Annotated in this window: 39 protein-coding genes (1 of these 39 running past the window's edge); 16 read left to right on the top strand and 23 right to left on the bottom strand. The window is 73.5% G+C overall.

Features of this window, described 5'->3' with window-relative positions; all coding sequences use genetic code 11:
- Positions 1 to 193: 193 nt before the first annotated feature.
- A complete protein-coding gene (locus SM418_RS28520) occupies positions 194 to 325 on the top strand; it encodes a hypothetical protein (protein ID WP_371944230.1) in 132 nt (43 codons plus the stop codon).
- A gap of 85 nt (positions 326 to 410) precedes the next feature.
- On the opposite strand, the gene SM418_RS28525 is transcribed toward SM418_RS28520, so the two are convergent.
- On the bottom strand, positions 411 to 869 hold the full coding sequence (locus SM418_RS28525; protein ID WP_371944229.1) for a hypothetical protein: 459 nt from the start codon (positions 867 to 869) through the stop codon (positions 411 to 413).
- A 201-nt stretch (positions 870 to 1,070) separates the two neighbouring features.
- On the bottom strand, positions 1,071 to 2,099 hold the full coding sequence (locus tag SM418_RS28530; RefSeq protein ID WP_371944228.1) for a hypothetical protein: 1,029 nt from the start codon (positions 2,097 to 2,099) through the stop codon (positions 1,071 to 1,073).
- Positions 2,100 to 2,132: 33 nt separating this feature from the next.
- On the opposite strand from SM418_RS28530, the gene SM418_RS28535 reads away from it, so the two are divergent.
- Positions 2,133 to 2,849, top strand: coding sequence for a hypothetical protein (locus SM418_RS28535; protein ID WP_371944227.1), 717 nt, complete (start codon positions 2,133 to 2,135; stop codon positions 2,847 to 2,849).
- 10 nt (positions 2,850 to 2,859) lie between these two features.
- Here SM418_RS28535 and SM418_RS28540 read toward each other — a convergent pair whose 3' ends face one another.
- A complete protein-coding gene (locus tag SM418_RS28540) occupies positions 2,860 to 3,642 on the bottom strand; it encodes a hypothetical protein (RefSeq protein WP_371944226.1) in 783 nt (260 codons plus the stop codon).
- Positions 3,643 to 3,771: 129 nt separating this feature from the next.
- Here SM418_RS28540 and SM418_RS28545 point away from each other — a divergent pair, with 129 nt between their 5' ends.
- From SM418_RS28545 to SM418_RS28555, 3 genes are read left to right on the top strand one after another with little or no spacing between them, the layout of a single operon-like run.
- A complete protein-coding gene (locus SM418_RS28545) occupies positions 3,772 to 4,416 on the top strand; it encodes a 2OG-Fe(II) oxygenase (protein ID WP_371944225.1) in 645 nt (214 codons plus the stop codon).
- Positions 4,413 to 5,339, top strand: a complete 927-nt coding sequence (locus SM418_RS28550) for a sulfotransferase (RefSeq protein WP_371944224.1) — start codon at positions 4,413 to 4,415, stop codon at positions 5,337 to 5,339. Before SM418_RS28545 ends, SM418_RS28550 begins: the two co-directional genes overlap by 4 nt.
- Entirely contained in the window at positions 5,329 to 6,141 is an 813-nt protein-coding gene (locus SM418_RS28555) for a PIG-L family deacetylase (protein WP_371944223.1), read from the top strand. Before SM418_RS28550 ends, SM418_RS28555 begins: the two co-directional genes overlap by 11 nt.
- Before the next feature lie 15 nt (positions 6,142 to 6,156).
- Here SM418_RS28555 and SM418_RS28560 read toward each other — a convergent pair whose 3' ends face one another.
- Positions 6,157 to 6,957 (bottom strand): radical SAM protein, encoded by an 801-nt coding sequence (locus SM418_RS28560; protein ID WP_371944222.1) that lies wholly within the window; start codon positions 6,955 to 6,957, stop codon positions 6,157 to 6,159.
- Between the two features lie 173 nt (positions 6,958 to 7,130).
- Here SM418_RS28560 and SM418_RS28565 point away from each other — a divergent pair, with 173 nt between their 5' ends.
- Entirely contained in the window at positions 7,131 to 8,036 is a 906-nt protein-coding gene (locus tag SM418_RS28565; protein WP_371944221.1) for a GlcNAc-transferase family protein, read from the top strand.
- An 11-nt stretch (positions 8,037 to 8,047) separates the two neighbouring features.
- Here SM418_RS28565 and SM418_RS28570 read toward each other — a convergent pair whose 3' ends face one another.
- The 4 genes from SM418_RS28570 to SM418_RS28585 all read right to left on the bottom strand — a co-directional run bounded on the left by SM418_RS28570 (position 8,048) and on the right by SM418_RS28585 (position 11,997).
- Positions 8,048 to 8,602 (bottom strand): HEAT repeat domain-containing protein, encoded by a 555-nt coding sequence (locus SM418_RS28570; RefSeq protein WP_371944220.1) that lies wholly within the window; start codon positions 8,600 to 8,602, stop codon positions 8,048 to 8,050.
- A gap of 10 nt (positions 8,603 to 8,612) precedes the next feature.
- Positions 8,613 to 9,992 (bottom strand): hypothetical protein, encoded by a 1,380-nt coding sequence (locus tag SM418_RS28575; protein WP_371944219.1) that lies wholly within the window; start codon positions 9,990 to 9,992, stop codon positions 8,613 to 8,615.
- A 176-nt stretch (positions 9,993 to 10,168) separates the two neighbouring features.
- Complete coding sequence (locus SM418_RS28580) at positions 10,169 to 10,771, bottom strand: response regulator transcription factor (protein ID WP_371944218.1); 603 nt, start codon at positions 10,769 to 10,771, stop codon at positions 10,169 to 10,171.
- A complete protein-coding gene (locus tag SM418_RS28585; RefSeq protein WP_371944217.1) occupies positions 10,768 to 11,997 on the bottom strand; it encodes a sensor histidine kinase in 1,230 nt (409 codons plus the stop codon). Before SM418_RS28585 ends, SM418_RS28580 begins: the two co-directional genes overlap by 4 nt.
- Positions 11,998 to 12,165: 168 nt before the next feature.
- On the opposite strand from SM418_RS28585, the gene SM418_RS28590 reads away from it, so the two are divergent.
- Positions 12,166 to 12,603 carry a hypothetical protein gene (locus SM418_RS28590; RefSeq protein ID WP_371944216.1) on the top strand — a complete coding sequence of 146 codons (438 nt, stop codon included), beginning with the start codon at positions 12,166 to 12,168 and terminating at the stop codon, positions 12,601 to 12,603.
- A 79-nt stretch (positions 12,604 to 12,682) separates the two neighbouring features.
- Here the strand turns inward: SM418_RS28590 and SM418_RS28595 are convergent, their stop codons facing one another.
- The 7 genes from SM418_RS28595 to SM418_RS28635 form a co-directional block, all read right to left on the bottom strand.
- A complete protein-coding gene (locus SM418_RS28595) occupies positions 12,683 to 14,104 on the bottom strand; it encodes a DHA2 family efflux MFS transporter permease subunit (protein WP_371944215.1) in 1,422 nt (473 codons plus the stop codon).
- Entirely contained in the window at positions 14,101 to 15,408 is a 1,308-nt protein-coding gene (locus tag SM418_RS28600) for an FAD-dependent oxidoreductase (protein WP_371944214.1), read from the bottom strand. The genes SM418_RS28595 and SM418_RS28600 overlap by 4 nt, the downstream gene beginning before the upstream one ends.
- A gap of 41 nt (positions 15,409 to 15,449) precedes the next feature.
- On the bottom strand, positions 15,450 to 16,391 hold the full coding sequence (locus SM418_RS28605) for an AfsA-related hotdog domain-containing protein (RefSeq protein WP_371944213.1): 942 nt from the start codon (positions 16,389 to 16,391) through the stop codon (positions 15,450 to 15,452).
- The gene (locus tag SM418_RS28610; protein WP_371944212.1) at positions 16,388 to 19,690 is read right to left on the bottom strand and encodes a type I polyketide synthase; all 3,303 of its coding nucleotides are present in this window, start codon (positions 19,688 to 19,690) and stop codon (positions 16,388 to 16,390) included. Before SM418_RS28610 ends, SM418_RS28605 begins: the two co-directional genes overlap by 4 nt.
- Positions 19,691 to 19,754: 64 nt before the next feature.
- Entirely contained in the window at positions 19,755 to 26,327 is a 6,573-nt protein-coding gene (locus SM418_RS38040) for an SDR family NAD(P)-dependent oxidoreductase (protein WP_504230350.1), read from the bottom strand.
- A gap of 40 nt (positions 26,328 to 26,367) precedes the next feature.
- Entirely contained in the window at positions 26,368 to 34,686 is an 8,319-nt protein-coding gene (locus tag SM418_RS28630) for an SDR family NAD(P)-dependent oxidoreductase (protein ID WP_371944211.1), read from the bottom strand.
- Positions 34,687 to 34,804: 118 nt separating this feature from the next.
- On the bottom strand, positions 34,805 to 36,781 hold the full coding sequence (locus SM418_RS28635) for a LuxR C-terminal-related transcriptional regulator (protein WP_371944210.1): 1,977 nt from the start codon (positions 36,779 to 36,781) through the stop codon (positions 34,805 to 34,807).
- Between the two features lie 287 nt (positions 36,782 to 37,068).
- Here SM418_RS28635 and hutH point away from each other — a divergent pair, with 287 nt between their 5' ends.
- Genes hutH through lexA form a run of 3 tightly spaced genes read left to right on the top strand, consistent with a single transcriptional unit; the run spans position 37,069 to position 40,323 of the window.
- Entirely contained in the window at positions 37,069 to 38,601 is a 1,533-nt protein-coding gene (gene hutH / locus SM418_RS28640) for a histidine ammonia-lyase (protein WP_371944209.1), read from the top strand.
- 13 nt (positions 38,602 to 38,614) lie between these two features.
- Positions 38,615 to 39,640 (top strand): BtrH N-terminal domain-containing protein, encoded by a 1,026-nt coding sequence (locus SM418_RS28645; RefSeq protein ID WP_371944208.1) that lies wholly within the window; start codon positions 38,615 to 38,617, stop codon positions 39,638 to 39,640.
- Between the two features lie 20 nt (positions 39,641 to 39,660).
- On the top strand, positions 39,661 to 40,323 hold the full coding sequence (gene lexA / locus SM418_RS28650; RefSeq protein WP_371944207.1) for a transcriptional repressor LexA: 663 nt from the start codon (positions 39,661 to 39,663) through the stop codon (positions 40,321 to 40,323).
- Positions 40,324 to 40,372: 49 nt separating this feature from the next.
- On the opposite strand, the gene SM418_RS28655 is transcribed toward lexA, so the two are convergent.
- Positions 40,373 to 41,140 carry a hypothetical protein gene (locus SM418_RS28655; RefSeq protein ID WP_371944206.1) on the bottom strand — a complete coding sequence of 256 codons (768 nt, stop codon included), beginning with the start codon at positions 41,138 to 41,140 and terminating at the stop codon, positions 40,373 to 40,375.
- A gap of 561 nt (positions 41,141 to 41,701) precedes the next feature.
- Here SM418_RS28655 and SM418_RS28660 point away from each other — a divergent pair.
- Entirely contained in the window at positions 41,702 to 42,076 is a 375-nt protein-coding gene (locus SM418_RS28660) for an SH3 domain-containing protein (protein WP_371944205.1), read from the top strand.
- 97 nt (positions 42,077 to 42,173) lie between these two features.
- Here the strand turns inward: SM418_RS28660 and SM418_RS28665 are convergent, their stop codons facing one another.
- Positions 42,174 to 43,109 (bottom strand): FAD binding domain-containing protein, encoded by a 936-nt coding sequence (locus tag SM418_RS28665; RefSeq protein WP_371944204.1) that lies wholly within the window; start codon positions 43,107 to 43,109, stop codon positions 42,174 to 42,176.
- Positions 43,106 to 45,703 carry a molybdopterin-dependent oxidoreductase gene (locus SM418_RS28670; RefSeq protein WP_371944203.1) on the bottom strand — a complete coding sequence of 866 codons (2,598 nt, stop codon included), beginning with the start codon at positions 45,701 to 45,703 and terminating at the stop codon, positions 43,106 to 43,108. The genes SM418_RS28665 and SM418_RS28670 overlap by 4 nt, the downstream gene beginning before the upstream one ends.
- 150 nt (positions 45,704 to 45,853) lie before the next feature.
- Here SM418_RS28670 and SM418_RS28675 point away from each other — a divergent pair, with 150 nt between their 5' ends.
- From SM418_RS28675 to SM418_RS28690, 4 genes are all read left to right on the top strand, one after another.
- On the top strand, positions 45,854 to 46,636 hold the full coding sequence (locus tag SM418_RS28675) for an SAM-dependent methyltransferase (protein WP_371944202.1): 783 nt from the start codon (positions 45,854 to 45,856) through the stop codon (positions 46,634 to 46,636).
- Positions 46,637 to 46,713: 77 nt separating this feature from the next.
- Positions 46,714 to 47,409, top strand: coding sequence for a response regulator transcription factor (locus tag SM418_RS28680; protein WP_371944201.1), 696 nt, complete (start codon positions 46,714 to 46,716; stop codon positions 47,407 to 47,409).
- Positions 47,402 to 48,538 (top strand): sensor histidine kinase, encoded by a 1,137-nt coding sequence (locus SM418_RS28685; RefSeq protein WP_371944200.1) that lies wholly within the window; start codon positions 47,402 to 47,404, stop codon positions 48,536 to 48,538. The genes SM418_RS28680 and SM418_RS28685 overlap by 8 nt, the downstream gene beginning before the upstream one ends.
- A gap of 193 nt (positions 48,539 to 48,731) precedes the next feature.
- Positions 48,732 to 50,027, top strand: coding sequence for an aspartyl protease family protein (locus tag SM418_RS28690; RefSeq protein WP_371944199.1), 1,296 nt, complete (start codon positions 48,732 to 48,734; stop codon positions 50,025 to 50,027).
- Between the two features lie 74 nt (positions 50,028 to 50,101).
- Here SM418_RS28690 and SM418_RS28695 read toward each other — a convergent pair whose 3' ends face one another.
- From SM418_RS28695 to SM418_RS28710, 4 genes are all read right to left on the bottom strand, one after another.
- Positions 50,102 to 51,706, bottom strand: coding sequence for an acyl-CoA synthetase (locus tag SM418_RS28695; RefSeq protein ID WP_371944198.1), 1,605 nt, complete (start codon positions 51,704 to 51,706; stop codon positions 50,102 to 50,104).
- A gap of 133 nt (positions 51,707 to 51,839) precedes the next feature.
- The gene (locus SM418_RS28700; RefSeq protein WP_371944197.1) at positions 51,840 to 52,940 is read right to left on the bottom strand and encodes an Rv3169 family protein; all 1,101 of its coding nucleotides are present in this window, start codon (positions 52,938 to 52,940) and stop codon (positions 51,840 to 51,842) included.
- Positions 52,941 to 53,063: 123 nt separating this feature from the next.
- On the bottom strand, positions 53,064 to 55,562 hold the full coding sequence (locus SM418_RS28705; protein WP_371944196.1) for an aldehyde dehydrogenase family protein: 2,499 nt from the start codon (positions 55,560 to 55,562) through the stop codon (positions 53,064 to 53,066).
- Positions 55,559 to 56,395, bottom strand: coding sequence for an SDR family oxidoreductase (locus tag SM418_RS28710; protein ID WP_371944195.1), 837 nt, complete (start codon positions 56,393 to 56,395; stop codon positions 55,559 to 55,561). Before SM418_RS28710 ends, SM418_RS28705 begins: the two co-directional genes overlap by 4 nt.
- A 308-nt stretch (positions 56,396 to 56,703) precedes the next feature.
- Here SM418_RS28710 and SM418_RS28715 point away from each other — a divergent pair, with 308 nt between their 5' ends.
- Positions 56,704 to 57,294, top strand: a complete 591-nt coding sequence (locus tag SM418_RS28715) for a TetR/AcrR family transcriptional regulator (protein WP_371944194.1) — start codon at positions 56,704 to 56,706, stop codon at positions 57,292 to 57,294.
- Positions 57,295 to 57,304: 10 nt separating this feature from the next.
- On the opposite strand, the gene SM418_RS28720 is transcribed toward SM418_RS28715, so the two are convergent.
- Positions 57,305 to 57,671, bottom strand: partial view of a sensor histidine kinase gene (locus tag SM418_RS28720; RefSeq protein ID WP_371944193.1) — the end only. Its footprint extends 1,064 nt past the window's final position; only the last 367 of its 1,431 coding nucleotides appear in the window; the start codon falls outside the window, past its right edge — the gene reads right to left on this strand; its stop codon occupies positions 57,305 to 57,307.

Consider the following 57,671-nt stretch of genomic DNA (forward strand, 5'->3'; position numbering starts at 1 on the left):
TTCCGTATCGGTCACATCACCGCGTGTCACACACTGGTGATACCGCCCGCTCCCGCCCCGGCGGGGGGGAATCACACGATCGTGACCAGCGGCAACTGATCTGAACTACGAACAGGGCCTAGGCCCCTGCAACACCACCCAGCTCGCGCAGTGCACCGCGATCCCGCTGCCCACCGCCAGCCAGCAGGCGAGGGTGCTCCGCGAGGCCGGTCTCATCGCCACCCACCGCGAGGGCAGCCAGGTCCGCCACGCCCTCACGCCGCTGGGAGCCGCCCTGCTGAACGGCACCACCGTCGCACCGGCGACGAGCGAGGGCGGCTCTTGATCCGGTGGACGTCCGAGGGAGGACCGCCGCCGGCCAGGCCCGCGACCGGGTGATCACGGCGGCGGCCGTCGCTCGGACGCTGCGGCTAGTGCCAGCGGCTGTCGCAGGTGCGGTGACTACCGCGCCGCTTGCAGACCTGCATCCAGAAGTCCTTCACTTTGTACTTGGGGTCGTAGACCCATTTCGACCGGGTCACCGTCACCGGGGCGCGGCGGCCCTTGGTACTGACGATGTCCGTGGTGAAGGTATGCCACCCATAGTGCTTGAGCCGGAAATGAATCCGGAACACGGCGTAGTGCCCGTCGCTCGCGCTGTCGCGCAGCTTGATCTTGGATACGGAGATCTCGTGCGTGCTCCAGCACAGCCTTCCCGAAGCCTTCGCTCCGGAGATGGAACTGGACTCATTGCGGCATCCCGACAATGCCTCGATCTCTCCCCCGATGGCACCGGTGCGGGCGGCCGTGCGAGTCGGCGCGGCACTGGCGGGCGGGGCGCCCGCGACCACCGCCGTCAAGCTCGCGCCGGCCAGGGCCGTGACGGCCACCGCAGTGATGTTCCCCCGTGAATGCATGTTTCGTCCCCGTTCGTTCGCTCCCGGGTCGGTCGACCCGATGGCTGGACGACCAGCGTGAACGATCGTCAACACCGCCGAAAGACCCTTTCAGCAGGATGGAAACACGCGTCGCCGGCTCCCGACCCGTTGCCGTCGACGGTCGCCTTGGACTGCGGGGCGCCGGTGGCGGTCTCATCTGCCAGAGTGCGGCGTGGCGGGGGCGTCGATGAGGCGGCGTATTTCCGCGCGAATCGATGCGTCGAGGTTCTGGCGGCTCCAGAAGACGTGGCACGGCGGCGGCGGTGCGGCGTCGTGTGCGACGTCGATCCAGTGAAACGCGTCGCGGTGGTGCCGGTAGGCGTAGGCTCCGAGCGCGTTGAACTCGGAGAAGCCGCGGGGCGGCCGGCTCATCACGTATTCTTCGAGTGACATCCCGTGGAGTTCGCGACTTCTTTTCCGCAGCGCCGGGTAGAGCCAACGCGGGAACGTGTACGGCGGCCGGCGCATGAACTCGTGGCCGACGTCCTCGCCGAGAAATCGTTCGGTCAGGGCTCGCCAGGGAATGTGCCGGTCGAGCCGCGCATATGGCTCCATCAGGACGTACGGTCTGCCCTCGCAGGTCAGGTCGCCCGGCGTGGTGGAGCGCTCGAAAACGCAGTCGGAATCCACATGGCAGATGAAGTCCGCGTCGGAGTACCGGTCGGCGTGCAACTTCGTGACCTGCTGCCCGAGGTAGTCGTCGCGGTAGGCGGGACAGCACAGCACCCGGTCCGCACTGAGCCCGAGCCAGCGCCATTTCGCAAGGCTCGCCGGCGGGATGATGACGACCACGCTTCGGAAACCAGTGCAGTAGCGCCCGATGGATTCCAGGCAGTAGCGCAGCCACTGGAAGTCGCGCTGGTAACTGCGGATGACGATGTCGTAGGACGGATCGGGCCGGAAACCATGCGGCGAGTGCTGTTGCGCGGATGACGAGGCTGCCGGAAACTGCTTTCCGGCGGCTTCGTCACGATGAGGGGGCAGGCGATCAACACTCCCGGTCAGTTCTGTGTTCCGTCGTTCTTCGGCGAAGCCGATGCGATGCGCGGGACGTTCGACCAGCGCGTCGGACCCGCCCGCGACGCCGATCCCGCGCGTTTCGTGTGGGATTACTGGCATGTGCCCGGCCAATACTCGTATTTTCGTACCCATATCCGGCGTTTCTTCAGGCCCGATCTCCACCGCCGGTTCACCTCGGCGGTCCGGCAGTGGGGCATGACGCATCTCGGCTGCGACCGGATCAGCGAGCCGTGGCTGAGCTACTACATCGACGGCTGCCGGCAGGAACTGCACACCGATGTGCCGCGCGGCCCGTGGGCGTTCGTGTACTCGCTGACGAGGTGGGACGAGCGGCGCTTCATCGGCGGGGAGACGCTCCTGCTCGGCCCCGAGGTGCTCGACTACTGGAACGGCTTCGACGCCGACCGGCCGCTGGAGGCCGACAAGCTGCTGGTCCGCGTGCCGGCGCTGTTCAACCAGTTGACCGTCTTCGACGCCCGGATACCTCACGGCGTGGCCCGGGTCGAGGGGACGCACGATCCCGCGCAGAGCCGTGTCGTCGTGCACGGCTGGTTCCTCACGCCGGCGCCGTCGATCCGCGGCGCGCTTCGTCCGGCCGAGACCGCGCCGGAGATCGCGCGGATCCGTGCGGACTGGCGCGGGCTGCTCGCGAGTCCGGTGACCGGCGCGGGCGGCCGGGCCGCGGGCACCGGCGCGGTCACCGGACTTGCGGTGTGGCGGCTGCGGGTGGCCGCGGAGGGCGCCGTGACGGCGGTGCGCCTGGTCGCCGACACTCTCGTCTCGACCGTCGCGGACTCACGCCGCCCCGAAAGCCTGCTCGATGACATGCGGCACCGCCTGCAGCGGGCCGAGTTTCCGGGCTCGTCCGGTGAAACCGTCATCACCCTTCCGCTGAGCACGAAGGAGACCTAGCGCCGGGCGGTCACTCCAGGAGGCCTTCGTCTTCGATCTCCGGCGGAAGGGCAGGGCCGACGGGTGCGACGCCACCGGGCAGGGACGCGTCGAACAGGCCGCCGTCGACCCAGATGATCTCGCGGACCACGCGGTCGCTCACCCGGATCGGCTGGGACGCGAGGTGCAGCGTCGAGAAGAACAGCGCGTGCCGCTCCAGCGTCTCTTCGTCGATCTCGTGCGCCAGCAGTTCCGGGACGCTCAGCCGGTCCAGGCCCAGCCGCTCGCGCAGCGCCCCGGCGTCCGTGCGGTGGAAGACGTAGCGGCGGTCGTCGGTGACCAGCAGATCTTCGCTCGGTTCGAACCCGTAGGAGCGCAGGATGCGACTCGCGTACACGGAGCCGTCGATGACCAGGTAGTTCACCTCGGTGCGCTCGCCCCGGCCGAGCTCTTCGAGCATCTCGGCGTAGACGGCGGCCATCAGGCCGAGGTTCGTCGCGTCCTCGTCGGCGACGTAGACCGGGCTCACCCCGACGCCCATCGGCGATACCGCGTGCACCTGGCAGAGCGCGGCCACGGTCCGGGCTTCGAGGCCCCACGGCGGCCATGCCCGATCCCGGACGGCCAGGAACAGGGAGGAGTCGCCGGCTTCGAGCGTCGGGGACACGCGTTCCTCGAACAGGTGCGGCACGTCCAGGCGGCGGAAGAACGCCCTGACCGCGACCGCGGTGTGCGTGTCGAGGTCCTGCATCTGGTCGATGTGGACGGCGTCGTTCCTGGTGTCGTAGGACCAGCTGAGCACCTGTTCGTCCATGGTTCATCCTTCCTTTCGCTACGGACTTTTCGTGACATCGGAGTCATGGCGTGGCCAGTCGGGCGCAATCAATGGGGATCATCCGGATGCGTCCTGGCGCGACGCGTCCCGTCACGCATAATAATCATCATGGTGGACGCCGAACTGTTACGGTGCGCCGGACTCTTCGTCATGCGCGACTTTCTCCCCGTCGATCTTTGTGCGCGCCTGCGCGACGAGGCGGCGAGATCAAGGCTGCACAAGGCGGGAATTTTCCGCGGCGAAAAGATCTTGATGGACGAGCGGATCCGACGCACGGAGGGGGCCTGCCTACCCGAAACCCTGCAGTCCGCGATCGACGAGCGCTTCCAGACGATCATGCCGGATTTGGGGCGGCATTTCGATCATGTCCTCACCGGGCGGCAGCCCGCGCAACTGCTGGCTTATCAGCGAGGCTCATTTTTTCGTCCACATCAGGACAATTCAGGTAGTTCTGGATTACCGCCCGACGTCACGGACCGGCTGGTCTCGGCCGTCGTCTTCCTCGGCCGCCAGACGCGCCTGCCCGAGCCCGGCTCCTACTGCGGTGGAGCCCTCACCTTCTTCCGGCTTCGCGGCCCGGGCGGGACGAACCGGGTCCGCACGGAGGTGTGGGGCGAAGAGGGGCTTCTCGTCGCCTTTCCCGCCACCGGCACGATCCACGAGGTGCGGCCCGTCACGCACGGACCGCGCTACTCCCTCGTCACCTGGTTCACCGGTGGCGACCGCTCCGAGCAGGACGCCGGCGGGACGTGACCGGACGGGCGCGAGGGCCGATCATCGTCCTGGGCCGGCCGCACTCGGGCACCCGGCTGCTCGCCGGTCTCCTGCGCTCGGGCGGTGTGTTCCTCGGCGCCGACCTGACACGCCCGCAACTGGACTCGTGGAGCATGCACGGGCAGTTCACAGTGCCGCTCCTCCATGCGCGGCTGGCCGTCCACAGCGGCGCACCGCAGGACGCCGACCTCGACCACCTGGCCCGCGGATGCTGGGATGCCGCTTGGCCGCGCTACGCCGGCACCGCATCGAGAACCGCGACGAGACAGGACGCCTGGGGCTGGAAGTGCTGCGAGACGGCCTTCGTCATGCCGACGGTGCGGCGATTGCTGCCGGGGGCGGTCTTCGTCCATCTCATCCGCGACGGGCGGGACGTGGCCCTGTCCGGCCGCGGCTACTTCCAGATCACCTCACCGACCGCGGACCCGCCCGGATGGCCGCAGGCCGCCCGGCCCCGCGACGGCGCGGGTGGACCGGCACCGCTCGGGTACCGGGAGTTCTCCCGGCTCGTCACGTTCGGAGAGCCCGAGGTCCGTCGCTGGCGGGGCATCGACCTCGATGACGTGCGCGATGTCGTCCGCCACCGCTACCTGCTGCAGATGAAGGCGTGGACGACCGCGGTGACCTGGGCCAGGCGCGATGCCTCGGCGCTCGGCGGCGGCTACCACGAGGTGCGCTACGAGGAACTGTGCACGTCCCCGATCGATGTCGCCCGCGCCCTCTTCCGGCGGCTCGGCCTGCCATGGACGGCCACCGCCGGCGCCTTCCTCGACCGGCACGCGGTCTCGACCCGCGCCGGCCGGTGGCGGCACGCGCGGCTGTCCGGGCGGGAGACACGCGACTTCGCCGACGCGGTCGCGTTCGGCCGCCCCCTGCTGCGGGAGTGCGGGTATGCCGACTGAACCGCGGCCCCGCGCCGCGATGGTGGTGGCCCACCCGGACGATGAGGTGATCTTCTTCGGCGGCCTGGCCGCGCGGCTGGTCGGCGAAGGGTGGGACGTCGACGTCGTCTGTGTCACCGGACGGTTCTGCTCGCCGTACACCACCTGCGCGCGGCGCGCGGAGTTCTTCCGCGCGTGCGGGGCCCTGGGCGTGAAGGCCCGGCTGCTCGACCTGACGGACGACAGCGGGCCGCTCGACGAGGTCATGCTGGGCCGGGCCCTGACCGAGCGGGTGCGATGGGACCGGTACGCCCGCGTCTACACGCACGGGCCATGGGGCGAGTACGGCCACCTTCACCATGTCCAGGTGTGCCGGGCCGTCCACCGCCGCGGCCGCGCGGTCCGCTGCCTCGCGGGCCCGTTCGCGCCTGACTTCGCCGTGCCCCTGTCGCAGGCCGAACTGGACAGCAAGCGGCGGCTCGCCGCCCTGGCGTATCCGAGCCAGCCGTTCGCGGCACGCTGGTGTACGGAGCGGGAGGATCTCGTCGGCCTGCACCTCGACGCGGTGGAGGTCCTCACGGCGATCGCATCGGCGGAGAGGACGGGTGACGACACTGCGCTCCGGGACGCATCCGGTTTGCGAGCGGTCGCCTTGCCCGTGCTCGTCCCGGCGGCCCTGGACGCCGTGACGCCGACCTTTCCCAGCGTGACGCACATCCCCGCTCACCTGTGGCGGGACGGGCATCGGGCCAGGGTCCGCGCGCTCCAGCGCCGGACGGCCGATGAGGGCGGCGATCTCGCAGACCTCGGCGGGCGGACCTAGAACCGGGCGGGCGGGCTAGAACGGGGCGGGCGCGCCGGTCACCGACTTCGTGAAGTGCGTGTGGCGCGCGGGGCACATGCCGCAGAACGACTCGGGGCCGCGCGCGAAGAACGCCCTGATCTCGTCCGCCGTCGCGGTGAGCGGGAGCGGACGGTAGCGCAGGTACGGCTGCCAGGACGGCCGGTCGCCGAGTCCGTGCCGGGAGGCGACGAGCGGGAGATGCGCCAGTGGCGGGCACTTCCAGAGCGCGTTGTCCTGCAACGTCACGCAGTGCCTGGTCGTGCACGCCGTCCAGCTGGCGCGCGGATCCCCATCGGTGAACGGCTCCATCGCCGCCCCGGAACCGCGGTAGAGCTTGTACCAGCCTTCGACGGAGTCACGTTCCTCCAGCCTGAAGCCGATCTCGGCGGCACGCGCCCGGGCGAGTTCGAGGTTGGGCCGCAGCCGCGCGAGATACGCGTCGTCCCGGGAGTGGACGGAGACGGTGAGCGTCGTGCCGGTCTCGCCCAGCACGTCCCACAGCTCCGGCTTCCGGTGCAGTAACAGGCCGTTGCTGACCAGGCGCAGCCGCGCTCGGGGCCACAGCCCCCTCGCCAGCCGGAGGAAGTCGGGGACCCGCCGGTTGAGCAGCGGCTCCCCGCCGAGAAAGCTGAAGGTCACCGGGCGGATCCGGGCGCCCCAGCCGGTCAGCCAGGCCGCGCCGTCCTGCAACGGCAGGACGCCGGGCAGGCCGTGATCGGCGTAGTGCGCGCATCCGGTGCACCGCAGCGTGCACGCGTGCGCGAGGTGCATTTCGATCTTCGGAACGGTGATCACGGCGATGCCCCTTCTTCTGAAGCGCAACGATCAGCGCGAAGTAGCGATCGGCGCAATGCGACGTTCAGCGCGAAGTGGCGATCAGCGCTGAATCTCCTGCCCGGCGGCCCGGCTCGGCCGTATGCCACTCTGGAGGTTCTGGAATCGCGCTTCGGGACGAGAGGACATGGGCCGTGGAGGACGATGCGATATTTGTCCAAATTCCGTCCTATCGTGATCCCGAATTGCCGAAGACTCTGGTCGAACTGTATGCGAGGGCGTCCCGTCCGTCCCGGCTGCGGACGGTCGTCGCATGGCAGCACGACGACGATGAGAGGCTCGACCGGACGGTGCGGAGGCTTCCCGGCATCGAACTCATCGACGTGCCGGCGAGCGAGAGCCAGGGCTGCAACTGGGCCCGGCGGCAGTGCCAGGAACGCTGGGCCGGGGAGCCCTTCACCCTCCTGCTCGACTCGCATCACCGGTTCGCCCTCGGCTGGGACGACCTGCTGCTCGGCATGCACGCCCAGTTGCGGCAGGCCGACGTCGACAAACCCTTGCTGACCGCTTATCTGCCCGCGTATCACCCGAAAAGCGATCCGCAGGGTCGACAGCAGGAGCCGTACGAGATCCACGCACTCGGACGTGAAGAGCAGATCCTCACCCGGCTGGTCGGCCGCCCCATCCGGGACTGGCGCACCTTGACCGCTCCGATCCCGGCGAGCTTCCTCTCCCTGCACTTCGTCTTCGCCGCAGGAGCATTCAACCGCGAGATCACCGCCGACCCCGCCGTCTACTTCTCCGGAGACGAGGTGATGACGGGGTTGCGCGCGTTTCTCGCCGGCTACGACCTCTATCATCCGCACCGCCTCGTGGGCTGGCATTGCTACGACAGAGGGACGCGTGCGGCGCACTGGGACGACCATCCGGGCTGGCACCGCCTGCACCGCCGGTCGCTGGCGATGATGCGCGACCTGTACCGGACGTCGGCCCCGGGTTTTGGGCAGGCGCGGACCGTCGCCGACTACGAGGCGCATATCGGCATGAGCCTGGTGGCGGACGGAAACGGCGTGGCGGACGGAAACGGCGACGGCTGCTGACGCGCCCCCGCTCAGCCCGGATCGCGGGTGGCCTCGCCGCTCGACGGCTCCCCCGGGGCCAGGATGCGCTGGCCGGGGCGCAGGGCGCCCTCGACGGCGTCGCGGCCGAGGCGTTCGACGAGGGAGGACAGGGCCTTGCGGGCCGCGGTCGCCTCCAGCGGGTGGGAGGACGTCTGCGCCTCGGCGACCAGCGGGACGGCGAGGTGCAGCCCGGTGTCCGCCAGGGCGATGAGCGCGTTGCCGCGGATCAGCTCGTCCTCGTCGCGGGTGGCCAGTTCGGTCAGGACGTTCAGGTCTTCCACCGACGCCAGCCGGCCGAGGGCGGTGACGGCGTTCCGGCGGATCTGCGGATCGCGGCCGAGGGTGTCCGGCTCGCGGGCGATCCGGCGCAGGAGGGGTCCGTGCCGGTCGAGGAGCCGCGCGAGGTTCGCCTCCGCGGTCTCGGGGTCGTGGGCTCGTAGCAACTCGTTGATCTCCTCGCGTGCGCGCACGCCCGGGAGGTCGCCCCGGTCGACGAGGGTGGACGGGCGTTCGGCGGGCTGGTCCTGTCCGGCGTTCTGGCTCATGCCATGGTCCTCACGCGATGTTCACCCAGCCGTACCGGATGATCGTCCGGTACTGCGGGTCGTAGTTCAGGTTGGTGTCGTCGGCGGTGCTGGCGGAGAGCATCAGGTTGCCCGGCTCGGTCACGTGCACGAGCCCGAGGTAGTGGCCGACCTCGTGGCCCATGAGCATCCCGAGGTAGCGGACGTTCAGCCGCCGCACCCCGCCGACGACGACGCCGCTCCGGTCCACCACGACGCCGCTGTTGCGGCCGGCGTGCGACGTCGGCCCGGGAATCGCGCCCGCCAGCCCGTCGAACCCGGTACCGGAGATGCTCGGCACGACGAAGACATCGATGAAGGTCGTGCTGGAGTCACCGTTCCACTGCTCGAACAGGTCACGGGCCTCGCTTTCGGACGTGATCACGGTGAAGCCGCCGGCCTGCGCGTTGGTGATGTGGAGGCGGTTCACGGCGAACGTGACGTCCCGGCGTTCGTAGATGGCCCGGGTCACGTCCACGGCCTGGTAGAGGTCCGCGGTCTCCTCAGCCGTGAACGACTCCTCGCCCACACGGACGACGTTGAGCCCGAAGGCGAACATCGTCCGGACCGTGATCTGGTCGGCGACGGAACCGCCGGCCTGCCGGTTCATGGTGATCTGTACGCCAAGGTCCTCCCGGCCGTCGAGCTTGCCGAAGATGCCGCTGCCACGAGGCGAGTTGAACGTGATCGAGCCGCTCCAGGTGCTGTGGGCGCCCACCGTGATCGGGTCGGCGAACCTGGCGGTGCCCTGTTCCACCAGCGTCCCGGTGCCCACCGGGCCGTCCCAGAACTGCCACGGGCAGTCCTGGAGCATGGCGACCGGCGCGGCGTCGCCGTTGCTCAGCGTCAGCCCGACTTCGGTGCGGTAGGCGTCCCCGGCGCGTACCGCACGGGCGCTGAAGGTGCCGGTGACGAAGCTGCCCTGCGGAGACACCTGGAGGCTGAGGGGGTTGGACGGCAGCACCGCGACGCTGACGAGGAACCCCGCCTGCGCGCCCGACTCCAGGATCAGCCCGACCGCGAAGGTCGCCGGGCCGGGCGGCAGCGTCTGCTCCTGGGTGAACTCGACGTCCGCGTACCCGCGCTCGTGGTCGCCGGGGTCGATCCTCCGCTCGACGACGAACGGGGTTCCCGCCCAGTGGGTGAGGACGCTGATCACGCCCTCGTGCGGCTCGTCCCCCACGAACGCGACCCGCAGCTGGAACGGCCGGTCGCTCATGACCCGCTCTACGGGCTGAACGTCGACGATGGCGACCTGGCCTGGCGCGAGCGACCGCCGCGCCTCCTCGGGATCGGCGGGCGGCGAGTCCAGCGGGCCGTACCGGCTGACCGGTCTGGTCGGCGCCCGGCTCGTGGACGAAGTGGTCTCCATACCGGGAGAGATTCCCGGCGCACCGCACCGGAAGCTCCCGCTGCCGCCAATCATCGGTCATCAAGGCCAAGGTTCTCCCCTCGCGGGTCGCCTTGTAGACGCTGCCGTGGCGTCGGCTGCCGGCCGTGCGTGATTCGCCTTTCCAGCCCAGAACCTGGTTCGGCTGATCCCGGCGGTCAGATCCAGCCTTGCTGCCAGGCGTGGTGGGCGGCGGCATGGCGGGTGGAGAGCTGGAGCTTGGTCATGGCGGCGGAGAGGTAGTTGCGGACCGTGCCCGGAGCCAGGTGGACCTGGGCGGCGATCTCGTTGACGGACGCGCCGGTGCGGGCCGCGCGGAGGACCTCCAGCTCGCGATCGGTGAGGGGGCACTCGTCCTCGGTGAGGGCGGAGGCGGCGATGTCGGGGTCGACGTAGCGGCGGCCGGCGGCGACGTCGCGGATGATCTCGGCGAGCCGGGCGGCGGGGGTCGTCTTGGGAACGAAGCCGCGCACGCCGGCGGCGAGGGCCCGGCGCAGCACCGCGGGACGGGCGTGCCGGGTGACCAGCACGACCTGCGTCGGCGACGCGGCCCTGATCTCCTCGGCGGCGCGCAGCCCGTCGGCGGGCGGCATCTCCAGGTCCAGGACCGCGATGTCGGGGCGGTGCTCGCGGGCCAGGCGGACCGCGTCGGTGGACGTGGCGGCCTCGGCGACGACGACGAAGTCCTCTTCGAGCGCGAGCAGGGACGCCAGGGCGCTCCTGAGCATCTCCTCGTCATCGGCGATCAGCAGGCGGATCATCGTCGCCCCTCCCCGGACGAGGCCGTCCCCACCCCGGCCTGGGGTTCCTCTGGCGGGACGGCGGGCAGGGACGCCGTGACCTCGAACCGGCCGCCGTCGCGGGTCCAGGCGAGGTCGCCGCCCGCAGGCCCCAGCCGCTCGGCGAGGGAGCGCAGACCGGTGCCGGACGCGGCGCCGCCGGTGACGTCGAAGACGCCGTCGTTGCTCACCCGGAGCCGTGCGACGCCGCCCGTGACGCGGTAGTCGATCGACGCGTGACGTGCCCGGCTGTGGCGCAGGAGGTTGGTGGTGGCCTCCCTCATCACCAGTCCCAGCAGGTGGCGGGCGGCCTCGGTGACGGCGGCGGGCTCCGCGGTCGTGCGGGTGTCGATGCCCGCCGAGGCCAGGATCCGGGTGGCGTTGGCGATCTCGTCGTCCAGGCTGGTGCGGCGATACCCCCGCACCACCTCGCGCGTGTCGCGGAGCGCGTCCGTGGCCAGCCGCTGCACGTCCCTCATCTCGGCGGTGGCGCGCTCCGGGTCGGCCTCGGCGAGCCGGGCGGCCAGTTCGCTCTTCAAGGCGATGACCTGCAGGTGATGGCCCTGGATGTCGTGCAGGTCGGCGGCGAACCGGAGCCGCTCGTCCTTGACCGCCAGCTCCGCCGACAGCCGGCGCGCCTCGTCCAGCCGCCCGGTGATGTCCCAGGCCCACAGGGGGCCGAGCATCGCCCAGACGACGAAGGCGGTGATCCCGGGCGGGAACAGCGCGGCGTACACCAGCCGGCCGTCCCCGCTCGCCAGGCTCACGGCGCCGCCCGGCAGCGCCGCGAGGGCCAGCACGCCGGTGATCAGCCACCGGCGGGGCCGCCGGTCCAGGTAGGTCGCCGCGACCGCCGTCATGATGGCGGGCGCCATCGGCCACAGCCCGTAGTTGCGCAGCGCGAGAGGGCAGGCGGCGAGCACGATCGCGGCCAGCACCCCGGCGGCCGGCCACCCCGACGGCGGGCGGGGACGGGACGCGTGCCCGCCCGCCGACAGCCGCCTGTTGAGGAGCGCCACGACCGCGGCCACCTCGACGGCCAGCGCGGCGGCGCTGAAGACGCGCGGCTGGATCGGGACGTCGCCGTCCAGGATCCACTCGCCGGTGAACAGGATCAGGATGCCCACGTTGGTGCCCGGCACCGCCCACCAGGTGTAGCGGCGAAAGCCCGCGAGGGCCGTCCCGCCCTCGTTAGCCTGATCATGCATGGTCGCCATTGTCCCAGCAGCACGCCATTCGCACGGGATGTCATTTGTGATGAATCCGCATGACAGATGTCATGCGGACCCGTGCAGGTCCGTCACTACTGGAGAACTTCGCGTTCCCGCAGGCTGAGAACGTCGGAAGGACCGGCCGCGGAACGAGGGAGAACCGTCATGCAGCCTCAGGACGACAGCACGCTCACCCACGAGGCGGGCACGCGCCGTCACGGCGGCTGGGGGCATTTCGCGCGGCACTACGTGGAGATGGTCATCGCGATGGCCGTCGGGATGCTGATCTTCGGCGCGGCCGTCCGGGGCGTCCTGGCGCTCACCGGAGGCGAGCTGTCCATGGAGCGCCACCCCGAGCTGACGTCCCTGGAGATGGCGATCGACATGTCGGCCGGAATGCTCATCTGGATGCGCGTCCGCGGCCACGCCTGGGCGGGCTCCCTGGAGATGTGCGCGGCGATGTTCGCGCCCCTCGCCGTCCTGTTCCCCCTCCTCTGGCTGGACGCCGTCACCGCCGACTCGCTGATGATGCTCGAACACGTGCTGATGCTCCCGCTGATGCTCCTGGTCATGCTCCGCCGCCGCCACGAGTACTCCCACTGACCCCGGGGGCCGCTGCCTGGTCGGCACGTACATCGAGCGGACCCGTTCAGGTCGGGGACGGCGCGCGTCGTCCCGGCGGCTACGGGATCTTGCTCGCCTCCTCCTCGTGCGGGTCCGGGTGCGGGGTTCCGGGGGCCGGCATGAACAGGGCGGCGACTCCGGCGGCGAGGCCGATCCCGCCGCAGAGCAGGTAGATCGTGTGGAAGGTCTCCACGTCGGTGACCGACCGGCTCGCGAGGAGGGCGGCGAGCCCGGCGATGCCGAGGGCGCCGCCGAGCTGGCGGACGGTGAGGCTGAGGCCGAGGCCCGCGGCGAAGCGGGGCGGCGGCAGCGCGGTGGCGGCGGCGGCCGAGACCGCCGTCATCACCAGGCCCACGCCGGCTCCGCAGAGCACGCCGACGGGCACCCAGGCGTCCCAGAAGCGGACCTCGTAGAGGAAGAGGTCGGAGCCGTTCAGGCCCGTGCCGGCGGCGAACAGCACCGTCCCCGCCGCGATCAGCCAGCGGTGCCCGGCCGGATCGACGATCCGGCCGGCGAGCTTGGCGGTGACGCCGGCGGCCACGCCGCCGATGGTGAGCGCCGCGGCGCTCTCCAGGATGCTCCAGTGCCAGATCTGGGTGGCGAAGAGCGGGTTCGCGAGCAGCCACGGGAACATGGCGGTGCCGAACAGGAACGCGGTGACGTTGCAGACCGCGTAGCGGCCGCTGCGCCAGAGGCCGATCTCCACGGCGGGCGCGGGGTGCCGCCGCGAGCGGAGCAGGCTGAGGACGCCGAGGGCGGCGCCGCCGCCGAGCACGCCGATCGTGGCGGGGCTTCCCCACCCCCAGCCGTCGCCTTCGGTGAAGCCCGCGACGATCCCGCCGACGCCGAGGAGCAGGGCGAGGGTGCCGAGCGCGTCGGGACGCTTCGAACCGGCCGGAGGGGCGTGCCTCGGCAGCGTCCTGCGCGCCCACACGGCGAGGACCGCGCCGACCGGGACGTTGATGAGGAACACCGAGGGCCAGCCGAACCGCTCGACGAGGACGCCGCCGACGATCGGCCCGACCACGGCGGACACGCTCGTCACCGCCGACCAGGTCCCGATCGCCTTGAGCAGCTTCCCGCCCGGGGCGTCCGCGATGATGAGGGCAAGTGCGGCCGGGATCATCCCGGCCGCCGCGGCGCCCTGCAGGAGCCGTCCGGCGATCAGCAGTTCCACCGCCGGAGCGAGGCCGCACAGCAGCGAGGCGAGCGTGAAGCCGATGACGGACCAGGTGAAGACGCGGTCGCGGCCGGCGGTGTCGGCGAGCCGTCCGGCCGGGGCCAGGAAGGCCGCGAACGTGACCGCGTAGGCGCTCGCCACCCAGGTGAGGACGGAGACGCTCGTGCCGGGGAAGTCCTCCATGATCTCCGGGAAGGCGATGTTGACGACCGACAGGTCGAGGAACGCCATGAAGCTGGCGCCGGAGCACAGCGCGAGGACCAGGCCGGGCCGCGCCTCCCGGCCGCCGGAGCCCGTCACGCCGCCGTTCCCGTCCGGTCGCCGAGCTGGGCGTGCGCGGCGTCCAGGCCCGACCGGAAGCACGCCTCCAGGGACGCGCCGCGGCGGTAGTCGCCCGCCAGCGTCAGCCCGGGCACCGCGGCCAGCTCGGCGTCCAGCCTCGCCAGGAACTCGCCGTGGAACGGCACGTAGCCGCAGTACGCCGCCTCCCAGCTCCGGACGAGCCGGCGGACCCGGGTGGCGCCGGCCAGCTCCAGGTGCGGGCGGAGCATCTCCTCGGTCTCGTCGAGCCACCCGTCCAGCCGTTCCGGGGTCGGCACCGGGCGGGCGAGGCGGCCGCTGAAGGTGTAGCGGGCAATGTGGCGGTCCTCGACGCCGTACGCGCCGATGTTGCTGCAGGGGCCGCCGTCCAGCGCGATGGCGCGGACCTCGCGGCCGAAGACGGGCCGGTCGTATTCGACGAGAACCACGGTCGAGGGGAAGTAGCGCACTTCGGAGAGCAGCTTGCCCAGCGTGGGCGCGTCGTCGTCGACGAGCGCGGCGGCCGCGTGGGCCGGGAGGGCGAGGACGACGCCGTCGTAGCGGTGCTCCCGGGCCGGCCCCTCCCCGTCGGAGATCCGCAGGCCGGTGACCCGGCCGTCGCGGACGACGAGACCGCGGACGGTGGCGCGCAGCCGGACGTCCACCTTCTCGGCGAACGCGTCGAGGACCGGTTGCAGTCCGCGGGTCAGCTGGTCGTAGGTGTCGAGCATGCCGATGTTGGTGCCGAACGTCCCGAGGTACATCTCGTCGGGCTCCGCGCCGTTCATGCGGATCGTCATGGGGCGGATGAGGTTCTCCAGCATCTTCGCGCCGAAGTGGGCGCTGAGCGGTTTCCGGTCGGCGGTCCCGGCGAGGCCGGCGAAGTACTCGTCGCCGAGGAACCGGCCCGTGTCGGACCGGCGGGCCCGGACGGCGTACCGCACGAGCTTCGCGGTGTCCCGGGGCGTCCCCATTTCCAGCAGGACGCGCCGCAGTCCGTTGAGGCGGTTGTCGCTGCTGAGCCCTCGCACCCGCCCGTCGACGATCCTGGAGGTGTTGATTCCGAACGGCTCGAACGGGTGGTCCCCCATCGCCGCGACGAAGCCCCGGAACTCGGTGTACCGGCGTCCGATGTTCTTGCCGCCCAGCATGACCGGGCGGTCCCCGAACATGGTGGGGCCGCACCGGCCGCCGAGCGCGTCACCGCTTTCGATCAGTTCGACGCGCGCCCCGGCGCAGTGCAGGGCGAACGCCGCGCCGATGCCGGAGATGCCGCCGCCGACGACGGCGATGTGCTTGCTCATGGGTCCGCTCTTTCCAGCCGATCCGACAGTGCCTTGCGCCATCACGCGTCCCGCCCCGGGTAGGCCGACAGCTCGACCCGGCCCTTCGCGATCCGCGTCCCGTACTGCTCCAGCCCGACCTCGACCTCCGCGCCGCCGCCGAAGCCGGCCCGCGCGGCCGCCTCGATGGTCAGCGGGGCGTCGAGTTCGGCGAATCCGGTGAACTCGGCCTCCGCACCCGTCGGCGCGGACTCGGGGGCGTCGAGGAGGCCCCCGGCGACGGCCGTCAGGATCGCCGCCTGCCGGAAGCCCTCGAGCATGAGCGGGCCCGGCACGTGGTCGTAGGGGTGGTCGAAGAGCGACGGGTGCCCCTGGTCGACCAGCAGCGGGACGCGCCCGGACTCCGGTTCCCCGACGACGACGTTGCGTCCGTCGCGGCGCCCGACCCTGGCCGGTTCGACGGGGCGGTCCGGCCGCGCGGGTCCCGGGCCGGGCTCCGGCCGCCCGGCCCGCTGCGCCCGCCGGAACTCCTCGTAGGCGTCGCGCGGGAACAGGACGCCGCTCGCCCGCAGGGTGAGCGCCGGGACGTCCCCGACGGTCAGCCGGGCCTCGAACCCCGTCTCCGTGAAGAAGCCGCCGCCGTCGTTGCTGTCCCTGCGGACCCGCACCACGCCTTCGAGGGGCGTCCCGGCGTCGCGGAACGCGCCGAGGTCCTCCACCCAGAACTCCAGCCGCTGCAGGCTTCCGGGATCGGAGTCGCCGACGCCGCCGTGCCGGTGCCCGATCACGGTGAGCGCCTGGCGGATCGCCTCGACCGCCCCCAGCGGATCGTGGTACTCCGGCGGCCGGTCGAACCACAGCAGGTGGGAGCGCGGGACCTGGACGGCCGCGAGGTACTCGCCGGGGCCGGCCTCCGCCGTGTCGCAGACGAACACCTCCGCCGCGGCGCGCCGGTGCGCCAGCCTCCGCGGCACCGGCTGCTCGAAGCTCAGCGCGGCGCTCACCGGGCGCCTCCCGCCGGCCCGGCGGGCACCGGCCCGCCGAGCAGCTCCGCGCGGATCGCCTCGGCCACGCCCCGCAGGGTCGGGTCCCGGAAGATCGTCTCCAGCTCGATCCTCGTCCCGGTCGTCCGGATCATGCGCGATCTCAGCTCCATCGCCGACAGGGAGGTCAGCCCGAGGTCGGCCATGCTGGTGCCCGCGCCGACCGCGTCGGCGGCCAGGTCGACCAGGATCGCGGCGAGCTCGCCGCGCAGCAGGTCGACCAGGAGACCGAGCTGGTCGTCCGGCGGGAGCCCCGCGAGCCGGAGCCTCCAGCCGTCCGCCCGCGCCGCCTCCGCCGCGGCCCCGTCCACGCTTTCGTCCACGCTTTCGTCCACGCTTGCGTCCATGGTGTGGTCCATGGCTTCGTCCCCCGGGTCCCCCGGGTCCCCCGGTTCGGCCCGGGTCCCTGGTGCGCCGGAGGCGGCCGCCGTCAAGGCCGTTGCGGGGGCCGTCCCCTTCCCGGACGGGCCGCGCCGCCTCTCCAGCCAGTAGCGGCGGCGCTGGAACGCGTAGGTGGGCAGGTCGGTGGTCCCGCCCCCGCCGAGCACGGCGCCCCAGTCCACGCCGGTGCCCGCGACCCATGCCTCGCCGAGCGCCCGCGTCAGCGCGGCCGCTTCCCCGCCGCCGCGCTGGAGCGGGATCACGCGCACCGCGCCGTCCGGGACGCAGTCGCGGACGAGTCCCGACAGGACGTCGCCGGGGCCGCATTCCAGCAGCGTCGCCGCCCCGGACGCGCTGAGGGCGCCGACCGCGTCGGCGAACAGCACCGGCCGCCGCGCCTGCTCGACCCAGTACTCCGGCGAGCGCAGGTCCGCGGTGTCCGCGACGGCACCGGTCACGTTCGAGACCAGCGGGACCTCCGGGGCGCCGAACTCCACCTTGCCGAGGACGGACCGGAACTCGTCGAGCACCGGGTCCAGGTGGGCGGAATGGAACGCCCGTTGCGTCCGCAGCCGCGTGACGCGGCGGCCGCTCCGGCGCCAGAGCGCGGCGAACTCGGCCGCGGCGTCCTCGTCGCCGGAGACGACCAGCGCGCGCGGCCCGTTGACCGCCGCGACCGACAGCCGCGCCCCGAAGCCCTCCAGCGACTCTTCGACCTCGGCGCGGGTCGCCCGGACGGCGACCATGGCGCCGGCCCGCGCACGCTGCATCAGCCGTCCCCGGGCCGCGACCACCATGGCGGCGTCGGGCAGCGTGAACACGCCGCTGAGATGGGCGGCCGACAACTCGCCCAGCGAGTGGCCGGCCATGACGTCGGCGCGCACGCCCCAGGCTTCGAGCAGGCGTCCGAGCGCCACCTCCACGGCGAACAGCGCGGGCTGGGTGCGGTCGGTCCGGTCGAGCGGTGTCCCGCCGCCCGCCGCGCCGTCCGGCAGGTCCGGCCCGAGAGGGTCCGGCCCGAGCAGGTCCGGCAGCAGCGGACGGTCGAGGTGCGGATCGAGGGACGCGCACACCTCGTCCAGCGCCGCCGCGAACGCGGGGAGGTGGCGGTACAGCTCGGCGCCCATCCCGGCGCGCTGGCTGCCCTGGCCGGGGAACATCAGCGCCGTCCGGCCGCCGCGCCCGGCGCGCCCGGTCGTCGCGGACGCCCCGGGCGACCCGTCGGCCAGGCCGCGCAGCCCCTCCAGGAAGGCGTCTCGGTGCTCGCCGTGCAGGACTGCCCGGTGGTCGAGGACGGCGCGGGTGGTGGCCAGCGAGTAGGCGATGTCGGCGTCGCACCCGTCCGCGCCGGCGGCCAGGGCGGCGTGCAGGCGCGCCGCCTGGCCTCGCAGCGCCGCGCCCGTGTGGGCGGACAGCACCCACGGGCCGCGCCGGGACGGCGGCGCCGCCGGCGCGGGGTGCTCGGCGGGGGCCTCCTCGGGGTTCTCAGCGGCGTCCTCGGCGGGGGCCTGTTCGAGGATCACGTGGGCGTTGGTGCCGCTGATCCCGAGCGACGACACGGCGGCGCGGCGGGGCCGCCCGGTCTCCGGCCACGCCCGGGGCTCGGTGAGGAGCCCGACCTCGCCCGGACGCCAGTCGACGTGCGGCGTCGGCTCGTCCAGGTGCAGGGTCTTCGGCAGCGTGCCGCGCCGCAGCGCCTCGACCATCTTGATGACTCCGCCGACACCCGCGGCGGCCACGGTGTGCCCGATGTTGGACTTCAGCGACCCCAGCCACAGCGGTTCCGTCCGGGTCCCGCCGTAGGCGGCGAGAAGCGCCTCCGCCTCGATCGGGTCTCCGAGCACCGTCCCCGTGCCGTGGGCCTCGACCGCGTCGACCTCGGCGGGGGACAGCCCCGCGTCGGCGAGCGCGTCCCGGATGACCCGCCGCTGCGCCGGACCGCTCGGGGCGGTGAGGCCGTTGCTGGCGCCGTCGCAGTTGACGGCCGAGCCGCGCAGCACCGCCAGCACCCGGTGGCCGAGCCGCCGGGCGTCCGACAGCCGCTCCACCAGCAGGACCCCGCCGCCCTCCCCCCACGCGGTGCCGTCCGCGCCTGCCGCGAACGACTTGCACCGTCCGTCCGGCGCGAGCGCCCGCTGGCTGGAGAACCCGATGAACGGGGCCGGCGAGGTCAGCAGGTGCACCCCGCCGACCAGCGCCGCCGAGCAGTCCCCCGAGCGGACGGCGCGGCACGCCAGGTGCAGCGCCACCAGCGACGAGGAGCACGCGGTGTCGACCGTCAGCGCCGGGCCCTCCAGGCCGAGGACGTAGGCGACCCGCCCGGACACGACGCTGCCCGCCGTCCCGGTGACCAGGTACCCCTCGGCGATGTCCCAGCCGTCGGTGTCGCCGGTGAGGTACGTCTGGGCGGCCAGGCCCATGAACACCCCCGTGCGGGTCCCGCGCAGCGACGCCGGATCGATCCGCGCGTGCTCGATCGCCTCCCAGGACAGCTCCAGGACGAGTCGCTGCTGCGGGTCCATCACCTCCGCCTCCAGCGGGCTGATCCCGAAGAAGCCCGCGTCGAACCCCGCCACGTCCTCCAGGAAGCCGCCCTCCCGGACGTAGGACGTGCCGGGCACGTCCGGATCGGGGTCGTGGATGGCGTCGAGGTCCCAGCCGCGGTCGGTGGGGAACGCGGAGATCGCGTCGCGTCCCTCGGACACGAGCCGCCACAGCCCGTCCGGGGAGCCGGCCCCGCCCGGATAGCGGCACGCCATCCCGACGATCGCGACCGGCTCGCCCGCCCGCGCCTCCAGCCGCCGGATCCGGCCGCGGGCCTCGGCGAGCTCCTGGGCCGCGCGCCTCAGGTACTGCCGCAGCTCTTCTTCCGTCGCCATGCGCTCCCGTCCCTCGCTCGCCCTGCCTGCTCCCCGCGGCCCGGCGCACCCGGGCCCGCCCTGCTCAGCCGGCCGCTCCGGCCGGCCCCGCCGCGGCGTCGATGAAGTCGAACAGCTCCTCGTCGGTCGCGGTCTCGTCGAGGGCCGCGACGTCCGCGCCGCCCGTCAGCGCCCGCAGGAGCTCGTCCAGCTTCGCGGCGACCACCGCGCGCTCCTCGGCGGCGAGGGCCCCCGGGTCGATCCCGGCCGCCACCGCGTCGAGATCGGCGACGATCCGGGCGGCCGGGTCGTCGTCGTCCGGCGCCAGCTCGTCGAGGACGAACCGGGCCAGCGCCGCCGGCGTCGGATGGTCGAAGACGACCGTGGTCGGCAGGCGCAGCCCGGTGGCGGCCTTCAGCCGGTTCCGGAACTCGACGGCGCCGAGGGAGTCGAAGCCGAGGTCCTTGAACGACTGGTCGGCGCCGACCGCGGACGCCGAGTCGTGGCCGAGCACCAGGGCGGCCACCGAGCGCACGAACTCCAGCGCCGCGGCCTGCCGCTCGCGGTCCGGCAGGCTGGCCAGGCGCTCGCGCAGCCCGTCCCCGGCGCCGGCGGCGCCCGCCTCCGCGGTCCTGCGGCCCGTTCGGATCAGTGAGCGCAGCAGCGCGGGCGGCCCGCCGTCTCCCGACCTGCGGCGGATCGCGGCGAAGTCGAGCCGGCAGGGCACCACGGACGACGCGCCGAGGCGCAGGGCCGCGTCGAGGAGCGCCAGCCCGTCCGCCGCGGACATGGGGACGATGCCGCCCCGGCTCATCCGCGCCCGGTCGGTGTCGGTGAGGTGCCCGGTGAGGCCGCTCTCCTGCGCCCAGAAGCCCCACGCCAGCGACACGGCGGGCAATCCGAGGCGCTGCCGGTGACGGGCCAGCGCGTCCAGGAAGACGTTGGCGGCCGCGTAGTTGGCCTGGCCCGCGCCGCCGAACACTCCCGCGGCGGACGAGAAGAGCACGAACGCCGACAGCGGGAGGTCCTTCGTGGCCTCGTGCAGGTTCCAGGCTGCGTCGACCTTGGGCCGGAACACCGCGTCGAGCTGCTCGGGCGCCAGGTCGGTGAACAGGGCGTCGTCGAGGACGCCCGCGGCGTGCAGCACGGCGGTCAGCGGGTGCTCCGCCGGGACGGCGGCCAGCAGCCGGTCCAGCGCGGCGCGGTCGGCGGTGTCGCAGGCGACGATCTCGGCTTCCGCGCCGAGGCCCGCGAGTTCGGCGGCGAGCTCGGCGGCGCCGGGCGCGGCCGGGCCGCTCCGGCTCGTCAGGATCAGCCGCCGCACCCCGTGCGCGGTGACCAGGTGCCGGGCGACCAGCCCGCCGAGCAGCCCGGTGCCGCCGGTGACGAGGACCGTCCCGGACGGGTCCAGGGGCTGCGGCAAGGCCAGCACGTTCTTCCCGATGTGCCGGGCCTGGCTGAGGTGGCGGAACGCCTCGGGCGCCCGCCGCACGTCCCAGACGGTGACCGGGAGCGGGGCGAGGGTGCCGTCCGCGAGCATCCCGACGCACTCGCGGAGCAGCTCGCCCATCCGGTCGAGGCCCGCGTCGGCCAGGGTGAACCACCGGTACTCGACGCCCGGGTGGCGGGCCGCGACCTCGGCGGCGTCCCTGATGTCGGTCTTGCCCATCTCGATGAACCGGCCGCCGCGCGGCAGCAGGCGCAGCGACTCGTCCACCAGCTCCCCGGCCAGCGAGTTGATGACGATGTCGACGCCCTCGCCTCCGGTGGCGGCGAGGAACGCGTCCCCGAAGCCGGCCGTCCGCGAGTTGGCGATGTGGTCGTCGTCGATGCCGAGGGCGCGCAGCGCGGGCCACTTGCCGGGGCTCGCGGTGGCGAACACCTCCAGCCCGAGGTGCCGGGCGAGCTGGACGGCGGCCATCCCGACCCCGCCGGTCGCCGTGTGGACCAGCACCCTCCCGCCCGGCTTGGCCGAACCGAGGTCGACGAGCGCGTAGTGGGCGGTGAGGAAGGCGAACGGCAGCCCGGCGGCGACGCGGTCGGCCATGCCGTCCGGGGTTCTGGCGACGACGCGGGCGTCCACCGTGACGACCGGCCGGACCCCTTCGTCGGTGCACAGCAGGACGCGGTCGCCGGGGTCGAGGCCGGTGACGTCCTCGCCCACGTCGAGGACCACGCCCGCGCCCTCTCCCCCGATCATCGCGCCGAAGGTGAGCGCGGTGTCGACGAGGCCGAGCGCGACGACGACGTCGCGGAAGTTCAGGCCCGCGGCGTGCAGGGCGACGCGCACATGGCCGGGCGGGACGGGTTGTGTCGTGGACTCCCCGGTCTCGCGCAGCAGCAGGTTGTCCGCGCCGAGCGTGCCGGTGCCCGCGGTCTCCAGCACCCAGGGCGCGTCGCCGGTCGCGGCCGCCGCGCCGCCGACGGTGTCGCCGCCCGCCCGCACCAGCCGCTGCGCGAACCAGGTCCCGGCGCGCAGCGCGAGCTGCGGCTCGTCCATGGCGACGGCCACCCGCGCCGCCTCCTGCCGGTCGTCGGGGGCGTCGGTGTCGACGAGGACGATCCGGTCCGGATGCTCCGCCTGCGCGCTCCGCAGCAGGCCCCACACCGGCGCGTGCCTCAGGTCGGTGACGTCCTCCGCGCCGTCGGCCGGGACGGCTCCGCTGGTCATCACGACCAGGCGGGCTTCGTGCCCCGGGTCGGCCAGCCGGGTGCGCACCCGTTCGAGGACGTCCGCCACCGCGGCCCGCGTCTCGGCGGGGAGCCCGGGCCCGGCGGGGCCGGGGCCGGGTGGCAGCCACAAGAGGTCGGTTTCCGCTCCCCCCGTGCCGGTCGGCGCAGTGCTTGCCGGCGCAGTGCTTGCCGGCGCAGTGCTTGCCGGCGCAGTGCTTGCCGGCGCAGTGCTTGCCGGCGCAGTGCTTGCCGGCGCAGTGCTTGCCGGCACGGACGGGGCGGGGACCTTCACCCACACCGGTTCGAACAGGGCGTCCAGCGCGGCCTGCCGCTGGACGTCGAGCTGGTCGTCGGAGATCGTCCGGACGGTCAGCGCGTCGACGGTGCAGACGGCCCCGCCGGCGGAGTCCGCGATGTCGACGGCGGTCCGGTCCGCGCCGTCCGGACGGAGCCTGACCCGCAGGTCGGCGGCGCCGGAGGCGTGCAGCGTCACCCCCTCCCAGGAGAACGGAAGCGGCACGCCCCCGCCGTCGCCGGCGGGCGCCGCCAGAGCGGCGGCGTGCAGCGCGGCGTCCAGCGCCGCCGGGTGCAGCCCGAACGCCGCCGCGTCCGACCGCGCGGGGCCGGGCAGCGCGACCTCGGCGAACACCTCGCCGCCGCGCCGCCACACCGCGCGCAGCCCCCGGAAGGCGGCGCCGTACTCGTAGCCGCGCGCGGCCAGGTCGTCGTAGGCCCCGTCGATGTCGACCGGCTCCGCGCCCCGCGGCGGCCAGACCGCCAGGTCCCGCGTCCGCGGCGGCTCAGGGTCCGCGGCCCGGAGGGTGCCCTCGGCGTGGCGGGCCCACGGGCGCTCCTCGGCAACCGCGGCGCCCGCCGCGACCGGACGGGAGTGGACGGTGACCGGACGGTCCCCGTCCTCGATCGGGCCGCCCACGCGCACCTGAAGCTCCACCGCCGTGTCCTCGGCGAGGACGAGCGGCGCCGCGAGGACGAGCTCGCCGACGCCGGAGCAGCCGGTCTCGGCCGCGACGTGCGCCGCCAGCTCGGCCAGCGCCGCGCCGGGCACCAGCACGGTTCCGCGCACGGCGTGGTCGCGGAGCCAGGGATGGGCGCCGAGCGAGAGCCGCCCCGCGAAGACCACGCCCCCGTCCCCGTCCGCCAGCGGCAGCGCCGCCCCGAGCAGTGGGTGCCCGGCCGGGGCCAGTCCCGCCGCGGCGACGTCCCCGCGCCCCTCCCGCGGCATCCAGAAGTCGCCACGCTGGAAGGCGTAGGTCGGCAGGTCCACCCGGCGGCCGGCGAGCAGGCGGGACCAGTCGACCGGCAGGCCGCGCACCGCCGCCGCGGCCACCGCGGTCAGCAGGCGCTCCCGGCCGCCGTCGTCGCGGCGCAGGGTCTCCAGCACCACCCCGTCCTCGTCCAGCCCGGCGCCGTCCAGGAAGTCCTGCACGCTCGGGGTGAGCACCGGGTGGGGGGTGCATTCGACGAACGCGCGCAGCCCCTGCTCGGCCGCCGTCCGGACGGCCTCCTCGAACAGGACGGTGCCGCGCAGGTTCCGGTACCAGTAGCCGGCGTCGAGCCCGGCGGTGTCGGCGACGTCCCCGGTCAGGGTCGAGATGAACGCGACCCTGGACGCCTTCGGGGCCAGGTCCGCGAGCAGGTCGCGCAGCTCCTCCTCGATCGCCGCCACGTGCGCCGAGTGGGAGGCGTAGTCCACGGGGACGCGCCGCGCTCGCACGCCCTCGGACTCGCAGGCGGCCACGAACTCCGCGCAGGCCCCGGCGGCGCCGGAGACGACCGTCGTGGCCGGCCCGTTGATCGCGGCGACCTCCAGCCGGCCGTCCCAGCGCTCCAGGCGCGCGCGGACGGCGTCCACCGGCTCCGGGACCGACACCATGCCGCCGCCGCCCGCGAGCCTCAGCAGCGCCCGGCTGCGCAGCGTCACGACCTTCGCGGCGTCCCGCAGGGACAGCGCGCCCGCGACGTACGCCGCCGCGATCTCGCCCTGCGAGTGCCCGATCACGGCGCGGGGCCGCACCCCCAGCGACCGCCACACCGCCGCCAGCGACACCATCACGGCGAACAGCGCGGGCTGCACCACGTCCACGCGGTCGAGCGGCGGGGCGCCCGGCGCCTGCCGCAGCACGTCCGGCAGCGACCAGTCCACGAACTCGGCGAACGCCGCCGCGCAGCGCTCGATCTCGGCCGCGAACACCTCGTCGGAGTCCATGAGCTCGACCCCCATCCCGAGCCACTGCGACCCCTGGCCGGGGAACAGGAACACCGGCCCCGGCTCCGCACCGGCCCGGCCGGTGACCACACCGGCCGCCGGGGTGCCCTCCGCCACGGCCTCCAGGCCGGCGAGCAGCCGGTCCCGGTCCGCGCCGACGACGACGGCCCGGTGCTCGAACAGCGAACGCGTCGTCACCAGCGACGCGGCCACGTCCGCCGGCGCGAGCCCGGGATCGGCGGCGACCCGGTCGGCGAGCCTGCGGGCCTGCGCCGCGACCGCCCGCTCCGACCGGCCCGACACGACCCACGCCACCGGGTGCGGCTCCCCGGGCGTCTCCGTGCCGGCCTCGGCCGTTCCCCCTTCCCCGGCCGCGCTCCCGGGAGCCTCCTCCAGCACCACGTGGACGTTGGTGCCGCTGATCCCGAACGCCGAGACCGCGGCCCGCCGAGGCCGCCCGCCGGGCCGCGTCCACTCCCTGGCCTCGCGCAGGACCTGGACGCCGCCCGTCCAGTCCACGTGCGGTGTCGGCTCGTCCACGTGCAGCGTCCTCGGCAGGACGCCGTGCCGCATGGCCTCCACCATCTTGATCACACCGGCGACGCCCGCGGCGGCCTGCGCGTGCCCGATGTTGGACTTGACCGACCCGAGCCACAGCGGCCCGTCCGGCCTGTCCCGCCCGTAGGTGTCGAGCAGCGCCTCCGCCTCGATCGGGTCGCCGAGCACCGTCCCGGTCCCGTGGGCCTCGACGGCGTCGACGTCGCCGGGCGACAGCCCCGCCGCCGCCAGCGCGGCCCGGATGACCTGCCGCTGGGCGGTGCCGCTCGGCGCGGCCAGGCCGTTGCTCGCCCCGTCCTGGTTCACCGCCGAACCCCGGATCACCGCGAGCACGCGCCGACCGTGCAGCACCGCGTCCGACAGCCGCTCCAGCAGCAGCAGGCCGGCCCCCTCGGCGAGCGCGAACCCGTCCGCCGCGGCGGCGAACGCCTTGCTGCGGGCGTCCGGCGCGAGGACCCGCTGCTCGGAGAACCCGACGAACTCGTCCGGGCCCGCGAGCACCGTGACGCCCCCGGCCAGGGCCAGGTCGCACTCCCCGGACCGCAGCGTGTGCGCCGCCTGGTGCATCGCGGCGAGGGACGACGAGCAGGCCGTGTCGACGGTGAGGGCGGGCCCGGTCAGTCCCAGCGTGTAGGAGATCCGGCCGGACACGACGCTGCCCGTCGTCCCGGTCGTCAGATATCCGGCGGCGCCGGGCGGCGCCTCCGCCAGGTCCGGGCCGTAGTCGTTGGAGAAGGCGCCCGCGAAGACGCCGGTACGGCTGCCGCGCAGCGTCCTCGGATCGATCCCCGCCCGCTCGATGGCCTCCCACGCCACCTCCAGGACCAGCCGCTGCTGCGGGTCCATCGCGTCCGCCTCCCGAGGGCCCACGCCGAAGAAGGCGGCGTCGAAGGCGGTGGCGTCCACGAAGCCGCCCCGGCGGACGTAGGAGGTGCCGACCGCGTCCGGGTCGGGGTCGTAGAGGCCCGCGAGGTCCCAGCCGCGGTCGGCGGGAAGGTCCGACACCGGGTTCGCACCGGTGGAGACGATCTCCCACAGCGCCTCGGGCGTGTCCGCCCCGCCGGGGAACCGGCAGGCCATCCCGACGATCGCGATCGGCTCCGACGCGCGGGACTCGGCGTCGTGCAGCCGCCGGCGCACATCGTTCAGCTCGACGGCCGCCCTCTTCAGATACGCGCGAAGCCGCTCTTCGTCCGCCATCTCCTCCGCCTTCCGGATTACGCGAAACTCGGTCGTGTGGTCAGCGCGGGGGCCCGGCGCCGTCGATCAGCGCGAAGAGCTCGTCGTCCCCGGCCGACTCGATGCGCTCCGCCGCCCCGTCCCCGGCGCCGGGGCTCCGCAGCGCACCGATGAGGCCGGTGAGCCTCGTCGCGGCGGCGGTGGCGACGGGCGGGTCCAGGTCGAGCCCCGCCAGCTCGTCGACGAGCCCGGCGAGTTCCGCCAGGAGGGCGGCCGCGCCGCGCCCGCTCCCGCGCCCGCCCGTCCCGTCCGCCGCCCCTTCCTCCCGCGCGGCGGGCAGCCGTTCGTCCAGGTACGCGGCCAGGTCGCGCGGGGACGGGTGGTCGAACACGACGGTCGCGGGCAGCGCGCCGTCCGTCATCGCGGCCAGCCGGTTGCGCAGCTCCACCGCGCCGAGGCTGTCGATCCCCGCCTCCTTGAAGCTCACCACCGGGTCCACCGCGCCTGGCCCGGCGTGGCCCAGCACGCGGGCCGCCGCCTCCCGGACGGCCTCCTCGACGACCCGGCGCCGTTCGGCGGTGTCCAGGCCGTCCAGCCGTGCGGCGAGGTCCGCCGGGCGTCGGGGCCGTCCCGGCGGGGCGGCCGTGCGCGCGGGAGGCGGCCGGTCACCGGCCACGTCGCGCAGGAGCGGCGGGACGCCGCCGTCCGCGGCGGCCGCCCGCAGCGCAGCGGGGTCCAGATGCGCGGTGAGCACCGCCGGAAGGCCGAGCGCCGCCGCCCGGTCGTAGAGCGCCAGGGCGCGGTGGGTCGGCAGCGGGCGGAAGCCGGACCGGGCGAGCCGGGCCAGGTCGGCGTCAGCGAGATGCCCGGTGAGCGCGCTGGGCCGCGCCCACAGGCCCCAGGCCATGGCCGTGGCCGGGAGCCCCAGCGCGGCCCGGTGCCGGGCGAGGCCGTCGAGGAAGGCGTTGGCCGCGGCGTAGTTCGCCTGCCCCGCCGTGCCGTGGACGCCGGCCGCCGAGGAGAACAGGACGAACGCCGAGAGATCCAGGTCGCGGGTCAGCTCGTGCAGGTGCCAGGCCGCGGCCGCCTTCGGGGCGAACACGCGATCCAGGCGGCCGGGGGTCTGGGCGGCCAGGACCGCGTCGTCGGTGACCCCGGCGGCGTGGACGACCGCGGTGAGCGGGTGCCGGTCCGGTACCGCTCCGATGAGCCGCGCCAGGGCGTCCCGGTCGGCGACGTCGCAGGACTCGATCGTGACGGCGGCGCCGAGCCCGGCCAGTTCCGCGGCGAGCGACTCGGCGCCGTCCGCCGCCCGGCCGCGGCGCCCGGCGAGGAGCAGCCGCCGCACCCCGTGCCCGGCGACGAGATGCCGCGCGACGAGCCCGCCGAGGACCCCCGTCCCGCCCGTGACGAGCACGGTGCCGTCCGGGTCGAGCGGGCGCGGCCAGGTGAGCACCACCTTGCCCACGTGCCGGGCCTGGCTGACGAACCGCAGCGCCTCGCCCGTGCGCCGGACGTCCCGGGGCGTCACCGGCGGCGGGGTCAGGACCCCGGCGGCGAACAGCTCGGACAGGTCCCGGAGGATCCGCTGGATCCGGTCCGGGCCGGCCGAGTCCAGCAGGAGGAACGGGCGGTAGTCGACGCCGGGGTGCGCGGCGGCGACCGCCGCGGCGTCGCGGACGTCGGTCTGCCCCATCTCGACGAACCGGCCGCCGCGCGGCAGCAGCCGCAGCGACGCGTCGGTCAGCTCGCCGGCGAGCGCGTTCAGCACGATGTCGACGCCGCGCCCACCGGTCCGGGCCAGGAACTTCGCCTCGAACTCCGCGGACCGCGAGTCGGCGATGTGGTCGTCGTCGAGGCCCATGCCGCGCAGGACGTCCCGCTTCGCCTCGCTCGCGGTGGCGTACACCTCGAGCCCGAGGTGGCGGGCGAACTGGACGGCGGCCGTCCCGACGCCGCCGGTCGCGGCGTGCACGAGCAGCGCCTCCCCCGGCCGCGCGCCGGCGAGGTCGCACAGCCCGTGGTAGGCGGTCGCGAACGCCACCGGCAGCGCCGCCGCCTGGACGAAGGACAGCCCCTCGGGGATCGGCGCCACCAGCCGGTGGTCGGTGACGGACGTCGAGGCCACGCCGTCGAACAGGCCCATGACGCGGTCGCCCGGCGCGACGCCGCGGACACCGGCTCCGACTTCGAGCACCGTGCCCGCGCCCTCCCCGCCGACGACCGCGTCCGGGTCCGGGTACATGCCGAGGGCGATCAGCGCGTCGCGGAAGTTCACGCCGGTCGCGCGCATCGCGACGCGGACCTCGCCCGGCCCTGGCCGGTGGCCTTCGCCGGGGTCGGCGGCGACGAGATCCGCGTCCGCGAACCCGCCCTTCTCACCGAGGACGAGACGCCACTCCGCACGCGCGGGGTCGACGCTCCGGCGGCCCGCCGCGTCCGCCCGGCGCAGCCGGGGCACGAGGTGGCGGCCCCGCCTGACCGCGACCTCGGGCTCGCCCAGCGCGAGAACGGCAGGCACGTCCAGCGTCGCGGCGTCGGCATCGGCGTCGACCAGGACGAGGCGTCCTGGGTGCTCGGCCTGCGCACTGCGGACGAGGCCCTGCACACCCGCCTGCGCCAGCCCGGTCGCCGTGACGTGCTCACCGTCGTCGACGGCGACGGCGCCTCGGGTCACGACCACCGCGGTGGGCGCGTCGCCTTCCCCGCCGCCGAGCAGGCGCTGCAGTTCGCCGAGTATGCGGGCGGTCGCCGCTTGCGCGGTGTTCAGGGTGCTCTCGGTGTTCAGGGTGCTCTCGGTGTTCAGGATGCTCGCGGGGCGGTCGCCGGGCCCGGCGTCCGCCGCGCAGTCCAGCACCACGAAGTCGGGCGAGGGGCCGCGCGGCCCGTCCGCGTCACCGGCGGCCGGGACCCACCGGACGGCGTACACCGGCCCGGCCTGGGCCGCCCCCGGGGCAAGCAGCCGGTCGGGCGAGACCGGTCGGACGGTAAGGGTGTCGACGGTGCAGACCGGCCCGCCCTCGGCATCGGTGACGGTGACGGCCGTGCGGTGCGGGCCGTCCGGACGGAGCAGCACCCGCAGGCCGGTCGCCCCGGAGGCGTGCAGCCGCACGCCTTCCCAGAGGAACGGGAGGAGCACCTCGCCGCCGGGGTCGTCCTCCTGGCAGAGCGCGAGCGCGTGGAGCGCCGCGTCCAGCAGCGCCGGGTGCACGCCGAACGCCTCCGCACCGGGGCGTGCCGGGCCGGGGAGGGCGACCTCGGCGAAGATCTCGTCGCCGCGCCGCCACGCGCCGCGCAGCCCCCGGAAGGCGGCGCCGTAGTCGTATCCGCGCTCCGCCAGCCGGTCGTAGGCGCCGGTGACGTCGATCGGCTCCGCGCCGCGCGGCGGCCACGCCCGCGTCCGCTCGGGCGGCCGCTCGTTCCCGGCGGCCGTGAGCACGCCCGCGGCGTGCCGGATCCAGTCGTCCTCCTCCGCCTCCCGGGAGTGGACGGCGAACGAGCGGTCCCCGGCCGGCCCCGGCCCTCCGACTCCGACCTGGATCTCCACGGCGCGGCCGTCCGCCACCGTGAGCGGTGTCTCCAGCACCAGCTCCGCCACCTGCTCGCACCCGGTCCGCGCGGCGGCGTGCAGCGCCAGCTCGACGAAGGCGGTGCCGGGCACGACCGCCGTCCCGCGGATCCCGTGGTCGCGCAGCCACGCGTGCGTCCCGGGTCCCAGCCGTCCCGTGAAGAGCACGCCGCCGTCCCCGTCCGCCGGGGAGACCGCCGCGCCGAGCAGGGGGTGCACGGCCGGCCGCAGGCCCAGGGCCGCCGCGTCGCCCGTCCCGCGTGAGGGAACCCAGAAGGCGCTGCGCTGGAACGCGTACGTCGGCAGCTCGACCCGCCGCCCGGCGGCGGCCTCCGGCCAGACGACCGCGCTCCCCGCCACGTGGGCCTCGGCGAGCGCCGTGTGGAACGACTCGGCCTCGTCGCGATCCGGCCGCAGCATCGGCACGGTCGGCGCCGCGAGCGCGTGCCCGGCCTCGGCGGCGTCCGCGCCGACGAGACCCGACAGGACCGTGCCGGGCCCGGCTTCCAGGTACAGGGTCGCGCCGCCGCTCTCGCGCAGCCAGCGCACGCAGTCGGCGAACCGCACCGGCTCCCGGACATGGCGCACCCAGTAGCCGGGCGCGCGGAGCTCCTCCGGGTCGGCGGGCAGCCCGGTCAGGTTCGACACCAGCGGGACCTCCGGAGAGCGGTACTCCAGCCCACGGCACACCTCGGCGAACTCGGCGAGCATCGGCTCGACGCGCGGGGAGTGGAAGGCGTGGCTCACCCGCACCGGCTTCGCCGTGACGCCCCGCTCCCACAGCTCGGCGGCGAGCTCGGCCACCGCGTCCGCGTCCCCGGACAGGACGACCGACTCCGGCCCGTTGATCGCGGCGATCGCGACCCGGTCGGCGCGGCCCGCCAGCAACGCGGCGGCGTCGCCCTCGCCGAGCCGGGCCGACAGCATCGCGCCGCCCGGCGGCAGCGCCTGCATCAGCCTGCCGCGCGCGGCGACCAGCCTCGCCGCGTGGGGCAGCGACCACAGCCCGGCGACATGCGCGGCCGTCACCTCACCGATGGAGTGTCCCGCCATCAGGCCGGGCCGCACGCCGCAGGACTCGGCCAGCCGGAACAGCGCCACCCCGACCGCGAACAGGGCGGCCTGGGTGTAGGCCGTCTCGTCCAGCGCCGCCGAGCCGGGCGCGCCCGGCTCGGCGAACACGACCTCCCGCAGAGGTCGCTTCAGTTCCGGGTCGAGGAGCGTACACACCTCGTCGAACGCCTCGGCGAACACGCGGTGCGCCGCGTAGAGCCCGCGGCCCATGCCGGCGCGCTGCGATCCCTGGCCGGGGAAGAGGAACACCGGCACCGGGCGGTCCGCGGCGCGGCCCCGGACGACGCCGGCCGCGGAACCGCCCGAGCCGACCGCGGCCAGCCCCGCGAGCAGCCCTCGGCGGTTCGCGCCCACGACCGCCGCCCGGTGCTCGAAGGCCGTCCGTGTCGTCGCCAGCGACGCGGCCACGTCCACCGGGTCGAGGGCGGGATCGGCCTCCGCCCACGCGGCCAGCCTCCGCGCCTGCGCCTCCAGCGCGTCCGGCGACCGGCCGGACAGCGTCCACGCGACCGGCCCGGGACGCGCGGACGGATCCGTCCCGTCCGCCGCCGCGGGCTCCCGCCTTCGAGGCGGCGCCTCCTCGATGACGACGTGCGCGTTGGTGCCGCCGACCCCGAACGCGGACACGCCCGCCCGCCGGGGCCGGGACGCCGCCGGCCAGCGCCGTGCCCCGGTCAGCGGCCGGACGGCGCCGGACGTCCAGTCCACGTGCGGGGTCGGCTCGTCCACGTGCAGCGTCGCCGGCAGGACGCCGTGCCGCAGCGCCGCCACCATCTTGATCACCCCGGCCACGCCGGCGGCGGCCTGCGTGTGGCCGAGGTTGGACTTCACCGACCCGATCCACAGCGGGTCGCCCGGCCGGTCCCGCCCGTAGGCGGCCAGCAGCGCCCCCGCCTCGATGGGGTCGCCGAGCGCGGTTCCGGTGCCGTGCGCCTCCACCGCGTCCACGTCGGCGGGCGCGAGCCCGGCGCGCGCCAGCGCGTCCCGGATCACGCGCTCCTGCGCCGTCCCGTTCGGGGCGGTGAGGCCGTTGCTCGCGCCGTCGGAGTTCACCGCCGAGCCGCGCACCAGCGCCAGGATCGGCCGCCCGTGCCGCACCGCGTCCGACAGCCGTTCCAGGACGAGCACGCCCGCGCCCTCGGCCCACGCGGTGCCGTCCGCGCCGGCCGCGAACGCCTTGCACCGCCCGTCCGGCGCCAGGGCGCGCTGCCGGGAGAAGCTCACGAAGGACGCCGGGCTCCCCATCACCGTCACCCCTCCCGCGAGCGCCAGATCGCATTCGCCGGACCGGAGCGCGCCCGCCGCCTGGTGCAGCGCCACCAGCGACGACGAGCACGCGGTGTCGATCGTCACCACCGGCCCGCAGAGCCCGAGCGTGTAGGCGATCCGCCCGCTGACCACGCTGCCCGCCGCCGCGGTCGCGGCGAACCCCTCCAGCTCGGCGGGCACCGCCTGCGGCAGGTGTCCGGAGGCCATCGCGCCGGCGAACACCCCGGTGCGGCTGCCCCGCAGCGACCTCGGATCGATCCCGGCCCGCTCGACCGCCTCCCACGACACCTCCAGCAGCAGGCGCTGCTGGGGGTCCATCGCGACCGCCTCGCGCGGCCCCACACCGAAGAACGCCGCGTCGAAGGCGGCCGCGTCCACGAAACCGCCGGCCCGCACGTACGAGGTGCCCGGCGCCTGCGGGTCGGGGTCGAAGAGCGCGTCCAGGTCCCAGCCCCGGTCGGCGGGGAAGCCCGACAGCGGGTTCGCCCCGCTCTCGACGATCTTCCACAGGGCGTCCGGGGAGTCGGCGCCGCCGGGGAACCGGCACCCCATGCCGACGATCGCGATCGGTTCGCCGGGCACGCCGGCCGCGGCCCGCGCGCCCGCGCGGGGCGCACCGGTCTGCGCGGGCGCCGTCACCGGCCGCCGGAGCGCCGCGATCGCCTCCGCCAGCTCGGCCGGGGTCGGATGGTTGAAGATCGCGGCGAGGGGCAGCGCCGCCCCGGTGTCCGACCGGAGCCGGTCGCGGAGCCGGGCGGCGCCGCGCGAGTCGAGGCCGAGGTCCCGGAAGGCGCGGCCCGCGTCGGCGGCCGTCAGGGGCCGTCCCGTCACCTCGGCGCAGTGGGAGAGCACGAGGTCGAGGTAGCGGCCGTCCGCGCCCTCAGGGCCGGGGGCCGGGGCCGGTGTCGCCGGAGCCGGAGCCTTCTCCGGCAGGGCGCGGCGCGGCAGCCCCGCCAGCTCCCGGCGGATGATCTTCCCGGACGGCGTCCGGGGGATCCGGTCGACGGCCCAGTACTCGGCCGGAACCTTGAAGTGCGGCAGCAGGGACCGGCAGTGCGCCTCGAGGCGCTCGCGCCCGGGCTCCCCGTCCACCACCACCACCAGCGCGACGATCTCCTCGCCGTACAGCTCGTCGGCCCGGCCGGTCACCGCCGCGTCCAGCACGCCGCCCTGCCGCCGCAGCGCGCCCTCGATCTCCGCGGGATGCACGTTCTCGCCGCCGCGGATGATGATCTCGCTGATCCGGCCGGTGATGGAGACGAACCCGTCCTCGTCCTGGACGCCCAGGTCGCCGGTCCGGTACCAGCCGCCGGCCAGCGCCGCCGCGGTGGCGTCCGCGTCGCCGTGGTAGCCGGCCATCACGTTCGGGCCGCTCGCCCAGATCTCGCCCTCGTCTCCCCGGGCGACGTCCTTGCCCGACTCCGGGTCCACGATCCGGAACCCGAGCCCGGGGACCGGCAGACCGCACGAACCGGGTGGCGCCGACCCGTCGAGCGGCGACATCGTGATGGGGCCGGACAGCTCGGTGCAGCCGTAGGTGTCCAGCAGGGGCGCCCCGAGGACCCCTTCGACGTCCCGGCGCAGGTCGGCGGTGGCGACGGCGCCGCCGCTCAGGCAGGCGCGCAGCCCCGGCGCCCGGACCCGCGCGCCCTCCGCGCTCCGCACGAGCTGCCGGAAGTAGGTCGGGACGCCCGGCAGCAGTGTGTGGCGGCCCGCCTCCAGCCGGGCGAGCACCTCCTCGGCGACGAAACCGTCCAGGTAGTGGGCCGAGGCGCCCGTCGCGAGCACCCCGACCACCCCGAGGTTGTGGCCGAGCGTGTGGAAGAGCGGGAGGGGCCACAGCAGCCTGTCCTCCCGCGACAGGCCGACCAGCGGCGCGTAGCACGCCGCGATGTTCCACAACGCGTTCCGCTGGGACGAGACCACGCCCTTCGGCACGCCCGACGTGCCGGACGTGTAGAGGATCCACGCCGGTTCGTCGAGATCGAGGTCGTCCCGGGGCTCGGCGCCCTCGTCCGCGGCGAGTTCCGCGTACGCGTGGACCCCGCCGACGGCCGCGGGCGCGTCGGTCAGCACGACCTCGATCCCCGGGCGCCGCTGGAGGACGTCCGCGAGCCTCCGGTACTGGGCCGTGTCGGTGACGAGAAGCCGGACGCCGGCGTCGTCCAGGATGTGGGCGACCTGCTCCACGGTCGCGACCGGGTTGACCGGCACGCCCACCGCCGACGCACGCAGGACGGCGACGTAGGACTCGGCCATCAGCGCGCCGTTGCCGAGGCACAGCGCCGCCCGGTCGCCGCGCCCGAGCCCCGCCCGGGCGAACGCGGCCGCGAGGGCGGCGGTGCGAGCCCGCAGGTCCGCGTAGGTGAGCGCGACGGTCTCGTCGGAGAACGCGACGTCCGCGCCGTGAGTCCGGGAGTGCTCGGCGAGAAGTTGCGGCAGCGGCCGGAGCAGGCTGTTCCTCAGCATCCCCGATCCCCCTCGTCCCTCGTGTCCCATGCCCTGCCGGGCGGGACACATGATGTGCCAGGGGCCGCGGGTGCGAGCACCCCTAAGCACACCCCTAGGGGCGCGGAAGGACGGGCGGTCACGCGTCGATCAGCGCGTAGCTCAGGTCCTCTCTCCGGTTGATGCCCAGCTTGCGGTAGGCCTTGGTGAGGTGCTGCTCGACGGTGCTCACCGTGACGTCGAGCCGTGCGGCGATGTCGCGGTTGCGCAGCCCCTCGGCGGCGCACTCGGCCACCCGGCGCTCGGCCGAGGTCAGCCGGTCCGGCGCCGGCCGCCCGGGGTCCGGACCGGCGTCCGCGTCCGCCGCGCCGGGGCGGGCGTCGTCGCCCGCGAGCGCCGCCAGGCGTTCGGCGAGCGGGGCCGCGCCGCACTCCCGCGCGAGACGGTTCCCCTTCCGCGCCGCCATCATCGACCGGACGCGGTCGCCGGCGCGCTCGTGCGCCGCCGCCAGCGCCTCCTGCGTGAGCGCCTGCTCGTACGCGTTGCCGCGCGCGGCGGCGATCGACAGCGACCGCTCCAGGAGGACGACCGCCGCGGACGGGTCGTCGGCGGCGGCGCCGAGCAGCCGCAGCGAGGCCGCTCCGGACACGTGCGCGTCGGCCGGGCCCAGCACGGCCAGGTGCCTCGCCGCGAAGCGCCGTGCCCGGCGGCGATCGCCGAGCACCAGGTGGGCCTGCGCGACATCGTTCCGCCACGCGACGAGACCGGGCCGGTCGATCCCCCAGCGGAGCATCCGCGCGCCGCAGTCGCGGAAGTCCGCGAGCGCCTCCTCCGGCCGCCCGGCCGCGAGGCGGAAATGGCCCCGGGCCTGCCGGTACAGCAGCCCGTGCATCGTCTCCGGCCAGATGTCCGGGAGGGGGTGGGCGAGCTGGACCGCGGCCTGCTCGCAGCGGCCCATCGCGGTGGCGGCCCGTACCGATGTCGCGATCGGCCCGATGGCGCCGGTGCCGAGCGCGGAGACCGGGAACACGCCGAGGGACGATCGCGCGTCGGCCAGCGCGCCCCGCAGATCACCCGACCGGAGCCTCAGCGAGGAACGCAGGGCCCGGAGCATCGAGCGCCACATCGGCACGCCTCGCGCGTCCGCCTGCGCGATCAGCGCACCGCACCAGGCCTCGGCCTCGTCGAGCCGCTCGTGGTAGCCGAGGACCCCGACGGCGTTGACCAGCGGCACCAGCGCCGACCCGCTCAGCCGGTGTGTGCGCAGGGTCCGCAGCGCGGCGTCCCCCGCGAGCGCCGGGTCGGTCCGCTGGCCGGACCCCGCATCCTGGCCGGTGTCGGCCAGCAGTTCCGCGGCCCCGCCCGCGGCGGTCCCGGCGGCGCCGCGGTTCGCGAGGGCCGCCCGTCTCCTTCCGGCGTCGGCGTACCGGGCGTGCACGCCCGGAACGAAATACCTCAGCCACGACCATGCGAAACGCTGTTGGGCCTCGGCGCCGGAATGCATGAGCAGATCCAGTGCGTCCTTCGTGGCCGCCGCATCGCCATACCACAGAAACAGCCTGGCGACCGCCGCTCTGTAATGGTCGGGGACCTGTCCCGCGCGCACCACCGATTTCAGCCGCCGGTAATTTCGGCTGCTCGCGGAGGGCGCGAACTGCCATTCCACCAGCGCCTGGACCGCCACGATCTCGGCACGCATGGACTCGGACGAGCTCTCCCGGTACGCCAGGCCGAGATATCTGTTGCCCGCGCCGAACCGGTTGTCGAAAATGGCCTCTCCAGCCGCCTCGAACAGCACCTGGACGCCCCAGTCGCCGTCCGCCGTCCCGGCCGCCTCCAGGTGCCGCGCCACGACCGCGACCCCCGCCCTGTCGCGGTGCAGGAGCTGCGCCGCCCTTACGTGCAGGGCTCGCTTGCGCTCGCGCGGCATCGCGGTCAGCACGCGCCATCGGGACGGACTGTCGCGGAACCGCCCCGTCTCGAGCAGGCCGGCCTCGCGGAGCCGGCTCAGCGAGCCGACGACCTGCCCCGGGTCCATGCCCGCCATCTCGGCGACTCTGGAGGGTGTTCCCTCGTCGGCGAGAACGGCGGCCGTCTGCAGTACCAGTCGATCCATCGGCCGTTCGGAACGCACCAAGACACGCTGGCCAGGCAGAACAGAAATCGCAGCCTCCCGTATACGACAATCTTCGAGAAGTACCAGATCGCGCAGCGCCTTTCGGGTCCGCCATTGGCACCGAAAGGACGGGGTCGCCGCATTTTGATCATAGAACCGGAATGATCGAAGACGTGTCAACAGCCCTGCGTAGGGGCCGCCTAGGGGTGACGGCACTCCCCTCCCGCGGGTGACGATCGCCCTGCATCGGACCGCGCTCCGCGCGGCCACGACGAACAGGGGGCAGCGTGTCCAGTGGTGTGGTCACGATCGGTCCGGATCCGCTCACTCCCGCCGCCGTGACGGACGTCGCGCACGGCAGGGCGCGGGTCGAGGTGACCGGCACCGCCGTGGAGGTCATGGCCAAGGCGCGCAACCGCGTGGAGGCGCTGCGCGACTCGCCCGCCCCCGTCTACGGCGTCACGACGGGCGTCGGCGCGCTGGCCGGGCGGCGCATCCCGGCGGACCGGCGGCTGGCGCTCCAGCGTTCCCTCGTCCGCTCGCACGCGGCGGGCGCGGGCGGTCTGGTCGAGCGCGAGGTCGTCCGCGCGCTGATGCTGCTGCGGGCCCACACCCTGGCGACCGGCGTGGCGGGGGCCCGGCCCGAGGTGGCCCTCGCCCTCGCGGCGATGCTGAACGCCGGCATCACCCCGGCGGTCCGGGAGCACGGGTCGCTCGGGTGCTCGGGCGATCTGGCGCCGCTGTCCGCGGTCGCGCTCACCCTCACCGGGGAAGGCGCCGTGGTCTCGGCGGACGGCGCGGAGGCGGACGCGGCGACGGCACTGCGCGAGGCCGGCCTCCGGCCCCTGGACCTGGAGGAGAAGGAGGGCCTGTCCCTGATCAACGGGACGGACGGGATGCTCGGCATGCTCGTCCTCGCGGCCGACAGGTTCGCGAACCTCCTCGACACCGCCGACGTCACCGCCGCCATGTCGGTGGAGGCGCTGCTCGGCTCCGACCGGGTGTTCGCCGCCGACCTGCAGGCGCTCCGCCCGCATCCGGGGCAGGCGCACTCCGCCGCGCGGATCTCGGCGCTGCTGCGCGGATCGGAGATCGTCGGCGGCGCGGGCCGGGTCCAGGACGCCTACTCGCTGCGGTGCGCGCCGCAGGTGCACGGCGCGGCGCGGGACTCCCTCGCCCATGCCGAGGCGGTCGCGGCGCGCGAACTGGCCTCCGCGATCGACAATCCCGCCGTCCTCGAGGACGGCCGCATCGAGTCGAACGGCAACTTCCACGGCGCGCCCCTCGCCTACGTGCTGGACTTCCTCGCCATCCCCGCGGCCGATGTCGCCAGCATCGCCGAGCGCCGCACCGACCGGCTCCTCGACCCCGCGCGCTCGGCGGGGCTGCCCGCCTTCCTCGCCGAGGAGTCCGGGGTGGACTGCGGCCTGATGATCGCCCAGTACACCCAGGCGGGGGTGGTCGCGGAGCTGAAGCGGCTCGCGGTGCCCGCCTCGGTGGACTCGATCCCGACGTCCGCGATGCAGGAGGACCACGTGTCCATGGGCTGGGCGGCCGCGCGCAAGCTGCTGCGAGCGCTCGACGGGGTCACGACGGTGCTGGCCGTCGAGCTGCTGACGGCCGCCCGGGCGCTGGAACTGCGCGCCCCGCTGCGCCCCTCGCCCGGCACGTCGGACGCGGTCGCGCTGCTGCGCGAGCGGGTACCGGGGTTCGGCGCCGACCGGTACCTCACCCCCGAGATCGACGCGGCGGCCGACCTCATCCGGTCGGGGCGCCTCGCCGGACGGGCCCGGATGCTAGTTTGCCGACCAAACGCTTGATTGGAGTTTCGCGTTGCGGCGTTCGGTGATCGACGGCTACCCGCACCGGCCCGGCGGGCACTGCGGCTCCGCCTCGCTCCGCGACCTGCTGGAATGGGCCGGCCTCGGCTGGGACGGGCCGCCCGGCGAGGGTCTCGTCTTCGGGCTTGCCGCCGGCGTGGACTTCCAGTACTTCGTCTCCCCCTGGCTGGATCCGCCGTTCTACCTCCAGGGCCGGCACCTGTCCCTGGAGCGGGACCTGTGCGCGCGGCTCGGCATCGGGTTCGACGTCGTGCAGACCGACGACCCCGGCGAGGGCTGGACGCGGCTCGCGGCGGAACTGGACGCCGGGCGCCCCGTCCTCGCCTGGGCGGACATCAGCGAACTGCCCTACCTGCGGGTCGCGATGTCCAACACCTTCCACGCCGTCGTGATCACCGGGTACGACCTGGACGCCGGCACCGCGTTCGTCGCCGACAACGACCGGGCGGACATCCAGAGCGTCCCGCTCCAGACCCTCGCCAAAGCGCGCAACTCGGCGGGCTTCCCCGCACCCAACCGGCACGCCACGTTCCCCTTGAGCTTTCCGGCCGCGCTGCCCGACCTGCTGCCCGCCGCCAGGGACGCGGCAGCGGCCGCCGTGGCCGCCCTCCGGGCCGGTGACCGTCCCGCCGACCCGATCATCCCCGAGGGCGTCGACTGCTTCTACGGCGTCGACGGCGTCCGGCACTTCGTCGCCGACGTCTCGGCCTGGCCCGACCGGTTCGAGCCCGACGGGCTGGCCGCCGCGCTGCGCGCACTGTGGATCTTCATCGAGAAGGCGGGCACCGGCGGCGGACTCTTCCGCCGTCTGCAGGCGGACTTCTGCCATCAGGTCGCCGGCCTCACCGGCGACACCGCCTTCGCCGCCGCCGGCGACGCCTACGCCGCCTGCGCCCGGGCCTGGACGCGGCTGGCCGGCGTCTCCGATCCGTCCGGGCTCGCCGACGCCGCCGAACCCCTCCCCGCCCTTGAGGACCTGGCCGTCCGAGCCCTCGCCGACGCCGCCGGGAACCCCTGACGACCTCTACAATTCCGCGGGTGACCGCCTACAGTGATCTTGACGCGTTCGGGGACCTGGACGCCGCCGCCCTCCCCCCTCGCCAGCAGCGGATCCTGGCCATGATCCGGGACTGGGTGGTCAGGTACGGGTACGCGCCGAGCACGCGCCAGATCGGCGACGCCGTCGGGCTCCGGTCATCGTCGTCGGTGTCGCGCCACCTGGCGAGCCTGGAGGACAAGGGTTTCCTGCGGCGCGGCACCGCGGTGTCGCGTCCGATCGACACGCGCATGTTCCTGGGGCAGGATCCGTCACGAGAGCCTTCGGACGGCCCGGTGCCCGTCCCCGTGGTGGGGCACATCGCCGCCGGCATTCCCATCTCGGCCGAGGAGCACGTCGACGACACGCTGGCGCTGCCCCGCGAGCTCACCGGGCGGGGCACCGTCTTCGGCCTGCGCGTGCGCGGTGACTCGATGATCGACGCCGCGATCTGCGACGGCGACATCGTCGTGGTCCGCCGGCAGCAGGAGGCCCATTCCGGCCAGATCGTCGCCGCGATGATCGACGGCGAGGCCACGGTGAAGGTGTACCGGCGTCGCGACGGCCACGTCCGGCTCGAACCACGCAACCCCGACTACGACGTCATCGACGGCGACAAGGCCGTCGTGCTCGGCATCGTCGTCTCAGTGGTCCGCAGCCTCTGACGCGTGTGCCCGCCCTGAGGGTCTCAGATCTTCGCCCGGCCCCAAGGTCTTACTGCTCCGTTGGCCGGCTCACCGGAAGGAAGACGTGGGCGGGCATGGCGCTCGTGACACGGATGCGCTCGCTCGTGCCCCGGGCGTTGAGCCAGACCATGGCGACATCACCGGACTGGATCTTGGTTCCGGTGAACAATCGTTCCTTCGGTTCTACGATGACCTCGAAGGCTTCGCCCGCCTTCAACGCCCCGTTGGTCGCTCTTGTTTCCAGGATGGAGTTGCCACGGGCCGCGAGCAGATTCCGCCGACCCCCGTCGTAGACACTGATCGTGTGCGGCGTGTACACGCCGAAGCTGTTCGGCCCACCCGGGTCGATTCCATATACGGCGGATTCCTCCATGCAGTAGTCCGGATGTCCCTCGACAGGAAGTTCGCACCTGGGAGCGGCGACCCGTCCCGCCTGGATAGCACTGGTGCTGAACACCAGGAACCAATCTCCGTCCAGCCCTCCGGTGTGCGGTCCCGCCGGCCCCCTGGGCGTCCCGAAGCCCGAGTCCAGCGTCCCCGTGACCAGGACGGCGTCGGGATTGCGGCCCCGGCCCCACTCTTCGAGATCGGGCCGCACGACGATCGGCCGGTCACCGACCCAGGACGCGGACGCGGCCGTCATGAGGGGGCCCTCGGCGGCCGGTGCCCCGCCGGCCTGAGGGCTCTTGGCCTCTGCCGGAGGGCTCTTGACCGGCTCGGCGCCACAGGCGCCGAGCCCGGCCAGGAGCAGGGCGCAAACGCCGGTGAGGGCGAATCGAGAGAAGGGAACGAACATTCTCACGTCCTTTGGTCAACGGCCTTGGGGAAGGGCTCGCCGATTGCCGTTTCATCCGCCCGCCCAGTAGACCGGAGTGAGTACTCGGATTCAATTCGAGGGGTGCCGAGTTCGGAGCTCGTGTCGATTTGCATCCGAAGCCGACCACCAGGCGAAGGGCACCTGACCTGCTGCAATTCGGCGAGACGGCCCGCATCGTCGCACTGACGACCGCACGTGGGCGCCAAAAGGCGGCGGTGGCCACATTCGGACTCGCCCGATTTCGAAACACGCCCTAACTCAGTCCCCGGTTCGGGGTTCAACCTGACGGAGTGTTCAGTCGTTCTTTCCACATCGAAGCGACCGGGGGCCGCGAAGGCTTCTGGCCACAGAACCGGACCGGCCGCCTCCGGACACGGCACGGCGGACTCGGCGCCTTCGCGGCCGATCCGGGGGGCGCGCTCGACCGCCCCGCCCGCGACCCAGGCGGACCTCGACATGATCATTGACTACATAGAGTTAACACTCGCCACAGAGGGGAATATCAGGGTTCGTAAGTCGGATGTTCTCGGGGGGAGATGCATGGAACGGCACTACAAGATCGCTACAGTCCTGCTGGCCGGTGTCACCGGGACGGGGCTCGTCTCGCCGGCCGCGCTGGCGTCGGCTCCGAAGGCCACGTCCGGCGTGGTGGAGCGCCCGGCCGGCGGGGTCATCAACGCCTACCCGAAGGGGAAGGTGATCAGCCGCCACCGCCTGACGATCCGGGCGAAGCCGACCACGCGCTCGAAGGCCCTCGGCTCGCTGAAGCCGGGTGCGGTCGTCGACATCAAGTGCTGGTCACGCGGCCAGAAGATCGGCAACACGCGCGTCTGGTACCGGCTCGGTATCAGCACGCCCGAGTGGGTCTCGGGTCGCTACATCAAGATCATCAAGGGCAAGGTCACGCACTGCTGAGCCGCCCGTGATCCGGCGCCGACGGCAGGCCCCGGATCGCGGGCCGCGGGCCGCGGGCCGCGGGGCGCGATCGCGCTCCGCGGCCCGGATCTCCCGGTCAGGACGGAGGAGGCGGAGCCGAGCAGGCGGTGAGGGTGTCGATCAGGGTGGCGCGGAGAAGGGCCACCTTGTACGCGGTCTGGGGCAAGGGGCTGCAACGGGCGGTCGCGAGGTCCGCGGCGACGGCCAGGGTTTCCGCGGTGGCGGGCTTGCCGAGCAGGGCTTCGGACACTTCCGGAAGCAGGAGGGGTGTGCGGGCCACTCCCCCCACGGCCACGGCGGCCGTGATGACGGTGTCGCCGTCGAAGGTGAGGCGTGCGACGGCTTCGACCAAGGGCCATTCCGCCATCTGGCGGGCGGTGGCGCGGCGGTATGCGGCTCGTTCGGTCGGCGTCGGCGCGGGCAGGAGGACCGCCTGGAGGATCTCGGCGGGCTCCAGGAGATGGTCGCGCGTCGGGTCACCGCCGTCCCCGTACAGTTCGGCGATGCCCAGCGGGGAGCGGCCGTGGACCTCGGCGGTGGCGGCGTAGGTGAGGAGGGCCGCGGCGAGCGAGGACGGGTGGGGCGCGACGCAGGGCCCCTGGTCGATGACGGCCGAGTAGAGGTGGGCGCCCCCGCGGGCCGGGCAGGTGTCGCCTCCCGTCTGGTGGCACGTGAGGGCGGGATTGCGCAGGTACCAGCAGCGGTTGCGCTGGAGGAGGTTGCCGCCGACGGTGGCGGCGTTGCGGATCTGCGGGGTGGCGATGGCGGCGGCCGTGGCGGCGAGCGCGGGATACGCGGCGGTCAGGCGTTCGTCGGCGAGCAGGTCGGCGATGGTGGTGAGGGCGCCGATGCGGGCGGAGCCGTCCGGTCGCCAGGCGGTGCCGGTCAGGCCGGGGATGCCGAGCAGGTCGACCGGGGGGCGCGTCGCCCGGGTCATGACGTCGGTGCCGCCGGCGCGCAACTCGCCGCCGGTGTCGCGGACGGCACCGGCGGCGGCCTCGATGGTGGTCACGTGCCGATCCCCTCCAGGAGCAGGTCGGGCCGGACGGGCAGGTCGTGCGGGCGCCAGCCGGTGGCATGCCTGACCGCGTTGCCGATCGAGGCGGCGACGGCCACGGTGGAGATCTCGCCCAGGCCGACGCCGCGGCCGGGCACGTGGTCCCAGCCCTCGGTGTGGAAGTAGACGTCGATCTCCGGGGTGTCGGCGATGCCGGGGATGCGGTAGTCGTCTAGGTTCGCGGTGAGCACGGTGCCGGTGGCCGGGTCGTCCTGGCGCTGCTCGAACAGGGCGTAGCCGATGCCCTGGATGACTCCGCCCTCGCACTGGTTGCGGGCCAGCCGGGGCGCGTAGACGTGGCCGGCCGCCACCCCGCACCAGACGCGGGTCGGCCTGACGCGGCCGAGCACGGTGTCCACCTCGACCTCGGTGACGACGACGGCTCCCGTGAAGCCCCGGCCGATGGCGAAGTGGTCCAAGGCGAAGGGCGTGACGTATCCGCGGCGGTCCCGGGGACGCCTGCCGACGACGCTGAGCCCCTCGGCCTCGTCGAGGGAGCGGGCGCCGAGGGCCGCGCCGAGCCGGCGCGCCGCGTCCTCGGCCGCCGGAGCGATGGAGGCGGTGGAGCAGCTGCTGGCGGCGGTCGGCCCGTAGGCGTGTTCGCTGCGGCCGAGCTCGACACGGACCTGGCCGGGCCGCAGGCCGAGCGCGGACCGCACGACCTCGGCGATCACCGTCCGGCTGCCGGTCCCGATGTCCTGGGTGGCGATGCGGGCGACCACGGCGCCCTGCTCGACCGTCAGCGAGACCTTCGTGCCCGGGTCGAGGGCGTACAGGTAGTTGGCGGCCGCGACGCCCACGCCGCGGCGGAGGCGGTCCTCGCCGGGATCCGTACGGTCGCGCCACATGGGCAGCTCCGAGGCCCGGTCGTAGAGCGCGTGGCGCTTGGCGTTGCCGTCCCAGCGGCGGCGCAGCGCGATGGGATCCTCGCCGCGGCGCAGCGCCACCTCGTCCACGGTCTGTTCCAGCGCCCACAGCATCGGCGGGAGGCCGGGGCCGCGGAAGGGTATGCCGGGGGCGCGGTTGGTGATGTGGTCGTAGTCGCGGATCCGGCGGGGCGCGTTGCCGTAGAAGAACCGCGAGTGCCAGGCCGCGTTGGACCCGATGGAGACGCCGGAGTCGCCGTGGCCGTCCATGGTGAAGGCGGACAGCCTGCCCTCGGCGTCGGCGAGGAGGGCCAGCTCGACGCGCACCCCCGGGCGGGAGCCGCCGTCGACGAGCTCCTCCGCCCTGGTGAGGACGACCCGGACCGGCACGCCGTGCAGGCGGGACAGTTCCACGGCGGCGACCACGTCGGAGGTGACGTTGACCTTGGAGCCGAAACCGCCGCCCACGTGCTCGGCCACGACATGGACCTGCTCTGGACGGAGCTTCCAGCGCTTGGCGGCCTGTGCGGCGACGCGGGTCACGGCCTGGGTGGACACGTGAAGATGCAGATCACCGCCGTCCCAGTGGGCCACGCAGGCGTGCGGCTCCATGCAGGTGTGGACCTGTGCGGCGGTGGTGAAGGTTGCCTCCACCAGGGTTTGGCCGCCCTCGTCCCCGTCTTTCTCGCTGCGGGCCTTTTCGCTGCGGGCCTTCTCGCTGCGGGCCTTTTCGATGCGCTTCGCCGCCGTGCGGCCGCGCCAGCTCATGCCGGCGGGTCCGCGCACGTTGCCGTTCCACTTGGCGGGCGCGAGCGGGCCCTCGTTGGCGCGCGGCGCCCCCTTACGCGACTCCTCGGTCGGATAGACGACGGTCTCGTCCTCCGGCGACAGCACCGCGCCCAGCACCGTGTAGTCCACCTCGACCCGCGCGGCCGCTGCGAGCGCCTCGGCCTTGGTGGGCGCGGCGACCGCGGCCACCGGCTGGCCCGCGTACCGGACGACGCGGTCCGGCGGCAGCAGCTCGGTCAGCGGGCCGTCGTACCGGATCTCCCCCACCTTCGCGTGCGGGTGCGGCGACCGCACGATCACACCTTCGAGCTGCCCCTCCAGAACGACGTCCGCCGTGTACCGCGCCGCGCCCGTGATCTTGCTGAGGGCCTCCACGCGGACCGGCGCCACCGTGCCCTCGTCGTGCTCGCCACGGTCGCCCTCGCCACCGTCGTGCTTGCCCGCGCACGCCGCCGCGACCGCCTCGTAGATGCCGGCGTACGCTCCGCAGCGGCACAGGTGACCCGCCAGGGCCTCGGCGATCTGTGCGCGGGACGGCTCGGCCGTGCCGTGCTCGGCGCGCCAGCGGTCCATGAACGCCGCCGCCTCCACCACGAAGCCCGGCGTGCAGTAGCCGCACTGCAGCGCGTCGTGCTCGGCGAAGGCCCGCTGCACCGGATGGTCGCCGCCGAGGCCCTCCACGGTCGTGATCTCGCGGTCCGCCGCCGCCCCGGCGGGCATCAGGCAGCTCGCCGCCGTGCGCCCGTCCACCAGCACGGTGCAGGCGCCGCACACGCCCGTGCCGCAGGCGACCTTGGTCCCGGTCAGCCCCATCCGCTCCCGCAGCACCCGCGCCACGGTCTCCTGGGGTTCGACACCGACGTCGACGGGTTTGCCGTTGAGGCTGAATTCCATTCGCGCTCCATGCGCCGGGCGATGGTCCGGCTCATCGTGGCACACCGAACTCCGCGAATCACTATTTTCACATGATCTCACCTTCTAAGCTTGTCCCTACGACGTATCGCCCACAGCAGACGGGAACCATCGGTGTCGCAACAGCCAGGCGTGCCACAGGGGATCGATCCGAACACCCCGAACGTGGCCCGCATGTACGACTACGTGCTCGGCGGGAAGGACAATTTCGCCGCCGACCGCGAACTCTCGGGCCACCTCATCGCCTCCATCCCGGACGGCGTCGAGGCACTGCGCGCGAACCGCCGCTTCCTCGGCCGCGCCGTCGCCCACGTCGCCCGGCAGGGCATCGACCAGTTCATCGACCTCGGAGCGGGGCTGCCCAACAGGGGCAACGTCCACGAGATCGCCCAGGGCGTCCACCCGCACGCACGCGTCGTCTACGTGGACATCGACCCGATCGTCATCGTGCACGCCCGCGCCCTGCTGGCCGCCGACGACCGCACCGCCGCACTCCAGGCCGACATGCGCGCCCCCGAGACCGTCTTCGCATCCGACGACGTGGCCCGCCTCATCGACTTCGACCGCCCGCTCGGCGTCATCTTCAACGCCATGCTGCACTTCGTCACCGACGCCGAAGACCCGGCGGGCATCGTCGGCGCGTTCACCGACCGGATGGCCCCGGGCAGCCACCTCGTCATCTCCCACAGCACCCTCGATGACCGCCCCGCCGATCTCGTCGAGATCATCGAGGCCGCCTATGAGAACGCCTCAGCGCCGATGGTCTTCCGCAAGCACGACGAGATCCTGCGCCTGTTCAACGGACTCTCCCTCATCGAACCGGGGCTGGTGAAGGTCAATGAGTGGCACCCCGACGAGCACGAGGCCACAGCGAGCGGCGGCGCCTGGGTCTACGGCGGAGTCGCCGTCAAATAGCCGCCACGAGCCGGAACGGCCGGGCAGGCATGCCGGTGCATATGCCGGCGATACGCGGTGCTGCCTAGGCTTCGGCCATGCGCGTGCTGATCGTGGAGGACGAGCCCTATCTGGCCGAAGCCGTCCGTGACGGTCTCCGGCTGGAGGCGATCGCCGCCGACATCGCCGGCGACGGCGCCACCGCCCTGGAACTGCTCGCCGTCAACTCCTACGACCTCGCGGTCCTCGACCGCGACGTCCCCGGTCCCTCCGGCGACGAGATCGCCCGGCGGATCGTCGCCTCCGGCGCCGGCATCCCGATCCTGATGCTCACCGCCGCCGACCGGATCGAGGACAAGGCCTCCGGGTTCGGGCTCGGCGCCGACGACTACCTCACCAAACCGTTCGAGCTGCGCGAGCTCGTCATGCGGCTGCGGGCGCTGGACCGCAGGCGCGCGCAGGCCCGGCCCCCGGTCCGCGAGATCGCGGGCCTGCGGCTGGACCCCTTCCGGCGGGAGGTCTTCCGCGACGGACGCTACGTCGCGCTCACCCGCAAGCAGTTCGCCGTGCTCGAAGTCCTGGTCGCCGCCGAGGGCGGTGTGGTCAGCGCCGAAGACATCCTGGAGAGGGCCTGGGACGCCAACGCCGACCCCTTCACCAACGCCGTCCGCATCACCGTCTCCGCGTTGCGCAAACGGCTCGGCGAACCATGGCTCATCGCCACGGTGCCCGGTGTCGGCTACCGCATCGACCCCGGCACCGGCCCCGGCCGCTCGGGCGGCGGCGATGGATAGGCGGCCCGGGCTCAGCGCCCGGCTGAAACTCACCCTCAGCTACGCCGGATTCCTCTTCCTCGCCGGCACGCTCCTGCTCGCCGTGGTGTGGGTGTTCCTGCTGCGCTACGTACCCGACGAAGACCCCCGGGCGCTCCGCAAGACGTTCGACGGCGTGATCATCGTGGCGGCCAACCGCTCCGACCTCCTGCGCACCTTCGCCCCCGCCGCGGGCGCCGCGTTGGCCTTCCTCCTGCTGTTCGGCCTGCTGGGAGGCTGGATCCTCGCCGGCCGGATGCTCGCACCGCTCACAAAGATCGCAGACGCCGCGCGGACGGCCGCCAACGGATCGCTGTCCCACCGGATCCGCATGCAAGGCCCGCGAGACGAATTCCGCGAACTCGCCGACGTGTTCGACACCATGCTCGAACAGCTGCAATCCCACGTCACCCAACAGCGACGATTCGCCGCGAACGCCTCCCACGAACTGCGCACCCCACTGGCGATCTCGCGGACACTCCTGGACGTCGCCCGCAACGACCCCACGCGGGACCAGGGTGAACTCATCGAACGCCTGCACACCGTCAACACTCGGGCGATCGACCTCACCGAGGCGCTCCTGCTGCTCAGCCGCGGCGACGGCGGGGGCTTCACCCGCGAGCCCGTCGACCTGTCCCTCATCGCCGAGGAAGCCGCCGAAACGCTGCTTCCCCTCGCCGAACAGCGCCGGACCACGCTCGACGTCACCGGCGAGACGGCTCAGACGACCGGCTCCGCGGCACTCCTGCTGCGGATGGTGACCAACCTCGTCCAGAACGCCATCGTCCACAACCTCCCCTCCGGCGGCACGGTGACGGTCCACACCGAAACGCAGCACGACGCGAGCGTGCTGCGGGTCGAGAACACCGGCCGACGGCTCCCGCCGGAACTGGTACCGACCCTCACCGAGCCCTTCCAACGCGGAACGGAACGCGTGCGCACCGACGGGCATGCCGGCGTCGGCCTCGGGCTGGCCATCGTGCACAGCATTGTCCGAGCACACGACGGAACCCTCGATCTCGTCCCCCGCCCCACGGGTGGCCTCCTCGTCACCATCCGGCTTCCCCGCGCCGTTGCCGGCCCGGCCACCCACATGGGCGGGCCCGCCTAAGCCGTCGCCGTCGCCGGACCATCGCACGTCCGGCTTGCGCCATTTCCTTGATGCTCGGGGAATGCGCATATCGCGGGCGTATCGAAAACCGCATACGCCGCCGCAACAGTCCTCCGTATTCAGTGGAGGCATGGACCACAGCGGTTCGTGCCGAGGACATGGTGCCCGGCTTCGGAACGAAAAGGAGAAGGCCGTGGCCGATGACGGAGAATGGGACCGGCGCTCGCTGATCCGGGGCGCCGCCGTGGTGGCCGGCGCCGCCGCGACCACACCATTGCTGGGCAGGCCCGCCATGGCGCAGGCAGGCGGCGGCGACGCGGAGGCGTTGTTCCGGGCCGGGAAGTTCGAGCAGGCCGGACGCGCCTACGAGGAGATCCTGAAAAGCGACCCCACGAACCTGAACGCGGCTCGGCAGCGCGGCCATGTCTCGCTCCTGAGCAACAAGTTCCCCGAGGCCGAGAAATATCTCAAGATGGCCCTCGAACTGGCGCCCAGCGACAAGGAGACCAACCAACTCCTGGGCGACTGCTACATCCGGCAGGACAAATTCTCCCTTTCCGTCCCGCGCTGGCAAGCGGCCGGTAAGGACGTCTACGCCAAATGGTTCGGGGCGGTCAGCGGCACGCCCTATCAGATCCACGGCGACATCGCGCGGCTGCCGTGGCAGCAGGTGGATCCGTCACCGCTGGTGGAGGTCTCGGTCAACGGCGGACCGCCGAAGCGCTTCATGTTCTACACCGGCGCCCCGTGGCTGGGCATGTCCGCGGAGGTGGCCGAGGAGGCCGGGCTGAGCCCGGTGGCCGAGCAACAGATCGATTACCTGAACGGCACCGCGTGGCAGTACTTCGGGGTGCTGGACTCCGTCGATCTGGGCGGCATCGAACTGCGCAACATCCCCGTGGTGTGGTCGGAGTCGGACCAGCCCGACCCTGGAGGGCCGAGGGACGGCTTGATCGGAACGTGGATCTTCTACCACCTGCTGACCACCTTCGACTACGCGGGCCGGTCGCTGATCCTGCGCCGCCCGACCCCCGAGACGGCCGGCAGGGCACGCGCCGACGCCGCGCGGGCGGGCGCCGAGCCCCTGCCGCTGTGGCTGGCCCATGAGCACGGGCTGCACAGCAGGGGCAGCATCGTCGGCTCCGACCCGGGGGTGGTGGGCCTGTCCATCGGCGGAACCGGCGAGGTCGCCGCCGTGATGTCCGAGGAGACGGCCAAGCAGTGGCGGATCCGCACCGACTACGACCGGGCCCTGGAGACTTTCGCCCACAGCCACCCGACGGTCGCCTACCCCTGCTACCCGAAGGAGATCCGCCTCGGCGACGCCGCCGCCAAGGAGATCTACTGCTTGGCGAACCCGAACCAGCGGCCCAACCGTTCCGGGTTCGACGTGCTGACCACCTTCTTCCACCCCTTCTACAAGCCCTGCAACATCACCCTCGACTTCACCGGCATGAACGTCTACATCGCCCGAGGCAAAGCCGGATGACCGAACCTGACCGCTCCCGCCCGGCTAGCCGACGCGGCGGCTCCGGTCCAGGGCTCTTCTGCGCCTCGGTCGGCTCAGGACGTGCCGGCGGCCACGACGCGTTTCGCCCAGCCGTAGTCGGCCTTGCCGCTGGGCGAGCGCAGCACGCGCTCCACGATCCGGATCGTCGCCGGGACCTTGTACCCGGCGAGCAGCGAACGGCAGTGCAGGCGCAGTTCCTCGGGGTCGAGGTCCGCGTGTCCCGGGCGCGGTTCGACGACGGCGCCGACCCGGTGGCCGAACCGTTCGTCGGGGACGCCCGCGACGAGCGCGTCCATGACGGCGGGGTGCCCCTTGAGCGCCTGCTCGACCTCCTCGGGGAAGACCTTCTCGCCACCGGAGTTGATGCACCCCGAGCCCCGGCCGTGCACCACGATCGTGCCGTCTGCCTCGACCTCGGCCACGTCGCCGAGCACCACCCAGCGCACGCCGTCGATCACGGGGAACGTCGCGCGCGTCCGGTCCGGGTCGTTGAAGTAGGCGAGCGGCACGTGCCCGCTGCGGGCCAGCCGGCCGAGCTGCCCGCCGCCGGGCGCCACGTCCGCCAGATCTTCGTCGACCACACGCACGGACGGGGACGGCTGAAGCCGCATGAGGCCGTCCTCGCCGACGACGATGGTCCCGTCGGCGCCGCTCTCCGAAGCGCCGAAGCTGTTGCGGACCATGATGTTCGGAAGCCGCTCCTGGAGCGCCTCCTGGGTGGACCGCGAGAGGATCGCGCCACCGGAGCCGATGACGAACAGCGAAGCGAGGTCGAACTCGCCGCCGTGCTCGCGCAGCGCCTCCGCCAGCGGGCGGGCCTGCGCGTCGCCGACCAGGCCGACGATCTGGACGCGGTGCCTCTCGATCTCGCGCAGCGCCTCCATCGGGTCGAAGGTGCGCAGGAGCACGATGTGGGCGCCGCCCAAGAGCCCCATGAACAGCGTGTAGCTCGCCGCGCCGTGCATGAGGGGCATCGCGATGAGGTACGTCAGCGGTGTTCCGGCCTGGGCCGCTTGGGTGACCTCGCTGACGGAGGTGTGCGGCTCGCCGTACGGGTTCGCGCCGAGGAGGGCGGCGAAGAAGAAGTCCTCGTGCCGCCACACCACGCCCTTCGGCATCCCGGTGGTGCCACCCGTGTACAGGACGAACCGGTCGTCCTCGGTCAGGTCGGTGCGGGGGCCGCGGTCCCCCGGCCACGCCGCCAGCGCCTTCTCGTACCCTGCGCCGGTCAGCCGTTCGTCCCAGGCCACGGGCTCGGGCTCGTCTCCGACGACGAGGACGTGGCGCAGGTGGGTGGCGCGCCCCGCGAGTGCCGCGACGCGGGGCGCGTGATCCGTCCCGACGACGACGGTGTGCAGCTGGGCGTCCTCGAACAGGTAGAGCAGCTCGTTCTCGACGTAGCGGTAGTTGATGTTGATCGGCACCGCCCGCGCCTTGAAGCAGGCGAGCATCACCTCGACGTACTCGACGCTGTTGAGCAGGTACACGCCCACGTGCCGGCCCGGCTCCACACCGGCCTTCACCAGGTGGGCGGCCAGCCGGTTGGCGCGCCGGTCCAGTTCCGCGTAGGTCCGGGTCACGGCGCCGCAGGTGACCGCGGGCCGGTCCGGAACGACACGGGCAACGGCTTCGTAGAGGGTGGCGAGGTTCAACGTCATGCATTCGCTCCTAGTCGCACGGCACCGGTCGAGGGAAGACCGGCGCCATGGTGTTCACGCTGCTCGGACTCGGAAGGCCGCCCCCTCCGGAGCTCCGGGGAGCCCCGGAGGGGGCCGCGCTTCCGGCCGGGCGTCAGGGGGCCATGTCGCTGTAGTCCCTGAACCCCGTCGGGTCGTGCCGGCCCATGGAGGCGTGCTCGAACATCCCATGGCCGACCTGCCCGTCGCAGGTGGCGCGTGCGACGTGGTCCACGGTGGAGTAGGGCAGGCGGCCGACGATCGTCGGATCGGTCAGGTCGTACTCGGCGGCCGACGTCCAGTCGCGGCCCTTCCACTGCCCGTGCTGCCATTCCGGGTCGCCGCCGTACCCCGCACCGACCGTGAGCGACACGGAGCCCAGCGTCTGGACGTCCACCACCAGTGGCGCGCCGTCAGGCGTGGTCATGTGCAGCCGGGCGGACTCCGGTTCGCGGGTGCCGCTCCGGTAGGCGATCTCGATGCGCGGCCACCCCAGCTGCTCGACGCGGCCGTCGGCGAAGGTGCGGGACGCGTGGTTGAGCGTGCGGTGGCCGTCCGGGCTCTCCTGGACGATGACGATCAGCATGTAGTCGTCGAACCTCAACGGCACGTAGGTCCACCAGTGCCCGCCCATCGGCTCGTCGGCGAGCCGGCCCGCCGGGTCGGCGTCGCCGACCGGGCGGACCCCCCACGAGCGGTCCCGGCTGCCCATCCAGACGCCCGGATCCACGGCGAACTCGCCACCGTCGTAGGCCAGCCTCCCGGACCAGGAGCCGACCTGCGCGAACCGGGTGGCGTCGAGGATCGAGCGCGGCCCGGCATCGAGCACGTGCCGCTCCTCCAGCGCCGCCGGGAACGAGCCGTCCCAGACGAGGTCGAAGGAGAGGCTCTCGTGCTCGCAGACCACCCGCAGCTTCTGCAGGGGCTCGATCACCTCGATCCGGAAGCCGCCGACCTCGGTGCGCAGCTCGCCCGCCTGATGGGCGTCGGAGAAGCGCACCGCCCACTGCCGGTCACCGGAGCGCAGGGTCGCGAACGCGTCGATCACACCGAGATTGGGATAGACGCCGGCCCCCATGACCAGGAACCGCTCGCCGGTGCGGTCGTGGGCGTTGAAGTAGTACCGGTCATAGAAGTTCTTGTCGCTGCCGACGACTCGCGCCATGGAGAGGGGCGCCTGGTGGACCGGCAGTTCGTCGAGCGGCGCGGGCTTCATCGGCGCTCCCCGTCGTGGTGGTAGGTCATGTCTGCTCCTTCGGATTCCCGCAAAGCGGGAGCGGTCGGACAACGGCCTCGGTCCTGGGAGGCCGTTGTCCACGTCAGGGGTCGTCCCGCGTCGTCAGGACCGCCAGTCGTACGCGCCGTCGATGAGTCGCCGCAGCATCTGGTGGTGGAGAACGTACTCGTCCGGGTCCTGCGGGCGTTCCGCCTCGCCGAAGTGCATTCGGCGGCGGTGGATCCGGGCCATCACGGTCCCGTGCCGCAGCGCGGCGTAGGTGAGGTAGAAGTCCAGGTCCCGGACCTGGACGCCGGAGGTCTGCTCGTAGCGGGCCACCACGTCGGCGCGCCGGAACATCTCGGGGAGGCCGGGCATCTGGAACGTCTCGGCCATGTCCTGGAACATGCTGTGGAAGAAGACGAACCAGCCGAGGTCCATCTCGCGCGGGGCCAGCCACGCCGACTCCCAGTCGAGCACGCCGACCGGCCGGGCGCCGTCGTACAGGATGTTGCCGATACGGGCGTCGCCCCAGCACAGCACGTCGGCCGAAGGCTCCGACGGCCAGTGCTCCTCCATCCAGGAGAACGCCTCTTCGAGCACCGGGATGCGCACGCCGTCGTCGCGGAAGCTCCACTCGTAGTAGCGGCGCTCGTTCTCAAAGTGGCCGCGCAGCCCCGCCTCTGCGGCGAGGCCCGGGAACCGGCGGGCCGGATCCGCGATCGCGTGGACTTCGGCCAGCACGTCCACGCTGGCGTCCTGGAGTTCCCGCCGCCGGGCCGGGTCGAGGTCGGCGAGCCAGCCACCGAAGACGTACGGCGGGTTGTCGACCGGCACCGCCCCCGTCAGCCGGTCCATGACCAGGAACGGCCGGCCGAGAACGTCGGGGGACGGCTCGACCCAGCGCACCCGGGGCACGGGCACGTCCGAGTGCTCGCGCACGCCGGCCATCACCTCGTACTGGCGCTGCAGGTCGTAGCCGGGGAACACCGGGACCGCCGACTCCTCCGGAACCAGCCGTGCCACGAGTTCGGCGCCGTGCGACGCGCCGCCGTCGTCCCATGACGCGTCGAACAGGACAGACACGCTCGACATCCCCGAGTGCTCGGGGCGGCGCAGCCCGTCCAGCCGCACGTCGGTGCCGATGCGCTCGGAGACCCAGGCGCCGAGGGTGTCCCGGAGCTCGTCCAGGTCGGTCTCGCTGGTCCTGATCTCTTGCTGCGGGCCGGCGTGGGCTGCGGGGGCGGGGGCGGCCCCGTCCTTCACGCTGAGCACGGTGGTCTGGAGGAACTCCTCCACGCCGGCGAGGCCGCCCTCACGTCCGAAACCGCTGCCCTTGACGCCGCCGAACGGCAGCTCCACCTCCAGCGCGTTGTGCTGGTTGACCCAGACCGAGCCTGCCTCGATGCGCTCGGCGACCTCTGTCGCGCGGGCGGTGTCGCCGCCCCACACCGAAGCTCCGAGGCCGAACTCCTGCCCGTTGACGGTGTCGAGGACCTCCTCCAGGTCGCGGTAGGCCACGACCGGGAACACCGGACCGAACTGCTCCTCGGCGACGATGCCCATCACGTCGGTGCAGTCGCGCAGCAGCGTCGGTTCCAGGAAGTGCCCGGGCAGGTCCGTGCCCCGCCCGCCGCCCTTGACGAGGGTCGCCCCGTCCGCGAGCGCCTTGTTCAACAGGCTGTGCACGACGTCCAACTGCGCCTGGTTGTGCACGGGTCCCATGGTGACGCCGGGCTGCGTCGGGTCGCCCACCCTCATGGCGCCCATGGCGGCGGTGAAGGCCGCACAGAAATCGTCGACCAGACGCTCGGGCACGTAGGCGCGCTTCGGCGCGATGCACATCTGGCCCGCGTTGAAGAAGGCCGAGGCGGCGAGCTTGCCGGCCGCGTTCGCGACGTCGGCGTCATCGAGCAGGATCGCCGGATCGTTGCCCCCCAGCTCCAGGGTGACCGGGGTGACGGACGCGGCGGCCGTCCGCATGATCTCGCGCCCCACCCCGGTGGAGCCGGTGAACGACACCTTGCGCACGAGCCGGTGCTCGACGAGCGCCCGGCCGACGGCGGCGTCACCGTTGACGACGGTGAGGACGCCCTCGGGCAGCACCCGATTCAGCAGCTCCACGAACCGGGTCACCGTCAGCGACACCGACTCGGCCGGCTTCGCGAGGACGGCGTTGCCGGCGGCCAGCGCGGGCGCCGCCTTGGCCGCCAGCAGGAACACCGGGAAGTTCCAGGGGACGATGGCCCCGACGGCGCCGTACGGCCGGCGCACCAGCCGCGCGGACCGTCCCGGCGCGGGCACCGCCTCCTCGTCCTCGGGCCAGTCGACGCGGGCCATGTGCGCGAAGCAGCGCCCGGTGATCCACACTTCGCCGGACGCCTCGGCGAGGCTCTTGCCCTGCTCGCGGACGAGCAGGCCGGCCAGTTCCCCCTGGTGCTCCATGATCGTGAAGGAGCAGGCCGCCAGCAGCCGCCGGCGCTGGTCGCGGTCGGTCCGCCAGGCGCGCGAAGCGAGGTCGGCGGCCCGGACGAGACCGTCCAGCTCATCGAGCCCGGTCGCCGGGGTACGGCCGATCTCCTGGAGGGTGGCCGGGTTGACGGAGATCAGGACGTCGTTCACGAGGCACCTCCGCCCGCGGTCATCGCGGCCATGGCGGGAGCGATGTAGTTCCGGAAGACCATGGCGTTCAGCCCGCCGTCGACGGCCAGGTCGACGCCGTTGACCCAGGTGGCCAGGGGCGAGGCGAGGAAGCAGATGGCGTCGGCGACCTCTTCCGCGGTGGCGTGCCGGCCGGCCCACGCCACGGTGCCGTCGATGTTCTCCGCCCCCATCGTGGTGACGAAGTCACCGAGGAGCGGCGTGCCGACGAAGCCGGGCGAGACGCTGTTGGAGCGCAGGTTGATGTGCTTGCCGTTGACCGCGAGGTCGCCGGCGTTGACGATCGCGATCTCCTTGGACAGGTTGTAGCAGGAGGTGTCCAGGTCGGGATGGTCCTTGACCAGGTCGAGCGCCTCCTCCCAGTTCTCGGTCTCGAGGAACCGCCGGATGAGCCCGTAGTTCTGCGCCCACATGAAACCGGCCATCGAGGCGGTCGTGACCACGACCGGGTCCGGGTTGAACCGCGGCAGCAGCAGCCGGGTGAGGTCGCGCGGGGCCAGGGCGTTGACCCCCAGCACGGTCCGCCACGGCTGCGTGGCCGCGACGCCGGCGTTGTTGACCAGGATGTCGATCGGCTGGTCGATGCGTTCGGCGACGTCCTCGACTCCGGCCCGCGTGCCGAGGTCTCCGACGATGTGGAGGTCGGGCCCGGCGGCCGGGACCCGGTCGACGCCGATGACCTTGGCGCCGCCGGCGCGGAACTTCTCCACCGCCGCGGCGCCGATGCCGGACGCCGCACCCGTGATCACCGCCGTGCGGCCGTGGAACGCCATGCGTTCCTGGAACTGGGGCATGCCTTCTCCTCTAAGCGGAGGTGCGTCCATCGAGGAAAACTTGGACTGCGGTCTAATTTGGACTGGGGTCCAATCTGTACGCCAGGTCACAGTCGCGTCGAAACCGGTGGTCCCACTCACCAGGAGTCCACGTCGAGCGCCGATGGCGAGGTCGGCGGGGGCGAGGACGGCCGGACGCCGTCTTCCCCGGCGGTGGCTGCGGACGCCGTACGTCCAGCCCGTAGTATCGAGCGGGACCCCCGGCAGCGATGATCACCCGGACGTCCCGCTGCACTGGTCCGCGCATCGGGCGGAGATGGACTCAAGTAGTGACCGGACGGCGTGAGCAGAACCGCCGGGAGACCCGCACCAGGGTTCTCGACGCGGCCAAGAGACTCTTCCCCGAGCAGGGGGTCGCGGGCACCACCGCGATCGATCTCGCGTCGGCCGCCCGGATCTCGCGCGCGACGTTCTTCAACTACTTCCACAGCAAGGACGATCTGCTCGTCGCCCTGTGGGAGGAGCAGGTCGGAAACCTCGGCGCCCTGATCACCGAATCCCTCGCACGTCCCGCGCCGTCGGAGGAGCGCATCCTGCTGCTCTTCACCGACCTCGTCCGGGCCGTCAGGGAACGGCCGGGGTATCTCGCGGTGGTGACGTACGAACTGGAGCGGGCCGACAGCCAGGAGACCACGGCCGTCCGCAACGTGCTCTTCCACGAGCAGTTGCGAAGGATCATCGACGCGGGCCTCCGCCAGGGCGACGTGCGGACCGACTTCGACCCGGCGATGCTCACCGAGATGGTCGGCGCCGTGTACCTCTCGGTGCTCCGCAACCTGCGCCTGGAAGAGGACTACGACCTGGCCGCCAACGCGCCCGAGGCAGGGCGTTTCATCGCCGGGAGCGTTTGCCGGCGCTGAGCCCGGAGGCTCACTCGCCCGACGCCGGAAGGGTGACGCGGAAGATCGTGTGGCCGGCGTCGGCGAGTTCGGCGCGCCCCCCGTGCGCGGCGGCCACCGCGTGGACGATCGCGAGGCCGAGGCCCGTGCCGCCGACGGCGCGGGCGCGGCCCGGGTCGACGCGGAAGAACCGCTGGAAGATCTCCTCCCGCTGATCGGGCGGGATACCGGGGCCGTCGTCCTCCACGTCGAGGACCACGGTGCCGTCGCGCACCCGGAGCCGGACGGTGACGTGCGTGCCGGGCGGCGTGTGGGTGCGGGCGTTGGCGAGCAGATTGGCGATCAGCTGGTGGAGGCGCCGGGCGTCGCCGGTGACGGTCACGGGCTCCTCGGGCAGC

Source organism: Actinomadura chokoriensis (assembly GCF_041463665.1).
In the GTDB taxonomy this organism is placed as follows: Bacteria; Actinomycetota; Actinomycetes; order Streptosporangiales; family Streptosporangiaceae; genus Spirillospora; species Spirillospora chokoriensis_A.

Bases quoted from the DNA above. Each gene is read 5' to 3' on its own strand.
- SM418_RS28680 (WP_371944201.1), top strand. From the start codon at position 46,714: ATGCGCGTGCTGATCGTGGAGGACGAGCCCTATCTGGCCGAAGCCGTC.
- SM418_RS28695 (WP_371944198.1), bottom strand. From the start codon at position 51,706: ATGACGTTGAACCTCGCCACCCTCTACGAAGCCGTTGCCCGTGTCGTT.
- SM418_RS28590 (WP_371944216.1), top strand. From the start codon at position 12,166: ATGCAGCCTCAGGACGACAGCACGCTCACCCACGAGGCGGGCACGCGC.
- SM418_RS28635 (WP_371944210.1), bottom strand. From the start codon at position 36,781: ATGGATCGACTGGTACTGCAGACGGCCGCCGTTCTCGCCGACGAGGGA.
- SM418_RS28685 (WP_371944200.1), top strand. From the start codon at position 47,402: ATGGATAGGCGGCCCGGGCTCAGCGCCCGGCTGAAACTCACCCTCAGC.
- SM418_RS28660 (WP_371944205.1), top strand. From the start codon at position 41,702: ATGGAACGGCACTACAAGATCGCTACAGTCCTGCTGGCCGGTGTCACC.
- SM418_RS38040 (WP_504230350.1), bottom strand. From the start codon at position 26,327: ATGGCGGACGAAGAGCGGCTTCGCGCGTATCTGAAGAGGGCGGCCGTC.
- SM418_RS28670 (WP_371944203.1), bottom strand. From the start codon at position 45,703: ATGGAATTCAGCCTCAACGGCAAACCCGTCGACGTCGGTGTCGAACCC.
- SM418_RS28600 (WP_371944214.1), bottom strand. From the start codon at position 15,408: ATGAGCAAGCACATCGCCGTCGTCGGCGGCGGCATCTCCGGCATCGGC.
- SM418_RS28575 (WP_371944219.1), bottom strand. From the start codon at position 9,992: ATGGAGACCACTTCGTCCACGAGCCGGGCGCCGACCAGACCGGTCAGC.
- SM418_RS28710 (WP_371944195.1), bottom strand. From the start codon at position 56,395: ATGCCCCAGTTCCAGGAACGCATGGCGTTCCACGGCCGCACGGCGGTG.
- SM418_RS28540 (WP_371944226.1), bottom strand. From the start codon at position 3,642: ATGGACGAACAGGTGCTCAGCTGGTCCTACGACACCAGGAACGACGCC.
- SM418_RS28655 (WP_371944206.1), bottom strand. From the start codon at position 41,140: ATGTTCGTTCCCTTCTCTCGATTCGCCCTCACCGGCGTTTGCGCCCTG.
- SM418_RS28555 (WP_371944223.1), top strand. From the start codon at position 5,329: ATGCCGACTGAACCGCGGCCCCGCGCCGCGATGGTGGTGGCCCACCCG.
- SM418_RS28630 (WP_371944211.1), bottom strand. From the start codon at position 34,686: ATGCTGAGGAACAGCCTGCTCCGGCCGCTGCCGCAACTTCTCGCCGAG.
- SM418_RS28580 (WP_371944218.1), bottom strand. From the start codon at position 10,771: ATGATCCGCCTGCTGATCGCCGATGACGAGGAGATGCTCAGGAGCGCC.
- SM418_RS28585 (WP_371944217.1), bottom strand. From the start codon at position 11,997: ATGCATGATCAGGCTAACGAGGGCGGGACGGCCCTCGCGGGCTTTCGC.
- SM418_RS28700 (WP_371944197.1), bottom strand. From the start codon at position 52,940: ATGAAGCCCGCGCCGCTCGACGAACTGCCGGTCCACCAGGCGCCCCTC.
- SM418_RS28535 (WP_371944227.1), top strand. From the start codon at position 2,133: ATGACGCATCTCGGCTGCGACCGGATCAGCGAGCCGTGGCTGAGCTAC.
- SM418_RS28610 (WP_371944212.1), bottom strand. From the start codon at position 19,690: ATGGCGACGGAAGAAGAGCTGCGGCAGTACCTGAGGCGCGCGGCCCAG.
- SM418_RS28545 (WP_371944225.1), top strand. From the start codon at position 3,772: ATGGTGGACGCCGAACTGTTACGGTGCGCCGGACTCTTCGTCATGCGC.
- SM418_RS28570 (WP_371944220.1), bottom strand. From the start codon at position 8,602: ATGAGCCAGAACGCCGGACAGGACCAGCCCGCCGAACGCCCGTCCACC.